This window comes from Dolichospermum circinale AWQC131C (assembly GCF_000426905.1).
Classification (GTDB): domain Bacteria; phylum Cyanobacteriota; class Cyanobacteriia; order Cyanobacteriales; family Nostocaceae; genus Dolichospermum; species Dolichospermum circinale.
The window spans coordinates 31326-78485 of the sequence record NZ_KE384593.1 but is presented as its reverse complement, the minus strand read 5'-3'; the positions used below and the strand labels follow the sequence as shown (position 1 = coordinate 78485).

At 36.0% G+C, this 47160-nt stretch carries 38 protein-coding genes; 26 read left to right on the top strand and 12 right to left on the bottom strand.

From position 1 onward, the window contains the following. The 7 genes from ACIR131C_RS21860 to ahcY form a co-directional block, all read right to left on the bottom strand. Positions 1 to 238: element excision factor XisH family protein (locus ACIR131C_RS21860; RefSeq protein WP_231395384.1), on the bottom strand; the 238-nt coding region annotated here is incomplete at its 3' end. Positions 239 to 263: 25 nt separating this feature from the next. Further along, positions 264 to 668, bottom strand: coding sequence for a type II toxin-antitoxin system tRNA(fMet)-specific endonuclease VapC (gene vapC / locus ACIR131C_RS0104020; RefSeq protein ID WP_028089157.1), 405 nt, complete (start codon positions 666 to 668; stop codon positions 264 to 266). After that, positions 668 to 904: a hypothetical protein gene (locus tag ACIR131C_RS0104015; RefSeq protein WP_028082539.1), complete on the bottom strand. Its 237-nt coding sequence runs from the start codon at positions 902 to 904 to the stop codon at positions 668 to 670. The genes vapC and ACIR131C_RS0104015 overlap by 1 nt, the downstream gene beginning before the upstream one ends. 233 nt (positions 905 to 1137) lie before the next feature. Then, on the bottom strand, positions 1138 to 2523 hold the full coding sequence (locus tag ACIR131C_RS0104010; RefSeq protein WP_028089156.1) for a hypothetical protein: 1386 nt from the start codon (positions 2521 to 2523) through the stop codon (positions 1138 to 1140). Between the two features lie 135 nt (positions 2524 to 2658). After that, positions 2659 to 3345, bottom strand: a complete 687-nt coding sequence (locus ACIR131C_RS0104005) for a DUF3226 domain-containing protein (RefSeq protein ID WP_035371477.1) — start codon at positions 3343 to 3345, stop codon at positions 2659 to 2661. Further along, the gene (locus ACIR131C_RS0104000) at positions 3338 to 4426 is read right to left on the bottom strand and encodes an AAA family ATPase (RefSeq protein ID WP_028089154.1); all 1089 of its coding nucleotides are present in this window, start codon (positions 4424 to 4426) and stop codon (positions 3338 to 3340) included. Before ACIR131C_RS0104000 ends, ACIR131C_RS0104005 begins: the two co-directional genes overlap by 8 nt. Before the next feature lie 125 nt (positions 4427 to 4551). After that, positions 4552 to 5826 carry an adenosylhomocysteinase gene (gene ahcY, locus ACIR131C_RS0103995; RefSeq protein WP_028089153.1) on the bottom strand — a complete coding sequence of 425 codons (1275 nt, stop codon included), beginning with the start codon at positions 5824 to 5826 and terminating at the stop codon, positions 4552 to 4554. A gap of 335 nt (positions 5827 to 6161) precedes the next feature. On the opposite strand from ahcY, the gene ACIR131C_RS0103990 reads away from it, so the two are divergent. Together ACIR131C_RS0103990 and ACIR131C_RS0103985 are read left to right on the top strand one after the other, a co-directional pair. Further along, positions 6162 to 7514, top strand: coding sequence for a mechanosensitive ion channel family protein (locus tag ACIR131C_RS0103990; RefSeq protein ID WP_028089152.1), 1353 nt, complete (start codon positions 6162 to 6164; stop codon positions 7512 to 7514). Between the two features lie 228 nt (positions 7515 to 7742). Beyond that, positions 7743 to 7994: a hypothetical protein gene (locus ACIR131C_RS0103985; protein WP_028089151.1), complete on the top strand. Its 252-nt coding sequence runs from the start codon at positions 7743 to 7745 to the stop codon at positions 7992 to 7994. 429 nt (positions 7995 to 8423) lie between these two features. Here the strand turns inward: ACIR131C_RS0103985 and ACIR131C_RS0103980 are convergent, their stop codons facing one another. Next, positions 8424 to 9773, bottom strand: a complete 1350-nt coding sequence (locus ACIR131C_RS0103980; protein ID WP_028089150.1) for a response regulator — start codon at positions 9771 to 9773, stop codon at positions 8424 to 8426. 795 nt (positions 9774 to 10568) lie between these two features. Here ACIR131C_RS0103980 and ACIR131C_RS0103975 point away from each other — a divergent pair. The 21 genes from ACIR131C_RS0103975 (at position 10569) to ACIR131C_RS0103870 (ending at position 37604) form a co-directional block, all read left to right on the top strand. After that, a complete protein-coding gene (locus ACIR131C_RS0103975; RefSeq protein WP_028082532.1) occupies positions 10569 to 11243 on the top strand; it encodes a vWA domain-containing protein in 675 nt (224 codons plus the stop codon). 52 nt (positions 11244 to 11295) lie between these two features. Beyond that, positions 11296 to 12099: a PP2C family serine/threonine-protein phosphatase gene (locus ACIR131C_RS0103970; protein WP_028089149.1), complete on the top strand. Its 804-nt coding sequence runs from the start codon at positions 11296 to 11298 to the stop codon at positions 12097 to 12099. A gap of 27 nt (positions 12100 to 12126) precedes the next feature. Next, positions 12127 to 14316, top strand: coding sequence for a tetratricopeptide repeat protein (locus ACIR131C_RS0103965; RefSeq protein ID WP_028089148.1), 2190 nt, complete (start codon positions 12127 to 12129; stop codon positions 14314 to 14316). A 657-nt stretch (positions 14317 to 14973) separates the two neighbouring features. Further along, positions 14974 to 15747, top strand: a complete 774-nt coding sequence (gene rfbF / locus ACIR131C_RS0103960; RefSeq protein WP_028089147.1) for a glucose-1-phosphate cytidylyltransferase — start codon at positions 14974 to 14976, stop codon at positions 15745 to 15747. A gap of 44 nt (positions 15748 to 15791) precedes the next feature. After that, entirely contained in the window at positions 15792 to 17003 is a 1212-nt protein-coding gene (lhgO, locus tag ACIR131C_RS0103955; protein WP_028089146.1) for an L-2-hydroxyglutarate oxidase, read from the top strand. A 111-nt stretch (positions 17004 to 17114) separates the two neighbouring features. Continuing rightward, the gene (locus ACIR131C_RS0103950; protein ID WP_028089145.1) at positions 17115 to 18152 is read left to right on the top strand and encodes an NAD-dependent epimerase/dehydratase family protein; all 1038 of its coding nucleotides are present in this window, start codon (positions 17115 to 17117) and stop codon (positions 18150 to 18152) included. Positions 18153 to 18276: 124 nt separating this feature from the next. Beyond that, complete coding sequence (locus tag ACIR131C_RS0103945; protein ID WP_028089144.1) at positions 18277 to 19290, top strand: glycosyltransferase family 2 protein; 1014 nt, start codon at positions 18277 to 18279, stop codon at positions 19288 to 19290. Between the two features lie 27 nt (positions 19291 to 19317). Then, a complete protein-coding gene (locus tag ACIR131C_RS0103940; protein WP_028089143.1) occupies positions 19318 to 20166 on the top strand; it encodes a phytanoyl-CoA dioxygenase family protein in 849 nt (282 codons plus the stop codon). Between the two features lie 53 nt (positions 20167 to 20219). Then, complete coding sequence (gene rfbC, locus ACIR131C_RS0103935; protein ID WP_028089142.1) at positions 20220 to 20765, top strand: dTDP-4-dehydrorhamnose 3,5-epimerase; 546 nt, start codon at positions 20220 to 20222, stop codon at positions 20763 to 20765. 2 nt (positions 20766 to 20767) lie between these two features. Continuing rightward, positions 20768 to 22081 (top strand): NAD(P)H-dependent oxidoreductase, encoded by a 1314-nt coding sequence (locus ACIR131C_RS0103930; RefSeq protein ID WP_028089141.1) that lies wholly within the window; start codon positions 20768 to 20770, stop codon positions 22079 to 22081. Positions 22082 to 22614: 533 nt separating this feature from the next. After that, positions 22615 to 23706 (top strand): glycosyltransferase, encoded by a 1092-nt coding sequence (locus ACIR131C_RS0103920; protein ID WP_028089140.1) that lies wholly within the window; start codon positions 22615 to 22617, stop codon positions 23704 to 23706. A gap of 54 nt (positions 23707 to 23760) precedes the next feature. Next, on the top strand, positions 23761 to 25989 hold the full coding sequence (locus ACIR131C_RS0103915; protein WP_028089139.1) for a GumC family protein: 2229 nt from the start codon (positions 23761 to 23763) through the stop codon (positions 25987 to 25989). A 661-nt stretch (positions 25990 to 26650) separates the two neighbouring features. Further along, positions 26651 to 27379, top strand: coding sequence for a heterocyst development glycosyltransferase HepC (gene hepC / locus ACIR131C_RS0103910; protein ID WP_028089138.1), 729 nt, complete (start codon positions 26651 to 26653; stop codon positions 27377 to 27379). A gap of 112 nt (positions 27380 to 27491) precedes the next feature. Further along, a complete protein-coding gene (hepA, locus tag ACIR131C_RS0103905; protein ID WP_028089137.1) occupies positions 27492 to 29336 on the top strand; it encodes a heterocyst formation ABC transporter subunit HepA in 1845 nt (614 codons plus the stop codon). A gap of 64 nt (positions 29337 to 29400) precedes the next feature. Next, on the top strand, positions 29401 to 30582 hold the full coding sequence (locus tag ACIR131C_RS0103900) for a glycosyltransferase family 4 protein (RefSeq protein ID WP_028089136.1): 1182 nt from the start codon (positions 29401 to 29403) through the stop codon (positions 30580 to 30582). A gap of 12 nt (positions 30583 to 30594) precedes the next feature. Then, a complete protein-coding gene (locus ACIR131C_RS0103895; protein ID WP_035371474.1) occupies positions 30595 to 31740 on the top strand; it encodes a glycosyltransferase family 4 protein in 1146 nt (381 codons plus the stop codon). Positions 31741 to 31783: 43 nt separating this feature from the next. Further along, positions 31784 to 32770 carry a glycosyltransferase family 2 protein gene (locus ACIR131C_RS0103890; RefSeq protein ID WP_028089134.1) on the top strand — a complete coding sequence of 329 codons (987 nt, stop codon included), beginning with the start codon at positions 31784 to 31786 and terminating at the stop codon, positions 32768 to 32770. A gap of 12 nt (positions 32771 to 32782) precedes the next feature. Beyond that, complete coding sequence (locus tag ACIR131C_RS0103885; RefSeq protein WP_028089133.1) at positions 32783 to 33985, top strand: glycosyltransferase family 4 protein; 1203 nt, start codon at positions 32783 to 32785, stop codon at positions 33983 to 33985. Next, positions 33903 to 34862: a glycosyltransferase family 2 protein gene (locus ACIR131C_RS21855; protein ID WP_051347489.1), complete on the top strand. Its 960-nt coding sequence runs from the start codon at positions 33903 to 33905 to the stop codon at positions 34860 to 34862. Before ACIR131C_RS0103885 ends, ACIR131C_RS21855 begins: the two co-directional genes overlap by 83 nt. A gap of 50 nt (positions 34863 to 34912) precedes the next feature. Next, positions 34913 to 36346, top strand: a complete 1434-nt coding sequence (locus tag ACIR131C_RS0103875) for a hypothetical protein (protein WP_028089132.1) — start codon at positions 34913 to 34915, stop codon at positions 36344 to 36346. Positions 36347 to 36455: 109 nt separating this feature from the next. After that, positions 36456 to 37604, top strand: a complete 1149-nt coding sequence (locus ACIR131C_RS0103870) for a glycosyltransferase family 4 protein (RefSeq protein ID WP_028089131.1) — start codon at positions 36456 to 36458, stop codon at positions 37602 to 37604. 195 nt (positions 37605 to 37799) lie between these two features. On the opposite strand, the gene ACIR131C_RS0103865 is transcribed toward ACIR131C_RS0103870, so the two are convergent. The 3 genes from ACIR131C_RS0103865 to ACIR131C_RS0103855 form a co-directional block, all read right to left on the bottom strand. After that, entirely contained in the window at positions 37800 to 38909 is a 1110-nt protein-coding gene (locus ACIR131C_RS0103865; RefSeq protein WP_028089130.1) for a glycosyltransferase family 4 protein, read from the bottom strand. 84 nt (positions 38910 to 38993) lie between these two features. Continuing rightward, positions 38994 to 39776 (bottom strand): PIG-L deacetylase family protein, encoded by a 783-nt coding sequence (locus ACIR131C_RS0103860; RefSeq protein ID WP_028089129.1) that lies wholly within the window; start codon positions 39774 to 39776, stop codon positions 38994 to 38996. Between the two features lie 301 nt (positions 39777 to 40077). Beyond that, the gene (locus ACIR131C_RS0103855; protein ID WP_028089128.1) at positions 40078 to 42324 is read right to left on the bottom strand and encodes an NHL repeat-containing protein; all 2247 of its coding nucleotides are present in this window, start codon (positions 42322 to 42324) and stop codon (positions 40078 to 40080) included. 312 nt (positions 42325 to 42636) lie between these two features. On the opposite strand from ACIR131C_RS0103855, the gene ACIR131C_RS0103850 reads away from it, so the two are divergent. The 3 genes from ACIR131C_RS0103850 to ACIR131C_RS0103840 all read left to right on the top strand — a co-directional run bounded on the left by ACIR131C_RS0103850 (position 42637) and on the right by ACIR131C_RS0103840 (position 46463). Beyond that, positions 42637 to 43794, top strand: a complete 1158-nt coding sequence (locus ACIR131C_RS0103850; RefSeq protein ID WP_155963007.1) for a glycosyltransferase family 4 protein — start codon at positions 42637 to 42639, stop codon at positions 43792 to 43794. Positions 43795 to 43812: 18 nt separating this feature from the next. Further along, on the top strand, positions 43813 to 44949 hold the full coding sequence (locus ACIR131C_RS0103845) for a glycosyltransferase family 4 protein (protein WP_028089126.1): 1137 nt from the start codon (positions 43813 to 43815) through the stop codon (positions 44947 to 44949). A 251-nt stretch (positions 44950 to 45200) separates the two neighbouring features. Beyond that, positions 45201 to 46463 carry an ABC transporter ATP-binding protein gene (locus tag ACIR131C_RS0103840; RefSeq protein WP_028089125.1) on the top strand — a complete coding sequence of 421 codons (1263 nt, stop codon included), beginning with the start codon at positions 45201 to 45203 and terminating at the stop codon, positions 46461 to 46463. Positions 46464 to 46854: 391 nt separating this feature from the next. Here ACIR131C_RS0103840 and ACIR131C_RS21850 read toward each other — a convergent pair. Then, positions 46855 to 47160, bottom strand: a 306-nt coding sequence (locus ACIR131C_RS21850; protein WP_035371487.1) for a tetratricopeptide repeat protein, incomplete at its 5' end; no start/stop codon positions are given.

Here is a 47160-nt window from a genome sequence, read left to right as displayed (position 1 = left end):
GCCCAAAATTTAACATATTTTGGGCTATTTTTATCAGGCTTTTCTTAACATTCAACACTTCTGTTTCAACTGCTATTTTTTGCCCCTCCTTTTCTGCTCCTAATAGTCTTTCTGCTCCTAAATCAATTCTAAAGTCAAGACCATCTACTGTAAATGATAAAGGATCGTCAGTAATTAACCAACCATCTTTTTCTAAAGCTAACCTAACTGCATTATGAAAAAAATCTTTCGCGGACATATAAAATTAAAGTGATGATGTTTAATTATGTTACTTCCCAGTCTTGTAATTGTAATTCAGGAATGCGGGAAAACTCCCTAGTATTGTGTGTAACTAATATCAAATTATTAGCTAAAGCAATAGCAGCAATTTGTAAATCGTAACCACCAATGGGTGTTCCTTTGCTAGTAAGTTCAGCACGAATATTACCGAAAATTATAGCTGCTTCATCATTAAAGGGTAAAGAGACGAATTTATCAAGAAATCCTTGTTGTAATTTTAAATTACTATCCGGTTTAGCACTCCGCATAGCACCATAGAATAATTCACTTTTGACAATGGAACAAACTGCAATTTCAGAAATTGAGATACTATCTAATTTCTCTTTTAGATGAATATTTTTACCTTTAAGATAAATAATACAGGTATTGGTATCTAATAAGTAAATCATCAGAATGCTTCTCTTTCAGGTTGTTCTAATTGTGGATGTCTAATAAATGTTTCATCTTGGATACAACCATAAAAATCACTCAATTTCATAGTTTGTTCTGTTGCTGTTTCTTCTTTTGGTACAGCTATTTCATAAATAACAATAATATCAAATTCAGTTCCTTCTTTAGCCTGTGGTAAATGAATTTTTAATAGTCCATCTTTACCAATGCGCGATCGCAGTCTTAAACTTTCCATTTTTAATTTTCCTTTCTTTAGTAATTTGCGATTTTTCGACATTACTTTATTTTATCATTGTTTTAGATTAATTTATATCCTACTCTCATTATTCTTTACCTAGTAATAATTTGTAGGTTGGGTTAAGCGAAGCGCAACCCAACGCAATAACATTATAAAGATGTTGGGTTTCGTTCCTCAACCCAACCTACGTAACTAAAGGTTTTATGGAAAATAAAAAAAGGAAAATAAAATTAAGTATTAAGGAATATATTAGGATCAAATTCCTCATCAAATTCTCCAATTAGTGTTTCTCGAATTTCTGTAAAATCCTGAACTAAGCTAAAAAGATCTTCTGTTTTTTGTAACATTGGAGAATTAGTTTCTTTATCAATATCTCTCAGCTTTTTAATATTATCAAATAACGTTTGATCAGAATACCATGCCCTTCCAAATCGCACTTCTTTAATTTTGATTTTATTCTTATCTTCAATTAGCTCCTGGAAGTTTTTAAGTGAACTTTCAGCTATTGTGAGAGCTTCGTTATGTTCTATTACTACCGGACGTTTTCTAGCTTTACGATTACGAATACGTTTTTGTTTGCCTTGAATCTGCTCTTTTAATGCTTGAATTATTTGTTCAGCTTCCTCTTTCTTTTGTTCATTAATTTTATTTAATCTCTCCTGTCTTTTTTCACTAGGACTTTTTTCTTTAGGATATTTATCTAGATAAGCTGCTACAGCTTGTTCTTGATATTCCTTGATGTTATTGTCAATTTTAAAAGTATTTGCAAATAATTCGACTAACAGTTGAATAGTTTCTTTATTTTGACCAGCCCATATATAAAGTGGCGTGGTTTGTGAATACTTACTCCTAAGTTCTGAAATATTTTCTTGGCGACTTTTAATATATGCTTTGTGATGTGTCATTTCTTGCTGAGAGTATTTACTTGCTTTTTTTATGTATTCTGCTGCTAGTTTATCCGACTGAAGATACAGTTTGTCTATCTTTTCTTGAGCATAATTTCCTAAATTACCTGTTTCTAAAGCTTTTTCTATTCCGATAAAACTACTTTTAACTTGTATAGGAAAATAACAATCATTCCATTTAATAATTACATCCCATCGCAAACCAACATCAGCGACACTATCAGATGGAGTTTGAGCCGCAGTAATTCCAGGAAGTGCATTCAAGGCACAACAAATAACATCAACAGTTTTTTGTCCATGTTCATGATTACTGCTTGTTTCCAAATAGCCTCCAAGAAATTCGTTACACATACTCCCAACAAATTCGGGAGATTGAGAATAGCATTTACCCCGGACACCATACAAATTTCGATCAATTCTACCGGAAAGTACAAAACGATTTTTGGCATCTTGAGATAATTCTAGCTCCCCAGCACTTTTTGAAAGTTGTATAAGACTGGGAACAAGTGATTTACTGTCTACTTTAGATTCTTTAATTTTTTGCTGCTGCAAGAAAACCAAACATTTTTCTAGTAGCAATTTTTGCTGATCTTTTGTAAGTGATTGCCACCATTTATTAGTGGCAATTCCATCATTTATACCGTTTTGCCACTCTAAAAGTACATCAGTGGGAATGGAAATTGGTAAGTTTAAATTAAAATTTATTATCATAAGATAATTCTCCAGTATTAGATAAGTGATTAAATTATTTTAAATATTGATAAATTAATCATATTAAGAAAGTTTCTTAATACAAGTTAATACACCAGATTAGCAATAAATACATTACAGACAAATATAGATTAATTAACTAAACATCTGCAAAAAAGCCTTCAAATCATTTAATATAGGATGTTCAAAATCCCATATTTTTGATTTATCGGACATTGCATATTTAAAACTACATTTTTCCTTTGCTTGATTTCTTTCTCTTTTGGAACAAGTATCAAATCTTAAATATATAGAAACCCAAAACTTATTAAAATCCTTAATTTTGATTTCTTTTCCACGACTTGCTAAACAACTTTTCCAACTTTCTAAACAGTCAGCATAAATCGAATTTTCTTTCTTAATCATTTTTAAAACTGTTTCTAACTCTCCTTCTCCATTAACATTCGTAAAGTAACAAGCTATTTGAAAATTACAACTATCAAAATTTATATCCACAAAATTATTAATTTCTGTCAATAATTGTGTTCCTGGAAAAACCGATTGAATGCAATCATTAACAAAATTAATTCTCTCAATTTCTTGTTTATCATCAATATCAATAACAATACCTATTCGTTCAACTTTACCTTTTTGTATATCCGCTTTTAAATCATCGAGAGCTTTTTTGAGTTCTTTAGGACTTAACCCTTCCATGGATTTATAATCATCCTCAGAAATCATAATTGCAGGAGCAACTTCTATATTAAAATTAAGGTAACGAATAATTGCCTGTAAAAAATATTGATCATTTGGACTTTCTACAATCAAAATATTGCTACTCACCTCTGACCTCCTTATTGTGACTTATACCATACTCTAAAGTATCTAAATCTCTCTTAATAGCAACTATTTTACCAGTTTTCACATTTCTAGTTAACTCAAAATGAGCAGCCATATTTTCATACTCAGCACCAGCTTCAATAAAAGATTTAATCATTTCTAAACTGTGAGTTGTAGCAAATATTTGTACATCTAACTCCTTAGCTAATCTGTACAAAATACTCCAAAAAGCAACTTGATTTGAGTGATGAATACCATTTTCTATCTCATCAATTAATATAATACTATTCTCATTATTCACAATCCTTAAAATAATATCCGCGATACGATTTATGGCATCACCAAACAAAGCTAAAGGCAACCTTTTTTTTCCTTCTTTCTTCACCCAAATATTTCCTTCACCAATAGTCATTGTCTCTATACTAATAATAGCAGGATCAATAACTTGAAAGGTGCTGAGAAGTTCTTGATCTTTATCTTTTAAACGAGATTTATCAAATTCCTCTGCCAGTTCCCTGCTACCAACTCTTAAGAAGGAGGGGATAAAAAAAGCATCTTTAATATCAGGAACTTTAATATCTCTGGCTATAATACCCTTAACACTAGACATGATTAATGTTTCAAATGCTTCTCCATTATTAATTGTTGTTTTTAGGTGCATTACAGATTTTACAGACTCACTTCCTGAAAAAAGACTGATAAGTTTTTCGTTATCATCATTATTATCCTGTTGATATGTATCTTCTAAATTTTGCACAGATTCATCTACAAATACTTCAATTTTTTTGGATGAATCATTTTCTAGGATAGCTTCAATCTCTATTGGATTATTTTTATTTTCTTCAAAAAAGAAGTAATTCCAAGTATTTTCTGGTAAAGATTGTCTAAACTTTGATGATTCTCTTCTTATTTGTCTTAGTAAAAAAATAGTATCTGGTCTTGGTTTACTATTAAGAAATAATGCTTCTAATAATGCAGTTTTACCAATATTATTTTTTCCACTAATTAAATTAATTTTGTCGAAGCCAGATATTTTTAATTCCTCAAAATATCTAAAATTTTGAATCCTAATATTTTTAATCACTGTAACCTCCATGCTACGTTATCATTCCCAGTTGGGTTATCGGTTTGACGTTAAGTTGACACCAATTGCTAAACCCCTACATTTTATAGACAGGGAATTAATTCCCTGTCATCGCTTTTAAATGATTAAGTTCCAGAAGTCCAAGAATTGATATAGTCAATTTGCTCGGCTGTCAAACTATCAATGAAAATGCCCATAGCTTGCAACTTCAAACGAGCAATTTCTTCATCCACTTCTCTAGGAATAGAGTGCAAACCAGCAGCTAAACTACCCTTATTCTTCACCAGGTATTCAACAGCTAAAGCTTGGTTAGCAAAACTCATATCCATAACCGCGCTGGGGTGTCCTTCAGCAGCAGCCAAATTAATCAAACGTCCTTGTCCGAGTACAACTACGGATTTACCATTTGTCAATTTATACTCTTCTGTGAAAGGACGGACATCCTTGATTTCCTTAGCATTAGCAGCTAAATATTTCAAATCAAGTTCTAAATCGAAGTGACCAGAATTACAAACGATCGCACCGTCTTTCATCACATCGAAGTGTTCACCGCGAACGACGTGCTTGTTACCTGTGACAGTAATGAAGATATCACCGTGAGGCGCTGCTTCTGCCATTGGTAGCACGCGGAAACCGTCCATAACGGCTTCAATTGCCTTGATGTGGTCAATTTCGGTAACGATGACGTTTGCACCCATGCCACGGGCGCGGAGGGCTGTTCCCTTACCACACCAGCCATAACCGACAACGACAACAGTTTTACCAGCTAATAAGATGTTTGTAGCGCGGATAATTCCGTCTAAGGTAGATTGACCAGTACCATAGCGGTTATCAAAGAAGTGCTTGGTGTCTGCGTCGTTGACGTTCATCGCAGGGAAGGTAAGAACGCCTTCTTTAAACATGGCGCGTAACCGTACGATACCAGTTGTGGTTTCTTCGGTGCTACCAATTAAATCAGCTATTTGGTGTTGACGATGTTGAACTAATTCTGCTACCACGTCGCTACCGTCATCAACAATGATGTTGGGGCGATGATCTAATGCGATTTGCACGTGGCGGTTATAGGTGGCGCTATCTTCGCCTTTTTGAGCAAATACAGCAATACCATGATCAGCTACAAGGCTTGCAGCTACGTCATCTTGAGTTGATAAGGGGTTACTTGCAATTAAAACTGCATCAGCACCACCGGCTTTCAGAGCGATCGCTAAATGTGCTGTTTCTGTAGTAACGTGGGCGCAAGCAACTAAGCGTAAACCAGCAAAAGGCTTTTCAATAGCAAAGCGATCGCGGATTTGCTTCAATACGGGCATTTCTCGTCCAGCCCATTCAATACGTTGTCTTCCCAAGGGAGCGAGAGCGAGGTCTTTAACCTCGTGCTTTAAGGGAGCAGCTACAGTCATGAAAATTATCCTCTAAAAGATGATTCGGTCATTATTCCACACAGTCCCCCAGAGGGACTATGTTAGTATAGCCTCAAAATTTTATTTTTATTTTGAGGTCTTTACGTACTGTACAAGGTTTTCTTATTCCTAGCCATATTTTCTGGTAATTAGTAACCAGCAAGGGAGAAAGTCTGGGAAACTAGCTTCACCTCTGGTATGAGCAATGTTAACGCCCTATCTGACTTTTGGCTTTTTGATTATTCTCTGGTATTGTAGCAACTGATTGGTAATGGGTTATGGATTATGGGTTATAGCCAATTCCTATTTTCCCATTGACACAAGGAGGTGTTTTCATGATACTTCGATTTTTAGCGATCGCCGGGACAATGGCAATCACCATTGGCTCTGTCAACAAAGCTACAGCCCAGATTTCTCCTTTACCTTTGGTGTCCACTGCCAGTATTCTCAGTAATAGGGTAGATGAAAAAGAATATACTAAACGAGCAAACCCATTAATATTGGTAAATAAAATTAATGATGGGTTGCAACACAATCCAAAAGAAGCAAATCAAGAACAACAAACTCGGTTTTTAGTGCAGCAAGGGGGAATTGCTGCTGTCAGCACACTAGCAATAATAGCAGTTAGTTGGAGTATGGGACGTTGGCAAAAACGTTTAAGCGAAAATGAAAATAAATCAACTCCGCCTACTTCCACAGAGACGCAACCAATAGCTACACTATTAAATCAAAAACAACAGCAGCATCTTCAAGAAGTCAAAAAAAGACTGTTTCAAACTGCACAAGTAATGCTTTGGGGCGGCGGTACTTTGATCATTTTAGGACTATTTCCCTACACCAAACCCTTACAAATTGGGATTCTCGCTATTGCTCAAATTCCTATTAAGTTAACTATTGTGGCTGTGGGAACTTACGTAGCTATACGGTTTACCTATGCCTTAATAGATCACTTTACCTCAACAATAGTTAGTGGTGGTGCTTTATTAACACCAGAAACATCCGCACGGCTACAACTAAGAATATCTACATTTTCCAGCGTGACTAAAAGTATCACTACCATAATCTGGGTAGGAGCAGGTAGCTTATTAGCACTGACATCTTTAGGTATAAATATCGTTCCACTTTTAGCCAGTGCAGGTTTACTTGGTGTAGCCCTATCCCTCCCCTCTCAAAACTTAATCAAAGACGCAATTAACGGCTTTTTGATTATTTTTGAAGATCAATACGCCCTTGGTGATATGATAACAGTTGGTACTGTGGGCGGTTTAGTCGAAAAATTGAATTTACGAATGACTCAAGTTCGAGATTCCGAAGGACGCTTAATCACCATTCCCAACAGCGAAGTCAAAATTGTCGCTAATCTTTCCAGTCGCTGGTCACGGGCTGATTTAACAATTCCGGTTTCTTACCAAGCTAATGTAGATCAAGCCCTGACACTGATCGAAGATGTGGGTTTAGACATGACTCAAGACCCCCAATGGCAAGATCAAATTCTCGAAAAACCTAATGTATTGGGAATAGATAATTTTAGCGATCGCGGTATCATGATTAGAATCTTAATTAAAACCCAACCCCTCAAACAATGGGCTGTAGCGCGAGAATATCGTCGTCGGCTCAAAATCACTTTAGACGCAGCCGGAATTAATATTCCCGTACCGCAACAAGCAAATTGGGTAAATGAGATATAATCACTAGTTTTTGTTTTGCGTCAAGGCGCGAAGAAGTAAATTGATTCAGGATGTGGTGCAAATAAATAAGAACCGCTGTCAGCTTCTCTCCGCAATGGGGAGAGGTTTACCAGAGCCGTTAAATAGTCAATAATATTGATATTGGTTGAACTCACGCCTGATCTGGCTATATTAGTAAATTTGTACTATACTATAGGAATGGTCTTCACAGATGGAAGGACTACACCTATGATCAAGTATTATATTCTCAGTCTTAACCCCACTGCCAAGCACGAATGGGATCGTTGTATTATCCGTGATCCTTTAACTGCAAAACGTCCAGATATAGCCCAAATAATTTCCCAGGCTGTAGGTACAGATACAGGCAGTTATTTAGTTAGTGTAAATATTGAGGTTAAAGTATTAGAAGCAGCATCAACACCATCAGCAGTGTCATTTCCCGAAATATCTGTACCCACCCAACAGAGGGAAGCAGCATAGAAGGTGTAGAGTATGCGCTTTAGCAAACTTTATCGTAGGTTGGGTAAAAATGGTGTTACCCAACAGTAAATAATTGTTTGCTTAAGTTCAAAAATTAAAAATAGCCCAAGCAGATCATATCCATAATAATAGCACAAAAATCAAAGGGTAATTATGAGTCTTGAAATAACGTATTCACGTTCACTTATTGACAACATTCTCAAGATTATTGAGAATAAAGTGATTTATTCTCAATAAACATCAACTTGGCGCAATTTTGGAAAAACAGTCATTTAAAAAACTTATATTTCCTCAGCAGCAACCGCGTGTACCTGAAAAACCAGAACCGCATATTTTCGCACTGCGGTTAATGATTCTGAAAAACCTATGAGACATCTAGAAATAAAGACTGAGGAACATCTCTACTGGATATAAACTCAAACTCCCGAATTATGGCAAGTGCATAAAAATAATTTTTAGCAGTTCAGCACGAGTAAAAGGTTTAGTTAAATATCCAGAAGCACCGACAAGTCTAGCTTTGACCTGATCAATAATTCCTTTATTACTAGTCACAAAAATGATAGGAATATGTTTAAACATAGAATTATTGCGGATAATTCGACATAGTTCATAACCATTAATTCCTGGCATATTCAAATCCAATAAAATCAGATCGGGCTTATGTCTAATAATTGACATAACTGCTTTAACTGGTTCATTAATAGTCACCAAAACAAAATTTTCATCTTCTAGATAGCGACTGATTTCCTTGAGAATTGTGGGACTATCATCCACAGAGATAATTTTGTAAGTTTTGTGTCTAGTTATCGAATTTGTATTCACCTTTTCGGGTACAATGTCCTCTTGAGGTAACTCAGAAATATCGGGTGATATCTGTGAAACTGCTACATTTTCCTGAGAAACGATTGGAGTTTCTCCAGAAGGATTTGTACTTGGTGCTACATTTGAAAGAAATAATTTATCCTCAGCTAATTCTGTGCTATTGTCAAAAAGTAGTAATGAACGTCCACAGGTTTTTGGTAATTTATCAAATGGAGGATCTGGTTCATGTAAGACAATAGAACCTTTAACAATATATGGGTATAAACTCAAAGCTAGTTGCAATTCATCTTGATTTATGATCACTGCTAGATGACGCAAGCTAAAACCCTTCATCCAATGAATGATATTTTCCGGTAATGGTGGTAGTCTTTTGTCATAAAATTTGCTACTAACCAATAAATACGGACGCTGATAGGGAGAAGATATATACCTACCAAGATCACGCCAATTTTGCAGATGATTTTGACATTCTTCCGTGATAGAATAGACATCTAATTTACAAATCTTGTTGAGATTATTAAATGTTTCTGTTAATTCATAAGTGCCTGTTTCAATGAGGAGAAATGATGCAATGACTTCTTTAACTAATTCTTGAATGAGTAATGCTGCTTGAGTAGGAAGAAGATATTGTTGAGTTACGAGCCAATTAATAGCTTCATATTCAGGAGGTTGCTTTGGTAAATTCTGGTAATCTTGATTTTCAAACAACAAGCGCATTTGTACACGCACTTCATAATCTAGCAGAGGAATTTGTTGATGTTGACGACGTATATGTCTTTCTAGTCTATCAAAAGGTTCTACCGAATGAGTGGCATAGATAATTTTCCCTTTATTGAGATATATCAACCAAGACACAGAGTTACTAAATACCTGTAAACAGGTGCTTTCGTAACAATTAGTTAATTGTCTCAATAAACCCTGGGGAGATAGTTTGGTAAAAGTGCCAGTATTCTTCATATGTTCACATTTTTTTGCGGATACATCAACACACTATTGGAAAAGATTAAATATCAGGTGGGAATATGATACCATATTGAAAACTTGTACTCATCAGAGTTATTAAATCAATGAATATCAATGATCAACATCTGCTGAAGATGAGTCAGTTTAGAGCTATTAGTTTTTAGAGTTTCTCATGAGAGTTTTTTAAAAGTTATCAGATTTTATCTTGATAAATCACATACTAATAATAGTGATCATGCTGAGATTTCCTTGATAATTAGACCTGATCAAACTTCATATTAGATTCCTCCTATACCCGGATTAAAAATGATGAATTTACTTTTGTTAACAGAGACAAAATTCCCCATAGAATCTTTAAAAATTTATGGATGTAAATGTATATATTGATTATTACAGCAGATTCCCAGGCAACAGACTAGAGAATTTAGGTAAAAAACCAGTTCTTCAGTCAATTTTACTCCTGATGGCAATTTGATGTAAGGTTGCGCTATGTTTTTCCCTCAGAAATTATGGAATTACATAAACAAATAAATTCCCTGATTTTAACTTTAGCCAAGATCAATGATGGTACTCGATAAAAGATAACATTAAACATCCCCATAAATTACCAGTAAGTAGTGGTGAGACGTGGAGAGTTAGGGGATAAACATTGACCAAGTCAATATCTGAGCTAAGAAACTCAAATATATCCCTAAAAATACCATAATTTTAACCATACTAGCTCCAGAAACTATATACTTTGAGTAAAAGGAAAATAAAACCTTGGATTATAACATAACACCAAAAGTTATGATTGATACATTTAACCTTGATGAAGTTGTAGAATTTGCGGAAAATCCCGAACCACGTTGTCCATGCGTGCTATTGCTAGATACATCTGGCTCAATGCAAGGGGAACGAATCGAAGCCTTAAATCAAGGTTTGCTGAGTTTAAAAGATGAACTGGTGAAAAATTCCCTAGCAGCCAGAAGAGTGGAGATAGCAATTATTACCTTTGATAGTAGTGTTAATATCGTCCAGGACTTTGTAACTGCCGAGCAATTTAACCCTCCCATTTTAACAGCCCAGGGATTAACAATCATGGGTTCAGCAATTCATAAAGCATTAGATATTATTCAAGAGCGCAAATACCAGTATCGGAATAACGGTATTGCTTACTACCGTCCTTGGGTCTTGATGATTACTGATGGAGAACCCCAAGGGGAACTAGATCATGTGGTTGAACAAGCAGCCCAAAGACTGCAAGGGGATGAGTCCAATAAGCGTGTGGCCTTCTTTACAGTGGGTGTAGAAAATGCGAACATGAGCAGATTAAGTCAAATCGCTGTGCGGACACCACTGAAGCTAAAAGGATTAAACTTTATTGAGATGTTTGTTTGGCTGTCTACGAGTATGTCAGCAGTATCTCATTCTCAAGTAGATGAACAGGTAGCACTACCACCCATTGGTTGGGGATCTGTTTAATTAAAATTACAGCTAGATGTTCAAACTGAACTAGCTGTGGGAGACAAATTGTATGAAAACATCAAAACAGATTTCTCAATGGCGGATAGTAGCCGCCTCTGTGTGTGGAACTAGCCACGCCAAAAACCAGCAACTTTGTCAAGATGCCCACCATTGGCAGCTATTAGCAAACAATGTATTGATAATAGCAGCAGCCGATGGCGCGGGTTCTGCTAAACTAGGAAAAGTGGGATCAATGATTGCTGTAGAAACAGCAATAGAACATCTTGCCCTCCAAGAGATGACCAGTGATACCCTGAATAATGATGATTTTTTGCCGAATTTGCTAACTAATGCCATGTTAGTAGCCCGTCAAGCCATAGAAACGGAAGCCGAGGCGTGTAATCATCAACTTCATGATTTAGCAACTACCTTAATTCTGATGATTGCTACACCAGAGATTGTAGCTGTAGCCCAAATAGGAGATGGTTTAGCTGTAGCTAAGAATAGCATGGGGGATTTGATAGCATTAACCATACCCAACAATGGTGAGTACATTAATGAAACAACCTTCTTGACATCTCCCCAGGGCTTAGAGACCGTACAAATCAAATTATGGCGAGAAGAAATCCTGAATGTTGGTGTTCTCACCGACGGACTACAAATGCTGGCATTAAATATGGTTCTTGGTGATGGTGGTAGCGTCACTGCGGTTCCCTATAAACCCTTCTTTATGCCTTTGTTCGAGTTTGTAGCCAATGCTGAAGATAAAGTATTAGCAAAAGAGCAATTATATCGCTTTTTAAGTTCCCAGAGGATTACCCAGCGGACTGATGATGATTTGACTTTAGTTCTGGCTGCATTTAGCAGTTGTTAATTAACCCCAGATAATTGTAATTTTCCCATGCAGGTACTACGTCGTCTCACCAACCCAGAAATTCTCAACCTCTCTGTCAGTGTGGGACATGGAGGTGAAGCTTGTATATATGCAGTCCCATCGGATGAACATTTGGTAGCTAAAATCTATCATAAACCAACTATCTGCCATGGTGAAAAACTCCAGACCATGCTTCTGAATCCTCCAGTCAATCCTACAGCAAATTTAGGACATATTTCCATTGCTTGGCCACAGGAATTGTTAGAAGCAGCAGATGGTAGCGGTAGAGTGGTGGGCTTTATCATGCCACGAATTAGGGGAATGCGGCCAATTATGGATTTTTATAATCCAGGGACTCGCCGACAACACTGCCCATTATTCAATTATCAGTATTTAATGCGGACTGCTCGCAATCTGGCGGCCGCTTTTGCGGCTTTGCACGCCAGCCGATACTGCATTGGTGATGTGAATGAGTCGAATATCCTAGTTAGTGATACAGCTTTGGTGACATTGGTAGACACTGACTCCTTCCAAGTTCGAGAACCAGTACAGAATCTTGTCTATCGTTGTGCTGTGGGGAAACCAGAATACACCCCCCCAGAATTACAGAATAAAACTTTTGCTGACTATGACCGGGAAAGTTATCATGATTTGTTTGGTTTGGGTGTATTGATATTCCAGTTGTTAATGGAAGGAACTCACCCATTTTCGGGGATATTTAAAGGTGGGATAGAACCTCCTCCCTACCAAGGGCGGATACTTGAGGGTCATTTTACCTATAGTCAGAAGAAGCAAGTACCTTATGTGCCAACTCCTATTTCACCCCATTGGGATATGCTTCATCCCAGTCTACGGGATTTATTTGTGCGCTGTTTTGAAGACGGTCATGATCATCCACTATTACGTCCTAATGCTCAAACCTGGTTGTCAGCATTAACGGCGGCCGAAGAGGGTTTAGTGAGTTGTGCTGCTAATCCCCAGCATCTCTATCATCATCATTTACATAAATGTCCTTGGTGTGAACGGACTAAGCAATTAGGTGGAAGAGATCCGTTCCCGTCACTAGCGGCCATTCATTCTAAACAGCATTTGCAACCCCGGCGAAAATCTCAACGGCGCTATATTCCTACACCACGAATTACCTGGCCTGTTAAATCACATTATCGAGTCCATAGTTACCAGTCGGGATTTGGTCAGCAGTTTTCTCATCCTGTGGTTTCTAAAAAGTTAAACTCGAAGTTTTACGGTATAATTTTTAGTGTTATGGGATTGGGTATTTTGGGCTATTTGGACTTAATGATTAAATTTACTCGTCCTTTTGTTTCCCAAAATCCTTATGTGCAACAAAGTTTGATCTCTGAAAAAGATCATCAAACTCCTGAACCGAAAAACCTCTCTTTTATGGATTACTATCAACTTGGTGATATTGCTTATCAACAACAAAATTATAAACAAGCAATTGCCAATTTTACGGAAGCTATCAAAAAGAATCCCCAATATGTCAAAGGATATGTAAATTTGGGTAATGCCCGCTATAATTTGAATGATTATGAGGGTGCATTGGCAAACTATAACCAAGCTTTGAGGCTAAATGATCAAGAGGTTAAAGCTTATGTAAATCGTGGGAATGTTTATTATATGTTGGCGGACTATAGTAGCGATCCCCAGCAAGAATATAAACAAGCGATCGCCGATTTTACTACTGCTATTAACATAGATAAAAATGATGTTGAAGCTTATATCAGAAGGGGGATTGTCAGATTTGAAATTACCAAATACATCAATAATTCTCTTCAGGAATATCAAAAATCAATTGCCGATTTTACCCAAGCAATTAAACTCAATTCATCCAAGGTAGAAGCTTATTTTCAACGGGGTCTAGTTCGTTATCAAATTGCTCAATATAGCAGTAATTATGTAACAGAATATAAACGAGCGATCGCCGATTTTACCGAAGCATTAAAAATCAACCCCCGACTAGCTAAAGTTTATCTCAAACGTGGTATGGCTTACTATGAATTAGCACAATATGGGGAAAATGGGGCTGATAAAAATCAGATTCGAGCCGTGGCAGATCTACAAAAGGCTGCACAAGTCTCCCTGGAGAGAAATGATATGGATAATTATCAGCAAGCCCTCAGCAGCATTTGTATTGTCGCCACCCAGAAGTGTGATAGTTTATTACCTAAATCAACCCTAGTGGGGCAAAATAATTGATATATAGGACATTTCCAGAAAAGAATGTAGAGCCGAGAATCCCTAGCCATAAAAGAATGTAGAGACGTTCCATGGAACGTCTCTACAAAGTAACGTCTCTACAAAGTAATGTCTCTATAAGGTAACGTCTCTATAAGGTAACGTCTCTACAAAGTAACGTCTATGCAAGGGTTTTGAAATCATCAAAAATCATTTTCATACCCCAAATCAGCAACGCCGGACTCCTATCTGATTTTTGACCGTCGAGATTTTCACATCCCCGACTTCTTAGAGGAGTCGGGGATATTGTTGGCGAATCTGGGCATTACCCATACAAGCTCGCAGAATTATGTATATGAGATTTATTAATAGCTGGCGTGGCCTAGCCCTGAAACCCTTGACAAATCAAGAGTTTCTATTTTTTAAGCCAGTCGGTCATGTATTTAAAAATTAAATAGGAGTCCCATGTCAGTCATTTATTTATAAATATTTTACAGATACAATATGTTAATTTACTTATTCTTTATTATTTTCTAGAAAATTACAGTTAAATTATATTTATCTACCTAAAAAGAGAAAAGAAGAAATAATGATTTAACATTCTTCATATCATTGTGCGTTCTCTTCATCTCAAATTTGTGAAATTAGAAAACACCAGCAAATCTTTGAGGCAATTATATGAAAGCAGTGATTTTGGCGGGAGGCTTGGGTACAAGGTTAAGTGAAGAAACCAGTATCAGACCTAAACCCATGGTGGAAGTTGGTGGTAAGCCAATTCTCTGGCACATCATGAAGATTTATTCTGCTCACGGTATTAACGATTTCATCATTTGTTGTGGCTATAAAGGGTATATTATTAAAGAATATTTTGCCAACTATTTCTTACATATGTCAGACGTGACATTTGATATGCGATTTAATCAAATGAATGTCCATTCTGGATATGCTGAACCCTGGCGCGTCACCTTAGTAAATACAGGTGATAATACAATGACAGGTGGACGTTTAAAACAAGTTCGTGAACATATTGGTAATGAAACCTTTTGTTTTACCTATGGTGATGGTGTTAGTAATATCAATATTACAGAATTAATTAAATTTCATCAAGAACAAAAAACATTAGCAACACTCAGCGCGGTGCAACCAGCGGGAAGATTTGGAGCAATTGCTCTAGGACAAGAACAAACTAAAATAACTAGTTTTAAAGAGAAACCTGAAGGTGATGGTGCTTGGATTAATGGGGGTTATTTTGTTCTAGAACCCCAAGTAATTGATTTTATTGCTGATACTTCAACCGTGTGGGAGAAAGAACCATTAGAGAAATTAGCTGATTTAGAACAATTATCTGCTTATAAACATGATGGTTTTTGGCAACCAATGGACACATTAAGAGATAGAAATTATCTGGAGGATCTCTGGAAAAGTGGTAAAGCTCCTTGGCAAGTTTGGTAATAGTAATTTGAGATTTTAGATATTGGATTAGGGAAAGATTACTAATGTATGATTTTGCGATTATTGGTGGGGGAATAGTTGGACTTTCCACCGCAATGGCTTTAGGAGAGCGTTATCCCCATGAGAAAATATTAGTAGTAGAAAAAGAGAATCAATGGGCATTTCATCAAACTGGTAATAATAGCGGTGTAATTCATTCGGGAATTTATTATAAACCCGGAAGCTTTAAAGCTAAATTCTCCCGTGATGGTAGCCGTTCTATGGTGGAATTTTGTCAGAAACATGGCATTGATCATGAAGTTTGTGGTAAGGTGATTGTGGCTAGTAATGAAGAAGAATTACCCCGGTTAGAAAATCTCTACAAACGCGGTTTAGAAAACGGTATTCCTGTTAAAAGAATTAGCCCAGAAGAAGTTAAAGAAATTGAACCTCATGTTAGCTGTGTTGGTGGGATTCGGGTATTTAGTACAGGGATTGTTAATTACAAGCAAGTTTGTTTAAAATATGCGGAATTAATTCGTAATCAAGGGGGAGATTTACGTCTCAATACCCAAGTTTTAAAAATTGTCCGCAGGGGAAAAAACCAGATATTAGAAACTAACAATGGCAGTTTTGAAACTCGATTTGTAATCAATTGTGCCGGATTGCATAGCGATCGCATGGCAAAATTAGGTAAGGTTAATCCTGAAGCTAAGATCGTTCCCTTTCGCGGTGAATATTACGAACTAACCCCCGAAAAACGCTACTTGGTGAAAACTCTCATTTATCCAGTTCCTAACCCTGATTTTCCCTTTCTTGGCGTGCATTTCACCCGCATGATTGATAACAGTGTTCATGCAGGACCAAATGCAGTTTTAAGTCTCAAACGTGAAGGTTATAAAAAAAGCGATTTTGACCTTCGAGATTTTGCCGAAGTTATCACCTATCCTGGCTTTTGGAAACTAGCAGCAAAACACGCTGACGAAGGGATTCAAGAAATAATTCGTTCCTTTAGTAAAGCCGCTTTTGTCAAAAGTTTACAAAAACTAATTCCCGAAGTGCAAGCAGCAGATATAATTCCCACCCATGCGGGAGTTCGCGCTCAAGCATTAATGAATAACGGTGCATTAGTTGATGACTTTTTAATCATTAATGGTGACAATTCCATTCATATTTGTAATGCACCTTCACCCGCTGCAACTTCTTCCTTAGAAATTGGTAAAGCTATAGTTAAGCAAATACCAGAACCAACACATTTACACAGTTTAGTAGCGTAACCAAATCATCTCTTATCTGTGTTCATCTGCGGTTAATTATTCTGGAAATTTTCTTCTCTAGCGACTCCTCAAGAAACAAGTTAATTTCACACATCAAAAGTTTTAAAAATCATGAAAATATTAGTCACTGGCACAGAAGGTTATCTTGGTTCTTTATTACCTTCTTTACTCATGCAAAAAGGACATGAAGTGATTGGAGTTGATACTGGATTTTATAAAGTTGGTTGGCTATATAACGGAACTAACTTAACAGCTAAAACCCTAAATAAAGATATTCGTGATATTAATCCCGAAGATTTAGAAGGAGTAGAAGCTATTGTTCACATGGCGGAATTATCTAACGATCCTACTGGACAATTATCACCAAATATAACTTACGATATTAATCATTTAGGTTCAGTTCGTCTAGCTAATTTAGCCAAATCAGTTGGTGTTCGTCGCTTTGTTTATATGTCCTCCTGTAGTGTTTATGGTGTAGCTAGTGAAGGCGATATTACAGAGGAATCACCTGTTAATCCCCAAACAGCTTACGCCGAATGTAAAACATTAGTAGAAAGAGATATTAAACCATTAGCTGATGATGATTTTTCACCTACTTTCATGCGGAATGCGACAGCTTTTGGCGCTTCCCCTAGAATGCGATTTGATATAGTTTTAAATAATTTAGCCGGGTTAGCTTGGACTACAAAAGAAATTAAAATGACCAGTGATGGTACACCTTGGCGGCCATTAGTTCACGCTTTAGATATTTGTAAAGCCATTGTTTGTGCCTTAGAAGCACCTAGAGATATTATTCACAATCAAATTTTCAATGTTGGTGATACTGCAAATAATTATCGAGTTAAAGAAATAGCAGAAATCGTGGCTGAAGTTTTTCCTGGTTGTCAATTATCTTTTGGGAATAATGGTGCAGATAATCGCAGCTATCGAGTTTCTTTTGAGAAAATTAACAGTATTTTACCAGGATTTAAATGTGATTGGAATGCTCAACTTGGGGCTAAACAACTATTTAATTTGTTCAAAAGAATTGACATGACAGAAGATACCTTTTTATTTAGAGGTTTTACCAGATTAAAGCAATTAGAATATCTGATTCGCACAGAACAAATTGATCGGGATTTTTTCTGGAATCAACAGGAAAATTATTAACGTATTCCGAAAATATTGGAGGTTGGTTTGCGCGACAGCAAAACCCAACATGGTTAATGATTTTGTTGGGTTTCCTTGCGTCAACCCAACCTACATTTCCTTTTCATTTCCAGATTATCATATCATGCAAAAATTACTTACCATTGCCATTCCTACATACAATCGTGCTGCATTGTTAGATAAACAATTAACTTGGTTATCTCAGGCTATCAAAGGATTTGAAACAGAGTGTGAAATTTTAGTTTCTGATAATTGTTCTACGGATCATACTCAATCTATTATTAGTAAATGGCAGAGTATCCTCAAAAACATCACATTTAAATCAAATAGAAATCATGAAAACATAGGCGTAATGCGAAATATTTTTTATTGCCTAAGTGCTGCCACAACAAAATATGTTTGGACAATTGGTGATGATGATCCAATTCAGGAAAGAGCAGTTACTTATGTGATGGAGAAAATTAAAAATATTGATAATTTATCATTATTGTTTTTGAATTTTTCCGGTCGAAATCAAATCACTGGTGAAGCAGTACATCCACCAAAAATAGTTGGTAATCGCTGGTTTGATGCCGATACAGAAGATGGTAAAGGTGATGGTAAAGCAATATTTGAACATTGTTTTAGTAAAAGTGTAGGAGCAGTAATTTTTCTAACTGCTACAGTATATCGGACTGATTTAATTAAACGCGCTCTAGAAATTTGGCCAACTGCTAGTAATAATTGGATATCTCTAGCATATTTAGCCGGTTATTGTGCTGCTAATGGCAAAGTCATTGTGACTAAAGATATCTATTTAGAATGTATTGTGGGTGTTAGTTATTGGCAAAAAGAACCAAAGTCTGCACTTTTAATGCAATACCAACATATACCTGAAGTTATTTTAAAACTTCAAGAAATTGGTTATTCTAAAGCATATTGTTGTCGGATGCTTTTACAAAACTACCATGAAGTAGATTTGAAAGTCTTTTTAGGAGCGATGAGAAGATGGCCTGTATCAGCTATTAAGACAGTAGTTCCTTTTTTGGCTTTAGCTAGTGTGGCTGCATTGGAATTAATACCAATGAGAGAATTTAAAGTAGCGGAAGCCGAACTGGAGACAACAAAGACTTTAGAAGTCAGAAGCCATAAGGGATAAAGATTAGTGTTAATTGGTAAGTATACCATGCTTCAAAAAATTCCAGAAAAAATCTCAACTTTAAGTTCTGAGTTAAATTATCGAATGTCACTTTGGCATCATGCTAAAAATTTACCTGCCATTAATTCAACAGATAAATTGATTGTTGATACCCTCAAAAAGTCAGGTGTTTACATCACATCTTTGGAGGATTTAGGTTTTTCATCTACTTCTAAAATGTTAGCTATTGCTAATATTTGTACTGATAAGATGCTAAATCCTAGAGATATTCATGGAGGATATAAATTACCCCAAATTTATACCGTTACAGATTTACCAGAATTTTTTAATTGGGGAATTGAAACCCGACTACAAAATATCATTGAGCATTATATAGGTTTACCTATCGCTTTTCATGGTGTTCATGTGCGGAAAGACTTTCCTAATGAAAAACAATTGGAAACTCTACTATGGCATAAAGATTCTGAAGATAGACGCATGATTAAAGTCATTATCTATCTCAATGATGTCACTGAAGAACATGGACCATTTGAATATATTCCACTCCCAAAAAATCCTCTAGAACAATTCAAGAATTACCGCATTGATTATGAATTATGGCGTGTTAATTTTTTAGGAATTAACGATGATCAAATGATGAAAGTTATTCCTAAATCAGCTTGGAGATCATGTCCTGGTAAAGCTGGAACTGTGATTTTTGCAGATGTAAGAAATATTTTACATCACGGGACTGTGAGAACTAAAGAGCGTTCAACCTTATTTTTCACATACACTGCTAACTCTCCTAAACGACCTGAACTTTGTACACAATATCATGATGATACTTTTACCAAAATAAATCCTCAAGTGGGATTCCAATTAGGATTAAAGGTATAAAGCTAAAATCAAAAATAAATCTGTTATCCTTCAGAAAAACGTTCTAAACAGCCATGATTTTTACATCCACTAAACTCGCTGGTGCTTTCATTATTGATTTAGAAGAAAAGCCTGATTCTCGCGGTTTTTTTGCTCGGACTTTCTGCGCTGATGAATTTATCGCTCATGGTTTAAAACCCACAGTTGCCCAATGTAACCTTTCTTTTAATCATAAAAAAGGTACATTGCGAGGAATGCACTATCAAACTCTCCCCGCAGCGGAAACAAAATTAATTCGCTGCACACAAGGAGCTATTTATGATGTAATTGTTGATATGCGTCCTGAATCTCCAACTTATTTATCGCATATTGGTGTAGAGTTAACTGCCGAAAATCGCCGCGCTCTTTATGTACCAGAAATGTTTGCTCATGGTTATCAAGCTTTAACAGATGGTGCAGAAGTTGTATATCAAGTGGGTGAATTTTACACTCCTGGATATGAAAGAGGATTACGTTATGATGACCCAATTTTAGGAATTTCTTGGCCGTTGAATGCTACAGAAATGTCTGATAAAGATCGGAATTGGCCTTTACTAGAATCTATTTTGATAGGAGTTTAATTATGATTATTATTGATAAGGCTTTACAAGCACGGGCTGCATTAGGTAAACCAGTAAAAGTGGCCATAATTGGCGCTGGTTTTATGGGTCGAGGCATTGCTAATCAAATTATCAATTCTGTGCCAGGAATGGAGTTGGTGGCTATTTCTAATCGTCACATTGATACAGCCAAACGAGCTTATTTAGAAGCAGGAATTGAAAATATCAAAATTGTTGCCAATTTAGCTGATTTGGAAGATGCGATCGCTGAAAATGAATATGCCATCACCGAAGATGCTATGCTCTTATGTGAAGCAGATGGTATAGATGCAATCATTGAAGTTACCGGGACAATTGAATACGCCGCTCATTTGGTCATGTCTGCGATCGCTCATCATAAACATATCATTTTGATGAATGCGGAACTTGATGGCACAATTGGACCCATTCTCAAAGTTCACGCAGACCGGGCTGGAGTCATCCTGAGCGCCTGTGACGGCGACCAACCGGGGGTGGAGATGAATCTTTACCGCTTTGTTAAAAGCATCGGTTTAAAGCCCCTTCTCTGTGGCAATATTAAGGGTTTACAAGACCCCTACCGCAACCCCACCACCCAAGCCGGTTTCGCCCAGCGCTGGGGTCAAAATCCGGCCATGGTGACAAGTTTTGCTGATGGGACAAAAATCTCCTTTGAGCAAGCGATTGTAGCCAATGGTACAGGGATGCAAGTAGCCCAGCGGGGGATGTTGGGATATGACTACACGGGTCACGTTGATGAAATGACCAAAATGTACGATATTGACCAACTGCAAGAATTAGGCGGTATAGTTGATTACGTCGTTGGTACTAAACCAGGTCCGGGAGTATTTGTTTTTGCTACCCATGAAGACCCCAAACAACGTCATTATCTCAACCTGTATAAACTAGGTGAAGGACCTCTCTACAGTTTCTACACCCCCTATCACCTGTGCCATTTTGAAGTTCCCCTATCAGTAGCCCGTGCTGTCCTCTTCCATGATGCTGTACTGACACCAATCGCAGGTCCGGTGGTTGATGTTGTCACCACGGCCAAAATTGACCTCCAAGCCGGAGAAACCCTTGATGGTATTGGTTATTACATGACCTATGGACAATGTGAAAATTCCCCCATTGTTCAACAACAAAACTTACTACCAATGGGTATTGCGGAAGGATGTCGCTTGAAGCGTGATATTCCTAAAGATCAGGTTCTCACTTACGATGATGTAGAATTACCTGAAGGTAGACTTTGCGATCAATTACGGGCTGAACAATCAGTTTATTTTGCTCCAGCAAAAACTTTAGCACTGATGAAATAGTTTTAAAATCACTGTAAGTATTCAGCTATAGCAATCGTTCATATCAGATCCCGGACTTCTGGGATTTATTGTATCCATAAATGATAAATTGCTCCGTTGAAGTCGGGGATCTTATCACCTCACCTGAATTCTTACAAATCACTATCAAAATAATTCAGAGGTTTCCTGATATTCTCATTAGACCTCTGAATTTACATATATAATTCCAGAGGCTTCTGTTGAGTCTAAAATTATTTTTTTAACTAACTACTTCCATCAGAGAGGAAGCGGAGAGAAGAAAAAATATTTAACTCAATAATTTGGATATAGAAAGATGTATTTTGTCCGGGATTATTTTCATAAATTAGTGAGGTGTTTTATGATTCATATTCCTATGAAAGAAGATCAATTAATTGATAATCAACGGATGATACAACCAGGGATATTGCCCAAAAAATCTATCAATAGATTGGTATAACAATCAATTAATAGAGAATAGTAATTACCAATTACCAATTACCCATCACCCATGACAAAATTATAGGTAAACTGTTATGAAAATTGCCCTCGTCCATGATTACTTAACTCAGCGCGGTGGAGCAGAACGCGTATTTGAATTATTGTGCAAACGCTATCCCGAAGCCGACATTTTCACCTCATTATATGATGCACAGAAGAGTATTGATCTAGAGGAAAGAATTATCAATACCACATTTTTGCAGAAAATTCCTGGTGCAACCAAATATTTTCGGATGTTAGCTCCCCTATATTTTCCAGCATTTCGGTCTTTGGATCTACAAGACTATGACTTGATTATTAGCAGCAGTACAAGTTTTGCCAAAGCAGTACGGAAAAAACCTCAAGCCAGACATATTTGTTTTTGTCATAATGTTACCCGTTTCTTATGGGATACAGAAACTTATTTACGGGAATACGGAGACTATCGCCACTTTGCTCCTCTGATTGAAAAAGTATTTCAAGTCATCAGAAATCTAGACCTGAAATATGCTCAAGAACCCGATCTTTACATTGCTAACTCTAGTATTGTTGCCCAGCGAATTGAAAAAATTTATCACAAACAAGCTACTGTTGTTAATTATCCAATTAATACCAATAACTTTGTTTTTTCCGATACTAAAGAGGAATATTACCTAGCCTCGGCGCGGATGATAAGTTATAAACGTCTTGATATAATAGTCGAAGCTTTTAATTGGCTAGGCTGGAATTTATTAATATCAGGTGATGGACCAGAACAAGAAAAATTAAAAGCTCAGGCATTACCTAACATTCAATTTCTCGGTCATGTTAGTGATAGAGAACGTAAAAACTTATTTTCTAAAGCCAAATCAATTATTGTTGCAGCTTTAGAAGATTATGGATTAGTTCCAGTCGAGGCAAATGCTAGTGGTACACCAGTAATTGCCTATGGAGCAGGTGGAGTATTAGATACTCAAATACCAGGGAAAACAGGTGTATTTTTTCAAAGACAAACGCCATGTTCTTTACAAGCAGCATTAATAGAAGCTGGTGGAATATCTTGGGATTATCAAAACATTCGTCATCATGCTGTTAGCAAGTTTTCAGAACAGTCATTTTTTGGTAAAGTTGAGCGAATTATTGATCAAGCCAGTGGTGTCTATTGTTAATTCATTTGATTGTTTAGGTGTTTGGGTCGTGTATCGTAGATAAGGATAATAAAAGTGGTTCAAAGTAGTCTAAATCCAAATATAAATTCAGCCTCAGAAACCGATCCAGGTTACGGACAAATCTTTGCTGTACTGTGGCGACGATTTCCCTGGATATTATTAGTATTTTTGAGTTCTACAGCTATCGCTGGTATCATGGCCTTAAAAACAGAACCCAGTTTCAAAAGCACCATGCAATTGTTAGTAGAACCTAACTATCAAGGGAAGAAAGAAACTGATAACAGCGAAAGTCAGTTTACCGATACTAACATCGAGATAGATACCGCTACTCAACTGAACTTAATGCAGAGTTCTGGACTGATTCAAAAAGCAGTTAATAAACTCAAATCTGAATATCCAGACTTAACAGTAATGGATTTAAAAAACTCTTTAGTCTTAAATCAAATCAAGACCAAAGATGATAATATTGCCACTAAAATCTTTCAAGTTGATTATAGCGATAACGATCCAGAGAAAACTAAAAAAGTTCTGAATACTATTCAGCAAGTTTATTTAGAATATAACAAACAACAGCAAAATTCACGCTTACAAAAAGGTCTACAAGTCATTAAAGATCAATTAAGAAAAGCTACTGATGAAGTAACTGTTTCTGAAGCAAATTTACAAAGATTTCGCAGAAATCAGAATTTAATTGATCCAGAAACTCAGGCCAAAACCATAGAGACCACTTTAAATACTGTGCAACAGGAACGACAAACGACTCGTTCTCAGTATGAAGAAGCTTTAGCAAAACAAAAATCTTTGCAAGCACAACTAAACCGTTCTCCACAAAATGCTCTAGTTTCTTCTCGTTTAAGTCAGTCTACCCGCTACCAAGGTTTACTCAATGAAATCCAAAAAACAGAACTAGCTTTAGCACAGGAACGCTTACGCTTCACTGATGATACTCCCAGTGTTCAAAAGTTACAAGAACAACTGCAAAGTCAAAAACAACTTTTGCAAAAAGAAGTTAGCAGAACTTTAGGACAAACTTCTAATCCAGTCCTTAGTTCTGGAGACAATCTTTTACAACAAGGACAACTTGGAGAAATCGATCTTAATCTCACAGGTCAATTAGTAGAAACCCAAACTACCATAGTTGCATTAACAGCCCGCGACCAAACTTTAGCAGCAAAAGAGAAAGAATTACAAAGGGATCTGAAGCGTTTTCCTTCTTTATTAGCTTATTACAATCGCATACTTCCCCAATTACAATTTAGCAGAGAAAGATTGGAGCAATTATTAAGATCTGAACAAAAATTACGTCAAGAACTTTCTAAAGGTGGATTTAATTGGGAAGTAGTAGAAGAACCGCAAGAAGGATTTCAAACTGGTCCTAACATCAGACAAAACATATTATTAGGAGCAGTAATTGGTTTAATGTTAGGAGGTATTGCTGCCTTTATTCGTGAAGCATCTGATGATTCTGTCCATACTACGGCTGAATTAGAAAAACAGGTTTCTCTGCCCTTATTAGGAACAACTGCTAAATTGCCACCTGCTAAACCCAGAGAATCAATGATCAAATTGCCATTTGGCAAACCAGAAGTTCTTGCTCCTTGGACAATTCAGGTACTACAATCTCCTCCCCGCTGGGAATCACTTGATCTCATTTACAAAAATATTGAACTACTCAATAATGTCTCTGATTTGAGATCCTTAATGGTGACATCAGCATTACCAGATGATGGTAAGTCGGCTTTGGCATTAGGTCTAGCTATGAGTGCGGCTCGTCTGCATAAAAAGGTCTTGCTAATTGATGCTAACCTCCGCGATCCTAATCTCCACAAACAACTAAATCTTCCCAATGAACAGGGACTTTCAACTTTATTAGAAAGTGAAGTTAACCTACCTAATCACATCAGTGTTCCTTACTCTGGCTCATCTTACATTGACATTTTAACCGCTGGACCAATACCGACTGATCCTGCCCATCTTTTGAGTTCTCCTCGCATGAAGCAATTGATGGCTGCATTTGAAGAAAATTATGATTTGGTACTCATAGATGCCCCTTCCGTTCTTGGTTTAGTGGATGCTATGCTCACAGCATCATCTTGTCGAAGTGTGATCATCATGGCAAGTATTGGTAAAGTGACACGCACCCAACTTAATCAAGCTACAGCGATGTTGAGTAAGTTAAATTTAATTGGAGTTGTAGCTAATGGTGTATCTTCATCTGATAGCACCTATGTTCCTTATGTGAAGCCAAAACAATTCGTTTTGCAAGCAGCAATGGAAGAATAAGGTACAATATTTGATCACCGTTCACTTTTGAATTTTACAAAAACCCCCGGACTGCAATAGGTAGTCATGGGGGTTTTGGCATTGAATAATTTCTCAACAACAATATTCTCGACTTCTCTAAGAAGTCGGGTCTGTGATGATTTTTATATGATGCGGTACAATTAATGATAAAAATCCTGTGGTGCGGGCATCTTGCTCGCTAAAAGTATACCTCACTCAACTTTGCTGTAGTTAATAATAATATGTTTTATGAAAACTAAATTTTGGTTAATTTTATTTAGTGACCATTAATTCATTTATCTTAGCTTAATATTTTGCTAATAAAAGTAATGTCTATTTAAAGAGTGAATAAAGAAGTTGTTTATCCATGATCTATTAATCCAAGGTCTTATATTGTAGAGATCAAAAGACATATTAAAATCCTCAAACCTAAAGGAAATACGAAGTGGCGTTAATTCATAGCTATTTTAGTTAATTTTCGCTATTGATATTGACATATACAGATATTATTAGGATAACTTATCTAGTAATAAAAGTTAAATTCACTTCACATCCTTAATGTCTGTTCTTATGGTCAATAAAACGATAGAAAAATACTCAGCCTAATTTTCTGTCACTGGAGATACACTCAATCTTTTACTATTTTATCACTGACAATATTATGCCAACCTCAGTTATTTCTAATCTAAATAATAACTCTATTATACCTCAGCATTCGGAAAATATTAGCTCCCTATCTTGCACATTAAAATGGCGCAGAGGACAGTTATTAGTCAAAAGTTCTGGAAAATTACCACATCCCTATTTAGCTTCACTAGAGAATCAACAATCTTTAATAGAGTGCTTAAAACATTCTCCAGTTACCTTGGTAAGCATAGATCCAAAAATCGGTGATTCTTTATTAAGACTTTGGGCAGATGCTTGTCAAAAAGCTAATAAGCCCATATTTATGAGTATTCCTAGTTATCAGAAATTGCCCAAAAAAAGTAATGAATTTCTCAGATTTTTATCAAGAATAATTGATTGGAATTTGGCGTTGTTTTTACTCCTATTTATGATGCCATTTCTGATAGCAGGATTGATAGTTATGAAAATATATTCCGCCAGTATTCTGCTTAATTATGAATGGTATGTTGGTGCAAATGGTAACCTTTTTCAGGCGATTAAATTTTGCTCAAAATTCAAATATGATACCACAAATTTTCTGTCGAATTTATCTAAATATCTCCTGGATATTTTCTCTAATTTATTGAATGTATTACAGGGAAAATATTGCTTAATTAACAATCGTTCTTTATCTTTAGAAGATGCCGTAAAATTAAGTTCAGAAAAACAGAAAAAAGTTAAATCAACTCCTAAACTTTATCAATATATGGCAGATAAACGCTAAAATCTAAAGGTCTACAAATCAGGAAAATTATCTGATTTTATATTGGATGAATATTTCCTGTTTTGATGTTTTATGTCGTGAATTATGTACCTAATTAAAAACAAGGAAAAATATGCAGACAGCATTTATACTGTCAACAGTAAAACTCTTCCAGGCTACAAGTTTTTGGCAAAATAATCGCTTAATATTACGAGAATTTAAACATTTTCGACTTGTGGCAATTTTAGCCTTAGTGTTTTCAATTTTAGCAGCAAGTTTTGAAGGGTTTGGCTTAGGATTTCTGTTGGTATTTCTGCAAAGTTTAACTACTCCTGGTGCTGAACCAGTAAAAACAGGAATTGAGTGGTTTGATATTTTGATTTTAGGAATTAATGGTTCAGTAAATGAGCGATTATATCGAATATCAGCTTTAATTGTGATTACAACCTGTATGCGTGCATCTTTTAATTACCTAGCACAAATTTGCATCCAGTTTAGTGAAATAAGTTTAGTAGACACTCTCCGTAAACGAATTTTTGAACAATTGGGCGCTCAAACTCTCAGCTATTTTAATCAGAAAAAATCTGGAGAATTAATTAATATACTCACCAATGAAATGGAGAGAATTAGACAAATTTTCGGGGGTATAGCTTTTTTAATTACTAGAATCTTCGCACTTGTAGTCTATTCTCTTTCTCTGTTTATCCTTTCATGGAAACTTTCCATAGTTTCAATTCTGTTATTTGGTCTTTTGGCAGTAGCATTATCTACACTAAATAAACAAATTAGAGAACGTAGTTTTGGTATTACTACAGCTAATGATAACTTTACTTCTAGAACGCTAGAGTTTATTCAAGGGATACGCACAATTCATGCTTTTTCTACTCAAGAATTTGAGCGAAAACGGTATTATAAAGCAAGTGAAAAAATAGTTGACACTTTGAAAAGTGTTTACTGGATTTCTTTAGTAGTTAAGCCTCTAGCTGAGAGTATATCTACTCTAATTCTGATTAGTATGATCATTGTGGCACTAGTCACAGGTTTAATGAATGTTTCGGCTTTGTTGACCTTTTTCTTCGTACTATTTCGCATTATCCCTATGACTCAAGATTTGAATGGAGTTGTAGCTTTTTTAACTACTCAAGCCGGAGCAGTAGAAAATATTAAGAATCTCTTAAAAACTGATGATAAAATCTACTTTCAAAATGGTACAATCCAATTTACAGGTTTAAAAAGGTCAATTGATTTAGTATCTGTAGATTTTGATTATGGTCTTAATCAACGAGTTTTACATAATATTACTCTTTCAATTAAACAAGGTGAAATGACGGCATTAATTGGTTCATCTGGTGCTGGAAAAACTACACTTGCAGATTTAATTCCTCGTTTTCATGATGCTAGTGATGGCTATATTTATGTAGATGAAGTTGATATTCGCAAATTTGAAATCAACTCTCTTCGTCGTCAGATAGCAGTTGTTAGTCAGGATACCTTTATTTTCAATACTTCTGTTTGGAAAAATATTGCTTATGGTACACCAAAAGTAACGGAAACAGAAATTAAAGAAGCGGCTCGATTGGCAAATGCTCTAGAATTTATTTTAGAAATGCCGGAGGGGTTTGATACACAATTAGGAGATAGAGGTGTTCGGTTATCAGGAGGACAAAGACAAAGAATTGCTATTGCCCGGGCATTGCTAAGAAATCCAGAAATTTTGATTTTAGATGAAGCTACAAGTGCTTTAGATTCTGTTTCTGAACGTTTAATTCAAGAGTCACTAGAAAAGCTATCTGTTGGCCGCACAGTAATTGCTATTGCTCACCGTCTTTCTACTATTGCTAAAGCTGATAAAGTTGTAGTTTTAGAACAGGGACGAATAGTAGAACAAGGTAAATATCAAGAACTTTTAGAACAAAAAGGTAAACTTTGGCAATATCACCAAATGCAGTATGAAGTTAGTCATAAACATGATAGTTAATATCATGACTACTTAAAATTTTTGACAGTATTTGTTCTACCGCAACTTTTACTAATTATCAATTATGAAAATAACACTTACTTGCAATACAGGTTTAGGAACAGGTGGACAAGGTGTTTGTTTAGAAAATGCTGCGTTAGGATTACATAAACTAGGAGACTTAAATGTATTCTGTAGTGGTTTAACAGCACCAAAAACTAATTTTCCTGTATATCCTGTCGGAAATTCTCCCTGGAGTAAAAGATTATTAAGCATCCCAGTTTTGCGTCGTCGTCATGATTTAGTTGTATTGCTAAGTGACTTGTATTTTGATCAACAGGTAAGCAAAAAATTAAAATCATATCCCTGTGATTTAATTATGGGAGTAGCAGGACAAACTAACTTAGCATTTAAAGTAGCTAAATCACAAGGTGCAAAAGCGTGGCTATATTGTTTGAATAATTATCTGCCTTTTATGCAGGAACAGATTAAAAAAGAATTAGATTTCTTATCTGATTCAACTGTAGCTACAATGAATCCAAAAATGCTCAATAGATTTACTAGCGAATGTGAACAAGCAGATTTAATTATTGTCCTTTCTGATGTAGCTAAAAAAACTTTTATCCAAGCTGGATTTCCAGCAAAAAAAGTTGAAGTTATCACTCCTTTTGTAGATAATAAAAGATTTTATCCCACTTTAAAAACTGATGAATGTTTTCGTGTTCTTTATGTAGGAACTATTGAACCCAGAAAGGGACTTCCATACCTGATTCAAGCTTTTTTAAAAGCTGATATTCCTAATTCAGAATTATTAATTATTGGTGGTGCTTCTACTCGTAGACTTAGAAAATTTATGATAGAAACATTAAACAAACATACCAATATTAAACAAGAATTTTGGGATTTTAGTGAACATGATCCTACTAGAGTTTTTGGTAAATCTTCCGTCCTAGTTTTACCTTCTGTAGAAGATGGTTTTGGTTTAGTTGCATTAGAAGCTATGGCTTGTGGATTACCTGTAATTGTAACTTCTAACTGTGGTGCTGCGGATGTGGTAAATAATGGTATAAATGGTTTTATTGCTCCTCCTAGAGATGTAGAAACCATGGCTAATCAATTGAGATTTCTAGCAGAAAATGAATCTAGGAGAGCAGAAATGGGACAATTCGCTAGAATTACTTCTGAGCAATATAATCAACAAGTTTATCAAAATAAATTCTGCGAAATATTCTCAAACCAAGATTTAATTACACCCATTTTCACTTAAGAAGGAAAAATAATGTTCACTGCAAATGAAATCATAGTTTCTCAACAGAAAATATATCAATGTTCTGCTACTGATATTAGAGGTGGAGGAGGAATAGAAACTTATATAGCTTCTTTGGTAAATTCGGAGATCTTAGGGGTGAGTAATCACCATATTAATTCTTTCCAAAATTTAGACCAAGGACAATGTAAATTACTCCACCTTCATGATCCAGAATTTCTAGCAGAATTGCGGGGAGAATGTCCGGCGATATTTACACTTCATAATCATTGTAGCTACTGTCCTAGTGGCACAAAATATTTAGCAAATCGTCAACATAAATGCGATCGCAATATGCACGCCCTTGGCTGTACTTGGGGACATTTGGTAGATGGTTGTGGTAGTCGCAGACCGGAAAAAATATGGCAAAATTGGCGGAGTAGTTACGATTTTCTTAGGAATGCTAAAAAAATCAATATTCCTATAATTGCTAATAGTAATTACGTGCGGGAGCAAATTATTAATAATGGTTTATCACCTCATCGGGTAATTACACTTCACTGTGGTGTAAAACAACCTAAATATCCCACGACATCTTTAACTCAAGAAATTCATCAAAATCAGCGAATTTTGTTTGTTGGTCGCATTGTTCCCGATAAAGGAATTGAATGGTTACTCAAAGCTTTAGCAAAGACTAACCCCAATATTCATCTTGATATTGCTGGTGAAGGTTGGATTAAATCTAAGATGGAACAATTAGCTAAAAAAATAGGTTTGAATAGGCGTATTACCTGGCATGGTTGGTGTAATAAAGACAAATTAGAAGCACTTTATCAACAGTGTTTAGCTGTAGTTTTTCCCAGTCTTTGGCCTGAACCCGCTGGTCTAGTAACTCTAGAAGCCTATGCCCATTATCGTCCCATAATTGCCAGTTCAATTGGTGGTATTCCCGAATATGTACAAAATAGTAAAACAGGTATTTTAATTACACCTAATCATATTCAAAATCTTGCAGATGCCATCAACGAATTAGCAACAAACTATCACAAAAGCCGATTAATGGGTGAAGAAGGTCAAGAGTGGTTTCAGCAAGAATTTTCTCTTGATCTTCACATTCAAAGATTAGAGAAAATATACTCACAAACTATTGCTGAATTTAAACATCCCCGACTTTTGTAAGAAGTTGGGAATATCAATTAAAAAAAATCAAGGAATTGCAATCATGTTGATTAATTCTCAACTCACACAACCCCTAGTTAGCGTTATTATCCCTACCTATAATCGCCCAGAATACTTGAAACAAGCAATTAGTAGCGCAGTTCAACAAATTTATCAAAATATTGAAATTATAGTTTGTGATAATTGTAGTTTAGAAAATCCTGCATCTTTAATAGAATCCTTTAACGATTCACGCATCAAATTTCACCGACACCCAGAAAATATTGGGATGTTAGCTAATCAACTTCATGCTTTTAAAATGGCACAAGGTAAATATATTGCCAGTCTCCATGATGATGATATGTGGAATGAAGATTTTTTAGTCAAACTTGTGCCACATTTAGAAGCAAATCCTGATTTAATTCTCGCTTTTTGCGACCAATATATTATTGACGCTCAAGGTCAAATTAATTATTCTGGAACTGAGGAAAATTCACGGGGATTTAAGCGAGATAAAATCACCCCAGGAATCCATCAAAATTTCTATAAAATTGGCCTAATTGATAAAAGTATATCTACCGCAGCGGCCGCTGTAATTCGTAATAGTTTAATTAATTGGGAGATGATTCCTCCAGAGGTTGGGGGAATGTGGGATTTATATTTAACATATCTTTGTTGTATATCTGGCCACGGAGTTTACTATCATCCAGAAAGATTAACACGATATCGCGCCCATGAACAAACTGATACTATGCTTAGTGGTAAACGTAATGTTGAAGCAAAAATTCGTAAAGGTAAAAGTGAAATTTTCTGTTATCAAGTCTTTATGGAGGATGAACGTTTAAAGGAATTTAATTCCCACTTTAGAAAAAAATGGTTAGCAGCTAATACAACTCTAGGAATTGGCTTATTACGGGATCAAAAAATCCTAGATGCTCGCCGTTATTTTTGGCAGACTTTAAGTGAACAAAAATTTAATTTGCGAACTTTAGCCGCCCTAATTATCAGTTTTATTCCCGCCAATTTAACAAATAAAATCTTGAATGTTTAAGAGAGGTCATAAGTGAAACTTTGTATTGTTACCCACAAAATCAAAAAAGGTGATGGTCAAGGCCGAGTTAATTATGAAGTAGCTCAAGAAGCAATTCGTCGGGGTTATCAATTAACATTATTAGCCAGTGAAGTTGCCCCTGAATTATTAGAAAATACTGCGGTTAATTGGATTTCTATCCCAGTCGAAGGTTATCCTAGCGAATTTATCCGCAATTTCATTTTTGCAAAAAAAAGTGCAGATTGGTTGGGTAAAAATCGAGGTAATTTGGATTTAATTAAAGTCAATGGTGCAATTACTATGAGTGCAGCAGATGTGAATGCTGTGCATTTTGTTCATAGTTCATGGTGGCGATCGCCTGTGCATATTTCTCGCAGTCGTAAAGATTTTTATGGTTTATATCAATGGTTATTTACCGCCGCTAATTCCTATTGGGAAAAACAAGCTTTCTCTCAGGCTAAAAGTATTATTGCTGTTTCGGAAAAAGTAGCGAAAGAATTAGTCAGTATTGGTGTACCTCGCCAAAAAATTCAGGTAATTGTTAATGGTGTAGACTTACAAGAATTTACTCCTGGTGTTACTTCTCGTAGCTTATTGGGTTTACCTGAAAATGTTAATTTGGCATTATTTGCAGGAGATATTCGCACACCCAGAAAAAATTTAGATACGGTATTAAAAGCTTTAAAAAAAGTTGCTGATTTACATTTAGCTGTAGTTGGTAATACGAAAGGAAGTCCGTTTTTAGAATTGGCAAATAATTTAGGTATCAGTGAACGAGTACATTTTTTGGGATATCGTCGAGATATTGCCCAAATTATGCAAGCAGCAGATTTTTTTGTATTTCCTTCCCGTTATGAAGCTTGCACCCTCGTACTACTAGAAGCATTGGCTTCTGGCTTACCTGTGATTACAGCCACCGCTACAGGAGGTGCAGAATTAGTCACAGCAGAAGCAGGAATTGTCTTGCCAGAAACCGATCACATTGATAGTTTAGCAGCTAGTTTGTCTGTTTTAGCCAGCGATCGCTCACTCCGTCAACAAATGGCACAGGCTGCCCGCGTCCTAGCGGAAAAACATAGTTGGACAAATATGGCACAAAATTATCTCAATATATTTGCGGAATTAACCAACCATGAGAAACACAGTTCTCATCCCCACCTATCGCCGTCCTCAAGACCTGTACCGCTGTCTGAAAGCCCTAGAACAGCAAACTAAACCAGTTGATCAGGCGATTGTCGTCATCAGGGATACAGACACAGAAACCCAGCAGTTTCTTAACCAACTGCACCACCATCTACCCCTAGAAACCGTTACCGTTAGTCAGCCGGGAGTAGTGGCTGCCCTCAACGCTGGACTAGTCAAAGTCAACGGTGATATCCTTTCTATCACCGACGATGATGCAGCCCCCCATCCTGAATGGTTAGTTAAAATTAATACCCATTTCTTGGCTGATCCTCACATTGGCGGAGTTGGTGGCCGTGATTGGATTTATCAAGGGGGAAAACTAGAAGACAAGTCCCAACCAGTTGTTGGTAAATTGCAATGGTTTGGGCGCGTTATAGGCAACCATCATTTAGGAATTGGCGCACCCCGTGAAGTTGATATTCTTAAAGGTGTGAATATGAGCTTCCGCACCCAAGCTATTGGAGAATTACGCTTTGACGAAAGAATGAAAGGGACTGGCGCACAAGTGCATTTTGAAATGTCCTTTACTCTCACCCTAAAACGAGCAGGTTGGAAAATGATTTATGATCCCAGTATTACTGTAGATCACTATCCAGCCCAACGTTTTGATGAAGATCAACGCCACAACTTCAACGACATTGCATTAATTAACCTAGTCCATAATGAAACCCTAATTTTATTAGAACATCTTTCTCCAATACGTCGCTTTGTGTTTTTATTGTGGTCAATTTTAGTAGGTACAAGGGAAAGTTTTGGAATTTGTCAATGGTTGAGACTATTTCCCAAGCAAGGACAACTTGCTACCAAAAAATTGCAAGCATCCTTAAAAGGAAGATGGTTAGGATATCAACAGTATCGAATTGAATTGGCAAAATTTAACCTTGATAAACACCATTTTGGCTATTAATTAAAACCTAACAACATCCAAATTTTTATTCATACAAAATCGAGATCAAAGTGATTTCCAAACCGATACTTTTTAATAGTTTTTTACGACAAAACTTCTATCCTCAAGAACGAACAGCACAGGCTTGGATAGTCATTCTTGGCTTCCTATTTTTAATCACAGCTAATTATTTTATTAGTGCTGGCCTATTGCGTCTAATTTTTCCGGTAACAGCTTTCTTAGTGGCTGTATTTTTGTATTTGCGCCATTCCCTACTTTACATTGGCTTCACTTGGTGGATCTGGTTTCTTTCACCTTTGCTGACTCGTTTAGTTGACTATCGTGTTGGCTGGGACCCTACCCGTCAAATGCTCATAGCACCTTATTTAGTAGTATTTGTCACCATAGCCACTTTTTTAAAATATCTTCCTAGCGCAGTTCGTAAAGGAGGTTTACCTTTTATTTTGGGTTTTATTGGAGTATTCTATGCTTTTTTGATCGGTCTAGTTTACAATCAACCAATTCCAGTAATCCGGGGTTTTCTAGACTGGATGAGTCCGATTATTTTCGCTTTTCACCTATTTATCAATTGGCGAGATTATCCCAGCTATAAACAAAATATTCAGCGTGTATTTCTCTGGTGTGTTTTGCTGATAGGAACTTACGGTATATATCAATTTGTGGTAGCACCGGAATGGGATCGCTTTTGGCTAATAGAATCAAAACTTTTTACTAGTTCTGGAAATCCTGTCCCCTTTGGAATGCGTGTTTGGAGTACACTGCATTCAGTAGGTCCATTTGGTGCTGTTATGCAAGCAGGGTTATTATTATTATTCACCAGTTCAGGTCCATTAATTTTTCCTGCTTCAGCCGTAGGCTATTTATCGTTTTTGTTATCACAAGCTAGGACTAATTGGGGCGGTTGGTTACTGGGAATAATTATGATTATGGGTTCAGTAAAAGCTAAAATTCAAATGCGATTAATTACAATCATTTTAGTAATGTCCATGTGTGTTATCCCCTTGCTAACTATAGAACCAATTGCTAAAGTTGTAAATTCTCGATTAGAAACTTTTGTGAATCTGCAAAAAGATGGCAGTTTAAAAGATAGATCAGGAAGTTATGAAAGAAATCTGGGTCTAGCATTAACTAATAGTTTCGGTAATGGTTTAGGAAATATCTGGAAAGTCAACGAAAAAACTGGACAAATAGAAGTAGTTGTCATTGATAGTGGCATTTTAGATATGTTTTTTACCTTGGGTTGGTTGGGAGCTATTCCTTATATGGGCGGATTAATCTTAATGATTATTACCGTTAGCCAATATACGGAAGCCCGCTTTGATAGTTTTGTCAGTGCTGCTCGCGCCATTGCTATTAGTTCTTGTTCACAACTAATTATTGGTAGTGGAATGTTGAGTGTTTCCGGGATGATTTTATGGGGATTTTTTGCCATGTCTATGGCGGCACATAAGTATTATCAAAATCCTCAAAATTCTCAAAATTAAGAACTAAAAACTTAAATAAAAGACAAGATTATCTAACCGGATCTGTGGTTAAATGATCAGTCCAGAATTTTTGCCAAAAACTTTTCAAACATCCTCTCAGGTGTAAATTATGAAAGTTATGATTATCATGCCATTAGCCGAACAACGAGGCGGTGGTGAAATGATGTTTTTGGATTTAATGCAACAAGGACGTAATGCCAATGTAGAGTGGTTGGCAATATTTTTAGAAGACGGACCAATGGTAGAGCAGGTAAGAAACCTGGGTATTGATACGCGAGTTGTGATTAGTGGCCGTTTGCGCCAAATTCACCGATTTATTGCTACTATTTTGCGGATAGCGGCGATCGCTCGTCAAGAAAGTGTAGATGCGATTGTTAACTGGATGTGGATTACCCATATTTCCGGTGGTTTAGCGGCAATGTTAGCCGGTTTACCAGCTATTTGGTATCAATTAGAAGTTCCTGATGATCGAACTTGGTTAGTACGGTTAGCAACTTTCATACCAGCCCAAGCAATTGTTACACTCTCAAAAGACGGTCAAAAAGCACAATCAGCGATTTGGCCTCACAGACCAACTCCCTTAGTTTATCCTGGAGTAGCTTTAGAGCGATTTGATCCGGCTATTTTGCCTTCTCCCGCAGAAGCCAGGAAAAAACTGGGTTTACCCTTAAATGTCCCTTTAATCGGCATTGTCGGACGCTTGCAACGCTGGAAAGGAATGCACGTACTAGTAGCAGCAATGCCCAAAGTATTAGCAAAATATCCTGATGCCCATTGTGTCGTAGTTGGTGGTAAACATGATCTAGAATCGGATTATGAGGGATTTTTAAATCAACAAATCACTGATCTAAAGTTAGGTGATAGAGTAATTATGGCTGGGTTACAGCGCAATGTCCCGGAATGGGTGCAAGCAATGGATGTATTTGTTCATGCTTCTGATAAAGAACCCTTTGGAATTGTAATTATTGAGGCAATGGCATTAGGTAAACCCGTTATTGCTGGTAACGCTGGTGGTCCAACGGAAATTATCACTGACGGGGTAAATGGGCTGTTAACAGCTTACGACGATGCAGAAGCCCTAACAGAAGCCATTCTTCGCTATCTTGACGACCAGGAATTTGCCCAATCTGCGGGAATAGCAGCACGACAACGCGCTCTTCAATTCTCTACACAGCGTTATGCCCAAAACTTTATTAATACTATAGGCTCTATAATGCCTAATGTTGTCACAGAAACTACAAAAAGACTCCCCCTGTAAGGGAGAAATATTTCCTTTGTGAACAATAAGATCCCCGACTTCTTGAAGAGGTCGGGGATCTGAGTTTTGATCAGAACCCTCATTCCGAAAGACTATGGTTTTCGACGCTATTTTATTTTTTGATATTTTTGTAAAAACTCCTGAAAGATATGAAAGATATAATTATTTTCCCTGATTTTCCTTTGCTTTTACTATTTATTTACCAGTTACTAATTCTCTGATTTCCATAACTTCAATCACATTGGATTTTCTCATTAATTCCCGATATACAGCTAGTGTTTCTTCATTGACTCGCGCTGCATGAAATCTTTCTAGATTTTGTTGAGCGCGGAATTTCCACTGATTTAAGAGTTGGCGATCGCTCAGTAATTGTGTCAAAGTATTAGTTAAGGTGTCAATATCTTTAGGTGGGATTAAAATCCCAGCCTGACTATGATCTAAAGTTTCAGGAATCCCATCTACATTACTAGCTATAATTGCACAACCCGCTTCCCGTGCTTCCGTCAAAACTAAACCAAAAGATTCACAATGGGAAGCCAAAACAAAGATATCTGTGGCTAACATATAACGTTGTGGTTCTGGTTGGAATCCTTCAAAATGAATACGATTATTTAAGGTTGTATTTTTCACCATAGCCTCAAATAAAGGACGATCTGGTCCATCTCCTACTAAATATAAATGTGCTTCGGGAAAATCTATGGCAATGATTTTAAATGCCTCAATTAATTCAGAAATACCTTTACGGGTATACATCCCAGCGACAGTAGTTATAGATGGATATTGCATTGCTACTGGTTGATAATCTTGAAGTTTTTTATGTCGAGGACTTCCTAAAGTACCGTTGCTAACCACTCGCAATTTTTCAGATGGAATACCGCGTCGAATCATTGAATTAGCTACTGCATTACTAACTGCAATTACCTGATCTGCTAATCCCATAAGTACAGCACTATGTTGAAATTCATTATGGACGGTAGAGACTAAATGATATTCTCGATTTTTTCTAAAAATTCCCGCTAAGATAACTCCTGTCATCATGTGAACATGAACAATATCTGGTTTAAACTCTTTAATTATTCGGCGATAATTCCAAGTAGCTTTAATCAGATTTAATGGTGTCCGAGACTGATTTAGGTGAAAATGTTTAACACCATAATCTGCTAATAATGTTTCATATTCTCCACCAGCAGAAGCTACAGCAACATCCAAACCACTTTGTGCTTGTAAACAAGCTAAGTCTACGGCTACATTAACAATACCATTGCCGATTTTTTGCAGATGATTAGTAATATGTAAAATCCGCATTTAACTCTTCTCCAATGTAATTATTTACGGTTAATTTAATATGCACAGAAGTAACTGGTAGTAGGGTGAATCAGATATTAAATACTAGGATTCAGATTTAAAAAATATTTCTTCCGAATTTAAAAATCTCTTAATAAATCCATAGGGTAACATCTGAATTTGGGAAGGATAAGCAGTAATAGCCTTTTGTTTTTTCTCTTTTACTGATGTAATTGAAAAACGATAAGCTGCGGCAATATCTTGTAATTTCAAGAGAATAAATAATGGCGATCGCCAAAATATCCAAATAGGATATTGGAATATTTCTGTTGTCATTCCAGCTTGATTAATTGCCTCTTTTACTAAGCTATAAGTAGCTTCATGATCTCGATGACAATCTTTACGGTGAGGTAGATAAACTTCTCCTGGTTGGTAAAGCTTTAGTAATTCAGAAATTTCAGTAATTATCTGTTGTTTTACCTCTAAATCAAGAGTTGATAAACTGCCGTCTTGGTAGTTCAAAAAATGAATTTCTGAACTATTTACTCCCAAAATACCTAACGCTGTCAAAGATTCTTGTTGACGAATATGGATAAGATTTTGAATATCTAAATTTACACCATGAGAACCTCTACCATCAGTTAAAAAAGCTATAGCTACTGGTATTCCCTGTTCCTTTTTCCGTGCAATCATGCCTCCACAAGCAAAGGTTTCATCATCTTGATGAGGGGCAAAAACCATTGCTGATTTTTCAGAAAATTTTAAAGGCTGACTTCCCCAATTTAAAATCCACCATGAAACTAAACTGCAATGAATATATTGCATCTGATTTAGCAGTTTATTAGGGATAATTTTTTCTAAAGAGGTTAATACCTTATTTTTATTCATAATTCTCAGTTTAATTCAAAACAACATTTAATTTGTTTACCAAAACTTATGATAACCATTGATTATTATGGGGAATAAGTTTGTAAAAATAACTATTATTATCATAATTAACTTTTAGCAGATTTATTTATTTTTTGGATTAAATTATCATGAAAATATCAAGTTAATAAAAAGATACCAATAAGTTTTTGCACAATATTTGCCCTAAATTTTATTTTCATGAAAAATATCATATCCGCTTCCCGACTTCTGAGAGAAGTCGAGAATATTGTCACTTATTCAAGAAAATAAACGCTATATATCATAAGTTCAATTGGTAAACAAGCACCTTTCCTAGCCAATTTTCCTCCACAAATACGAGATATTGACCATTAGCACGACGAAAAGCGCGGATACCGTAGGGAATATCAACCCAGCCACTTTTATTACCAACTTCTGGACCTGGACTCATCTTTTGTACAAGTTCCCCAGTTGCTGCTTTATAAACATATACCTCTGCGGTTTTGACAGTTACCGCAAAGACATAATCACCGGCTATACTCATAGCTGCGGTCGAGACTTTTCGCTGACCAGTAGTATCATAAGGAACTACAGTTCGCCATTTTGGGGTGGGATTTCCCCGACTCCAATTATCAAAGCGCACAATTTCCGATCCTACTACTCCAGTGTCGTCACCAAATGCAGGATGTTCAATAGTAAAACCTGATAAATACATAGTATCTGTTTCGGGAAAATATTCAATTCTTCGCAAATCATTAAAGATGCTAGGAGTCTTAATTTTTTGCATCGAACTATAGCTATAAATCGGGTTTCCCTTAGTATCTATTCCCTGTAAAGGATAACGACGAATACCATCTTGAGTTCGCAAAGTTTTCCAAACATCACCTTTACTATCTACCCACCAACCTCCCATATAAGGATAGTCTTCGCTACTATCATACTCATTTTTTTCAAATGCACCATTGCCATTAAGATCACGCCAAATCCACTCTCCTTTTTCTGGTTGATAGGGTGGCCAATTTCCAGTAATAGATTTACCTCCATTATTAGTACCAACAAACATTCCCGCAGGAATAGCAATTTTCCCATCTGTATTGGGTTGAAAACGATAAATTTGTAAAAAAGCGCCGAACATATCTGTCAGAAATAAAAAAGGTTTTCCTTGAATACGACGCACAAAAGTACCATCTGGTGATGTATGTAAACGGGGATCTTGAGAATATTTAAAAGGATTAACGGTGTAAGCTTTATAAGTCCATTGTTTACCAGATGGCTTACTATAATCCATGACATATTGTTCTTGTTTAGTAAATAGATTAACACCATCTGTTTGTGGATCTGTATCTGCATTATCTACAAATATTAATCCTAGTAATTGCCATTGTATTTCTCCTGATGGAGAGAATTTTCTTAAATCTGTTCCTGATTTATTAAAACCATTATTATTTATATAAAAATTGCCTTTACTATCTGTACCAACTCCCGTAATTCCATATAGTTTTGATGTTTTTACCTCTCCTGGTACACCACTAAAAATACCTTTTTTATCGCCAAAACTATCTACACGAACTGGTTGATTATTGATATTATAAATTAGTAATTGTTGATTAATGCCATTTTCTGCTATTAACAATCTACCACGATTATCAATTGCTAATGCTGATGGTTTATCAATATCTATAATTTCTTGGGGTAATTTCTTGCCTGTTTGCGAATAATTGACAATTTTTCCAGATGTCCCACTGTTTTGATTTTCAATAATCCATAAACTGCCCTTTTTATCAACTGCGATATCTCCTGGATTAGTTACACTAAATCTACTTAATTCTTCCATGGTTTCAGTATTATAAACCCGAACCATATTCTCAGCAGCATTGCTAACAAATAGTTTATTATCTACCGTTGCTAGTCCAGTTACTTGATTGCTTTTGCTGGTAATTAACATACTTTTATCCCAGCCATTTCCTTTTGCAAAAGGTGCAGGTTTTCCTTTGAAATCATAACGTCTCACACAGTACCAAATTTGATCTTTAGGAGGATAATCTTCTTTGGTTTGATCCATTCCCCCCTGAGACATAGCAATATAAATATATTTATTATCTACTGTTATTGCTTTACCTCCCAAACGATTCCAACCATGTGTATCTTCGAGATTTAAAATTGGTTTACCATCTTTATAAATTCCTGCTTCGCTACCAGCTTCATCCCAATAACTATTGGTATAAATAGTCCCATCATCTTTGACATACATTCCCTCAATATTATTTTGTACTCGCAATTGACTATTACCAATGGTATTTCCTAACCAGGAAGTTGTATAAGTGATTTCAGAATTTTTAGATACTTTATTTTTTAGCTGAATTTTGGTATTGTCCGTATTTCCTAAATCCATTTTCATTCCTATGAATGTCACTATTAGTCCACAGGTTACAGCAATAAGAATGTTAAATATTATTTTTTTTCGCCAATATCTACTCCGAAATAAAGTATGAATATATTGGTTAATTTTGTGATGAATTTTACTAAGCTGAAATAATTTATTGTTCATAGCAATTTTTTGATTATCAGTTAATCAACTATTAAAAATGTTTCAACAGCCAGAGTAATCTGCTTGAAAAACTTCTAATTTACATTTCTTACCCATAAACTAACAAATAAACATGAATCTGTATATTATTTCATCGAAACTTCATCAAATCAATACAATATACTTTAAAAATAACTAAATTATACTCAATACAGGAATACTTATATTTTTTTCATATATTTTGCTTATAGAAATAAAATATTTTTCAGATTTAAGCTGATTTTAATTTCCAGCTTTGTATGAGAAGATAATACTGAAAAAATGATCTTGGTAATGGAACGTAAAGATACACAATCTGCGGCGATTTTGACCTTGGGTACGGGTTGGTTTCCTAAAACCCCCGGAGGATTGGAACGATATATTTATGAATTAACTCATAAATTAGCAGCACAGAAAGATGAAATAGAATTGTGTGGAGTTGGTTTACCAGCAGATGCAAAAAATACACAAATTAAGTTAACTAATTTAGCTAATCCAGATAGTAAAATTAGTTCTAGACTATTCTCAATTCGTCATAACTTTAAAAAAACAAGATTAGGTAAACCTGACGCAATTAATCTCCATTTTGCATTATACAGTTTTCCGATTTTAGACATCTTACCCAAGGGAATACCTGTTACCTTTAACTTTCATGGTCCTTGGGCTTCGGAAAGTCAAGAAGAAGTAACTAATAAAAAATTTAGTATTTGGCTAAAACAAAAATTAATAGAACAAAGCACTTATAATCGGTGCGATCGCTTTATTGTTCTTAGTAAAGCTTTTGGTCAGATATTACATCAAAAATATCAAGTTCCCTGGCAGAAAATTCACATTATTCCTGGTGGAGTTGATATTGATCACTTTCAGAATAATTTATCACGTCAAGAAGCAAGAATAAAACTAGGTTGGCCAAGTGATAGAAGAATATTATTTACTTCCCGTCGCTTAGTTCATAGAATGGGGATTGATAAATTATTAGCAGCAATTGCTATGATTAAAATACAAGTCCCTGACATTTGGTTAGCAATAGCTGGCCGTGGTCATATTCAGGCTTTACTTCAACAAAAAACTCAAGCATTAGGTTTAGAAAATCATGTCAAATTCTTGGGTTTTTTACCTGATGAACATTTACCTCTAGCTTATCAATCTGCTGATTTAACTATAATGCCTAGTCAATCTTTTGAGGGGTTTGGATTAGCTATTCTTGAATCTTTAGCTTGTGGTACTCCGGTTTTATGTACACCAGTGGGGGGAATGCCAGAAATTTTACAAGGCTTTTCTCCAGGTTTAATTACTGAATCAATCACGGTGGAAAGTATCGCTGATAAGTTAACACAAATTATGTTAGGTAAACTTCCTTTACCATCTAGGGAAGAATGTCGTAATTACACAATTAAATATTATAATTGGACGAATATCGCTCAAGAAGTTCGTCAAGTTCTCTTGGCTTAAATTGATTATGAAAGTTGTATGAAAATTCTATTTTTAGATCAAAGTGGTAAACCCGGTGGTGCTGAATTGTGTTTAGCAGATATTGCTAAACCTTATGGTAAAAATGCTCTGGTTGGTTTATTTGCAGATGGTGATTTTAGAAAGTTACTCGAAAACCATCAAATTCCTGTGGAGGTTTTAACAACTCAACCAATTAATGTTAATAAAGAAAGTGGTTTATTGCCAGCATTAAGCAGTTTAGGACAAATCATACCTTTAATTTATCAGGTCTGTCAACGGGCAAAGAACTATGATTTAATCTATGCTAATACCCAAAAGGCTTTAATTGTCGGAGCAATATCTAGTTTATTAGCTCGTCGTCCTCTGGTTTATCATTTACATGATATTCTTTCTTTAGAACATTTTAGCCAAACTAATCTCCGGGTTGCTGTTAATTTAATTAATGTTTGTGCGGCTTTGGTAATTGCTAATTCTCAAGCTAGTAAAATGGCTTTTTTAAAAGCTGGAGGAAAATCAAATTTAGTTCACGTTGTTTATAATGGTTTTGAGATAAAAAATTATGATGTTGATGAGTTAGAAGTTATCAATCTCAGGAAAAATCTCCAATTAGAAGATAAATTTGTGATTGGACATTTTAGCCGTCTTTCTCCTTGGAAGGGACAACATATTTTAATTGATGCTCTTTCCCTATGTCCAGAAAATGTGATAGTAATTTTAGTTGGTGATGCTTTATTTGGTGAACAGGAATATGTGCAGAATCTTCACCACCAAGTAACTGCATTGGGGTTGGAAAATCGAGTCAAATTTTTGGGATTTCGCTCGGATATTCCCCAATTAATGACTATGTGTGATTTAATTACTCATACTTCTACCGCACCTGAGCCTTTTGGAAGGGTTATTATTGAAGCTATGCTGTGCGGTAAACCTGTCGTTGCTGCTGAAGCTGGAGGTGTAATAGAATTAGTAGAAAATGGTATTAATGGTTTTTTAGTCACACCTGGAAAACCTGAAGAATTAGCGCGAGTAATTAATAATTGTCTTCAAGATTCTGCAAAAACGGCGATGATTGCTAATCATGCTAAAATTACTGCTAGTCAACTTTTTGAGGTTAATATTATTAATCAGCAAATTCAAGAATTATTAAAATCAATTTAAGTAGGTTGGCGTTAAAAATTGTCGTTATAGTCAGGGAACAGGGAACGGGGAACAGGGAACAGAAAAGAGGTTTCCAGCAACTTTACTGTTCGTTATTTATGTCGGTTTTTTCCGTTCACTTATTTAGCAGAACTCAGATCCCGAACTGCTTGGAGAAGTCGGGAATCTGGATTTTGAGAAAAAATGTATACTATGGCTATGGGTGGAATTTTTCCGCTTCTATAAATTAATAAGTGGTCAAGTGAATTGTCGTGGCTAAAGTTGTATTAGAAAACGTTTATAAAAGCTTTCCCTCCCGCAGTGAAAAATCTGCAAAGGGACACACAGACGGTTCTGATGATGTCAGTGTTTTACGACGCATTAATTTAACCATTGCTGATGGTGAATTTATGGTGTTGGTGGGTCCGTCTGGTTGCGGTAAAAGCACTTTGTTGAGGTTAATCGCTGGCTTGGAGGTGATGACTGGTGGTAACATTTCTGTGGGCGATCGCCTAATTAATGATTTACCCCCGAAAGCTAGAGACATCGCTATGGTGTTTCAAAGTTACGCTCTCTACCCTCACATGACTGTATATGATAACATCGCTTTTGGTTTACGTCGTCAGTTTGGTGATCAGGAAGCAAGGAAAACAAAATTTACTCAATGGAGTGAAAATCTATTGGTAGGTTTGACGAAAAAGTTACCGAAAAAATTACGCTATATTTCCCCAAAGGAAAGAATTGTCGCGGAACAAGTGGAAAAAGTTGCAGTTTTATTACAAATTGAATCTCTGTTAAATCGTTTACCTAAACAATTGTCTGGAGGACAAAGACAACGGGTAGCATTAGGTAGAGCGATCGCTCGCAATCCTCAAGTATTCTTAATGGATGAACCATTATCTAATTTGGACGCTAAACTTCGCGCGGAAACTCGTAGTCAAATTGTCAAGTTACAACATCAATTGGGAACAACGACAATTTATGTCACTCATGATCAAACTGAAGCAATGACAATGGGCGATCGCATTGCGATTATGTCAGAAGGTAAGATCCAACAAGTCGCACCTCCTTTAGAACTTTATAACCGTCCTGCGAATCGCTTTGTGGCTGAATTTATTGGTTCTCCACCTATGAATTTTATCCCAGTGGAGTTTCACGCACCTTTAGTAATCAGTCATGCTAATTTCCGTTTTACTCTCCCAGATACTTGGGGAAGTGCTTTACAACCCTATGATGGTAAAACTTTAATATTGGGTATTCGTCCAGAACATTTAACTTTGAGTGTACCTGCTACGAAAAATTTACCAGTAAAAGTTGATTTAGTAGAAAATCTGGGAAATGATACTTTTTTATCTGTAAAAATTTCTGACCCTGATGTACACCATCCAAATGGACAGTCTTTACAGCTAAGAGTTCCACCAGATAGAGTTATCAATGTAGATGAACAACTTTGGCTATCCTTTGTACCTGATAAGCTACATTTTTTTGATACAGAAACACAGTTAGCAATATTTTCAGGACTTGCACATAAGTAAGTCCAACAGTTTTTTAATCTATTCAATCTCGGAGCTTTTCAATAATTTCAGAATATCAATACATTACTTTTGTTTAGCAATGCCATACTATTGTATGGCGATACATTACTAATGTTTTAATGTTTGTTGGTGAATTAAGGGCTGAATTTTGATCATTCTCAAGACTTAGAGAGAATAATAAGATGATTAAGATCCAATACCTTGTACATTTCCTGCTTTGTTGGGTTAAGGGACCGCGCAACCTGACGCTTATGTTGGGTTTTATGCTTCAACCCAACCTACAAATTTTATGTAATGCTATATTTTGTTTTTGGTTGATATTAAATTGCTTTTGTATGGCAATACATTAGAATTTGATAGCAATACATTCTTATTGTTGGATAAAATATTGTTAACGTCGAAACAAACGCCAGGAAAAGATAATAATACGTTTGATTAGTAGCCATAAACGATGCAATAGTAAAGTTAACACGGCTATTAGATTATTCAACAAACGTATGTAAAAAGGAGGAGGTATGAGTTGCTGTTGTAAAAGTCGTAAATTGTCCCGAACGGTTATTGTATTAGGGTGATTAGTTCCTAGCACTCGTTCAAACATAGCTAAAGCATCAAGTAAGAGAGATTCTGCTTCACTGTATCTTCCTTGATTATCGTAAAGAATTGCTAAATCGTTTAAGCTAGAAGCAACATCAGGATC

Coding starts and splice junctions, on each gene's coding strand:
- vapC (WP_028089157.1), bottom strand. CDS start 668: ATGATTTACTTATTAGATACCAATACCTGTATTATTTATCTTAAAGGT.
- ACIR131C_RS0104015 (WP_028082539.1), bottom strand. CDS start 904: ATGGAAAGTTTAAGACTGCGATCGCGCATTGGTAAAGATGGACTATTA.
- ACIR131C_RS0104010 (WP_028089156.1), bottom strand. CDS start 2,523: ATGATAATAAATTTTAATTTAAACTTACCAATTTCCATTCCCACTGAT.
- ahcY (WP_028089153.1), bottom strand. CDS start 5,826: ATGACTGTAGCTGCTCCCTTAAAGCACGAGGTTAAAGACCTCGCTCTC.
- ACIR131C_RS0103990 (WP_028089152.1), top strand. CDS start 6,162: ATGATACTTCGATTTTTAGCGATCGCCGGGACAATGGCAATCACCATT.
- ACIR131C_RS0103985 (WP_028089151.1), top strand. CDS start 7,743: ATGATCAAGTATTATATTCTCAGTCTTAACCCCACTGCCAAGCACGAA.
- ACIR131C_RS0103980 (WP_028089150.1), bottom strand. CDS start 9,773: ATGAAGAATACTGGCACTTTTACCAAACTATCTCCCCAGGGTTTATTG.
- ACIR131C_RS0103975 (WP_028082532.1), top strand. CDS start 10,569: ATGATTGATACATTTAACCTTGATGAAGTTGTAGAATTTGCGGAAAAT.
- ACIR131C_RS0103970 (WP_028089149.1), top strand. CDS start 11,296: ATGAAAACATCAAAACAGATTTCTCAATGGCGGATAGTAGCCGCCTCT.
- ACIR131C_RS0103965 (WP_028089148.1), top strand. CDS start 12,127: ATGCAGGTACTACGTCGTCTCACCAACCCAGAAATTCTCAACCTCTCT.
- rfbF (WP_028089147.1), top strand. CDS start 14,974: ATGAAAGCAGTGATTTTGGCGGGAGGCTTGGGTACAAGGTTAAGTGAA.
- lhgO (WP_028089146.1), top strand. CDS start 15,792: ATGTATGATTTTGCGATTATTGGTGGGGGAATAGTTGGACTTTCCACC.
- ACIR131C_RS0103950 (WP_028089145.1), top strand. CDS start 17,115: ATGAAAATATTAGTCACTGGCACAGAAGGTTATCTTGGTTCTTTATTA.
- ACIR131C_RS0103945 (WP_028089144.1), top strand. CDS start 18,277: ATGCAAAAATTACTTACCATTGCCATTCCTACATACAATCGTGCTGCA.
- ACIR131C_RS0103940 (WP_028089143.1), top strand. CDS start 19,318: ATGCTTCAAAAAATTCCAGAAAAAATCTCAACTTTAAGTTCTGAGTTA.
- rfbC (WP_028089142.1), top strand. CDS start 20,220: ATGATTTTTACATCCACTAAACTCGCTGGTGCTTTCATTATTGATTTA.
- ACIR131C_RS0103930 (WP_028089141.1), top strand. CDS start 20,768: ATGATTATTATTGATAAGGCTTTACAAGCACGGGCTGCATTAGGTAAA.
- ACIR131C_RS0103920 (WP_028089140.1), top strand. CDS start 22,615: ATGAAAATTGCCCTCGTCCATGATTACTTAACTCAGCGCGGTGGAGCA.
- hepC (WP_028089138.1), top strand. CDS start 26,651: ATGCCAACCTCAGTTATTTCTAATCTAAATAATAACTCTATTATACCT.
- hepA (WP_028089137.1), top strand. CDS start 27,492: ATGCAGACAGCATTTATACTGTCAACAGTAAAACTCTTCCAGGCTACA.
- ACIR131C_RS0103900 (WP_028089136.1), top strand. CDS start 29,401: ATGAAAATAACACTTACTTGCAATACAGGTTTAGGAACAGGTGGACAA.
- ACIR131C_RS0103895 (WP_035371474.1), top strand. CDS start 30,595: ATGTTCACTGCAAATGAAATCATAGTTTCTCAACAGAAAATATATCAA.
- ACIR131C_RS0103890 (WP_028089134.1), top strand. CDS start 31,784: ATGTTGATTAATTCTCAACTCACACAACCCCTAGTTAGCGTTATTATC.
- ACIR131C_RS21855 (WP_051347489.1), top strand. CDS start 33,903: ATGAGAAACACAGTTCTCATCCCCACCTATCGCCGTCCTCAAGACCTG.
- ACIR131C_RS0103870 (WP_028089131.1), top strand. CDS start 36,456: ATGAAAGTTATGATTATCATGCCATTAGCCGAACAACGAGGCGGTGGT.
- ACIR131C_RS0103865 (WP_028089130.1), bottom strand. CDS start 38,909: ATGCGGATTTTACATATTACTAATCATCTGCAAAAAATCGGCAATGGT.
- ACIR131C_RS0103860 (WP_028089129.1), bottom strand. CDS start 39,776: ATGAATAAAAATAAGGTATTAACCTCTTTAGAAAAAATTATCCCTAAT.
- ACIR131C_RS0103855 (WP_028089128.1), bottom strand. CDS start 42,324: ATGAACAATAAATTATTTCAGCTTAGTAAAATTCATCACAAAATTAAC.
- ACIR131C_RS0103850 (WP_155963007.1), top strand. CDS start 42,637: ATGGAACGTAAAGATACACAATCTGCGGCGATTTTGACCTTGGGTACG.
- ACIR131C_RS0103845 (WP_028089126.1), top strand. CDS start 43,813: ATGAAAATTCTATTTTTAGATCAAAGTGGTAAACCCGGTGGTGCTGAA.